The sequence below is a fragment of the Methylobacterium gnaphalii genome (genome assembly GCF_007992215.1).
Classification (GTDB): domain Bacteria; phylum Pseudomonadota; class Alphaproteobacteria; order Rhizobiales; family Beijerinckiaceae; genus Methylobacterium; species Methylobacterium gnaphalii.
Genome location: NZ_BJZV01000032.1, coordinates 1 through 42,007, shown reverse-complemented (window position 1 = coordinate 42,007; position 42,007 = coordinate 1). Strand labels below are relative to the sequence as shown.

Sequence of the window (42,007 nt, the reverse complement as noted above, 5' to 3'; positions counted from 1 at the left end):
GATTTTTCCCTGTTGGCTATCGGGTGCATCGCTGCGCGTGATGTCGGCCATTTCCGCCTGCTTTTCTATGGAAGAAACGGCCGGAGGTGACCTTTACACCTCGATGATCGAGCGAATCTTGTTTGCCAAACCGTCGACAGCAAAGGGCTTGGTGATCATCTGCATGCCCGGTTCGAGGTGACCGGCCCCGAAGGCGGCGTTCTCTGCGTACCCGGTCATGAACAGCACCCTGAGGCCAGGTCTCGTAGCTCGGGCTTGATCGGCAAGCTGGCGCCCATTGAGGCCGGGAAGGCCGACATCTGTGACCAGAAGGTCGATCCGCACGTCGGATTGCAGGAGGCACAGGCCAGCTGGCCCGTCCGGAGCCTCCCACGTCCCGTAACCAAGCTCCCCCAGCACTTCAACGACCAAGGCGCGCACGGTGTCATCGTCCTCGACGACCAGGACCCTCTCGCCGTTCTCGGCGCGTGGCGTCTCGCCCCTGATCGTGCCGGTCTCCTCGACCGTGCCGTGATAGCGGGGAAGATAGAGTTTCACCGAGGTGCCCTTGCCAGTCTCGGAGTGGATCTTGACGTTGCCCTCCGACTGTTTGGCGAACCCGTAGATCATGGACAGGCCGAGTCCGGTGCCCTGGCCGATGGGCTTCGTCGTGAAGAAAGGGTCGAAGGCCCTGGCGATGACGTCGGGCGGCATGCCGGTCCCCGTGTCGGTGACGCATACGCAAACGTACTGGCCGGCGCGCACCCCAATCTCGCGTGCGACGTAGGCATCATCCAGGTACGAGTTTGCCGTCTCGATAGTGAGCCTACCCCCGTCCGGCATCGCGTCGCGCGCGTTGATGGCCAGGTTCAGGATGGCGTTCTCGAGTTGGTTCGGGTCGCAGAGTGTCAGCCAGAGTCCGCCTGCCACGGCCACCTCCAAGCGAACGCGCTCGCCCAGTGTGCGGCGCAGCAGATCATCCATGGAGCCCACCAGCCGATTCACATCGACAGGCTTCGCCTCCAGCGGCTGACGGCGCGAGAAGGCGAGCAGACGGTGCGTGAGGGCGGCCGCGCGCTGGGCCGACGCCATGGCGAGCCCAGCGTAGCGTGTGAGATTCTCCGTCCGTCCCTCGTTGATGCGTGTCTGCATCAGGTCGAGCGAGCCGACGATGCCGGTGAGCAGATTGTTGAAGTCGTGAGCGATGCCGCCGGTCAGTTGGCCCACCGCCTCCATCTTCTGCGACTGGCGCAGTTGCTCCTCGGCTTGCTCCCGCTCGGCGATAGCATCGCAAACCCGAGCCTCAAGCGTGTCGTTCAATTCACGTAGGGCGACCTCGGACGCCTTAGTGGCCGTGACGTCGTAGACCACGCCGACATGTCGCTGCTCGGCCGACGCATCTTCACGCATCACCTCCCCGCGGCGGGCGAGCCAGCGCATCTCGCCGGTGTCCGCCATCCGGACACGCATCTCCTTATAGGGCAGCTCCCCGGCCTCGCACACGCTTGGGTCGAGCAACGGGCCACCCTCAGAGACGAGAGCGTTCACTGCGCTGACCGACAGTGTCTCGGCAGGCACAACGCCGAGCAGATTGCAGAATTGCGGTGAGACCTGGACGGTGCCGAAACCGGGAACATAATCGAACGTCCCAATGCGTCCGGCAGTCTGGGCTATGCGCAGCCGCTCCTCGACTCGCTTCTGTTCTGTGATGTCGACCAAGGCACCCGTGAAGCGCACCGGGTTGCCGTCTGCTCCATACACACAGCGTCCACGGGCATGGACCCAATGGATCGCGCCGTCTGGCCCCTGAAGGCGGTACTCCCTGTCGAAGACCTCAGCGCCGTTGAGGATGCCGCTTACCGCAAGGCGCACCCGCAGGCGATCCTGAGGGTGGACGTGGTTGAAGAAGGTCGCAGTGGCCACACCCTCGGCGCCCAAGGCCCGCTCGATACCGTTGAGGAGAGCGAAGCGGTCGTCGACGTGGAGGCGCTTCCCTGAGATGTCCCAATCCCAGGTGCCTGCGATGCCGCCGGAGTTGATGGTAATCTTCAGCTGCCGCTGCGCGTCGGCCAGGCGACGCTCAATATGGGCCAAGCGTTCTCGCGCGACGGCTCCCTGACGCGATGGCGTCACATCCACTTGAGAGCCGAAGAAGTTCACGAGTTCGCCGGCTTCGTCGAAGACAGGGCTGAGATAGAGCTCGTTCCAGAACGTGCCGCCGTCTTTGCGGTAGTTCAGGAGTTGGACTTTTACATCCCTCTGTCCGGCGACGGCGTCTCGTATGGAGGCCACGGTGGCGGGATCCGTGTTGGGCCCCTGGAGAAAGCGACAATTGCGCCCGAGCACCTCGTCAGCCCCGTACCCCGTCAATGCGAGGAAGGCATGGTTGGCGAACACGATGGGGTTGTCGTGGATTTGCGGGTCCGTGACGATCATCGGTTGCCGGGTGCGTTCCAAGGCGGCGAAGAAGGGCCCGGCACGAAGGCGCATCGCCGCGCTCGACTGAGCCAGAATGGTTGGCCTCCCGCCGGATAGCGGGTCCATTCCGGCATCGTTGATCGGGCTCGTCACGACTCCGTCTCACCGATAGCGCGGTCGATAAAACCGTCGATGAGGACCTTCAGACTCGCCAGGGACGGCAGGTCCATCAGCATGGCGATGTAGCCGCGAATGTCGCGCTCGCGCACAGAGAAGTTGATGTAGAGAAACAGGACAAGGGCGTCTGTTCCCCCGTCGCCGACCACCCGGAAGATCCGGTAGCCGTCTCCCCTGATGACCTCCGGCAGAGACATGCGAAGCGTGCGCTGAAGGAGGTTCGCCATCGTGGCGAGGCAGCCGTTCAGGATGACGTTGCCTATCTCCGTGAATGCCTCGTCCTCAAGCTCCGTGATCTCCTCCGCGGGCAGACTCCCGCCCGCTACCGCACGGACGAGTTCTCGCCCGTTCTCCTCAGGAAAAATCAGAAGGGCGCGCCCGGTGAATGCGCCGGTAAAGTCCTGCTGGACGACTACGAGCTCGGACGCCTCACGCTCGCCAATCATCCGAGCGGCCTGGGCCTGGGATACGATTTCCACGGCTGGTACTGAAAGGAGTACTTGGACTCCGATCATCTTGCGCAGGCTCGCGGCAGCCTTGCTGACGCCGATGTTGACGAGCTCGGTGAACGCGTCGCGCTGAAGTTCAGTGAGGTCGACGGCGCCCGTCGTCACGACGCTGCCCTGCGCAGCCTGAGCGCGGCACCTGACAGGAACCCCAGGAGCCCCTCTTCGGTCAGTGGCTTCGGCAGGAAGGTGGCGTCGACGCTGCGGGCACGCGCGATGATTTCATCCTGGATGTTGGCCGAGACAACGGCGATAGGCATGCTGGGCTTGGCGGTCCTAAGGTCGCCGGCCAGTTCGAGACCATCCTTGCCCGGCATGTTGAAGTCGAGGAGTGCCACATCGACCTGACGCTCGTCGATCAAAGCCAAAGCCGCATCAGCGCTGGCCGCCTCGGCAACTTCCCAGTCCGGCTTGAGCTGGCGCAGGAGCTTGGCGGCGACGAGGCGAGCGAGCTTGCTGTCGTCGACGATGAGGACGGTGGTCATCATGAAGGGCGATTCTGTTTGGATTGCTGCACGCGACGGGCCGGATGCGAGACGATGAGCGCCTTTATGCGACGGTGCCGCTCCAGGGCATAGCCTCTGGCATCTAAGAGATTGAGTTATTCTGGCCCGAGCGGAGTCAGCCAAGCGTCAACGAACGGGTCGCCACAGGGACCCAAGACCGTAGGCCGCATCCGAAGCAGGACTTGGTACACTGCGGTGTGCATGCGTGTGCAGGCGGTCCAGTTCACCGGCGCGTTCGGATCGTCGAGGATCAGTGCGGCGAGGGTCTCTGCATCCTCTACCGGACAGACCCCTTCCAGGCGGATCGGCGCCCCTGGCTCCGCATCGGTTTGGCGAACGACGGCCATCACCTTCCCTCCCAGGTCTGTCGTCCGACTGACGGCGCGCTCGCGAGAATGGAGGCAGGATCGAGAACGAGCAGCACGCGACCGTCCCCGAGCAGGGTCGTACCCGCGACACCAAGCACAGACCTCACGAGGCCGGAGGGTGGACGGATAATGGCGTCGATGCGTTCCTCGAAGCGGTCAACCTCCAGGGCGATGGTTCCCTCAGCGGCCCGGACGATCAGCAGCAACGCCTCCTGGGTCGCAAGGGAAACGCCCTCGTGACCGAGCAGGTCAACAAGCCTGACGACCGGAACCGTCTGGTCACGCAGCACCGTCGCGTTCCCGCCAGCGACGGCATGGATGCCCGCCCGGGGCTTGCGTACGACTTCGACGATGGCATCCATCGCGACGCCGTAAGATTCCCCACTCGCCCTGACCACCATGACCCGAGTGAGCGCGATGGTTCGGGGCAGGTGCAGGCGCACCACGGTGCCGCGACCTATCCGGCTCTCGACCGAGACGCGGCCGCCCATGCGTTCCGCCGCCGCACGAACTGCATCCATACCGACGCCACGGCCTGACAGGGCGCCGATGACCTCCGCCGTCGAGAAGCCCGGTGCGAAGATCAGGTCGGTGACCGCGTCGTCGTCCATCGCCGCGACGGCCTCGGTCGAGCGGAGGCCGCGCTCGACCGCTCGGCGGCGAAGGAAGGCCGGGTCGATGCCGCGTCCGTCGTCTGAGACCGTCACGACGACGCTGTCACCGTCCTGCGAGGCCTCGATGCGAATGTGCCCGGCTTCGGGCTTGCCGCCGCGTCGCCGCGTCGCCGCGTCCTCCAGTCCGTGGTCGAGGGCGTTTCGCACGACGTGCAGGAGCGGTTCGAACAGGCTTTCGACGATGCCCCTATCGGCCTCTGTATCCTCACCCTCGATGTGGAGGACGACGTTCTTGCCGAGAGCGCGCGCGGCCTCGCGAACGAGGCGCGCGAAGCGGCGGAACACCTGCGACAGTGGCGTGAGCCGGAGCGACATCACACTTCGGTGCAAGGTGATCGAGAGTCGGCCGATATTTGTGTCGGCCTCGCGAATCGCGCGGATCAGCGTGCCCGCGCTTTCGCCCGCCTCGGCCCTGGTGGTGAGATGGCCAAAAGCATTGCGCGCGATGACGAGCTCCCCGATGAGGGCAAGCAGGGCGTCCAGTCGGGCAGCGTCGACCCGCAGCGTGCGGACCGCGTCCCCACCGAGTGGCTGCGATTGTTCCGTCGGCTCGCTCGCCTCCGTCGGCGAAGGCCCCATCGGGCCACCGGCAAGGACACTTTCAATGACTTCTCGAAGGGCATCGGAACCCCGCCCGAGCATCCGCTCACAGCGCCTGGCGTCGCCGTCTTGTCCGACCGAGAGAAGCGCGTTCGCTGCCGCCCTCGCGGAGGCTTCCAGGCGGCCTGCATCCGTGTCGGAGCCATTCATGGCGGCCAGGACCCGAACCTGTTCCGCGAGGATCGCGGCGGCGACGGCACCCGAGGCGGGCGTCACAGCCGGCTCTGCCATGGCGGCCCGCGTGCCACCTGGCATGTCCACGACTGTGACTTGGTCGCCGACGAGCCGAAAGACCGCCTCCGCCTCTTCGCGTGGAGCGGCCGTCAGCAGCGTGATGTCGAGGTTGCACGCGAAGGCGTCGAACTCCTCGCCCGACCGCCAAGGAGCGGCCGGTGCGACCGAGACGGCCAGGAGTCCTGGCACCTTACGAACCAGCCCGAGCGGGTCGTCCCCGGTGAAGAAACAGTCATCCCGGGGGCGATAGCGTACCGCAGTCGATGGCTTCCCGCCGAAGTCGGCGGAGGCATCGACGAGTTGGAGCGCCCATCCGGGTAGGACTGCCGCATCCGCGCCCCGCGCCTTTGGTCCGGGTGTCAGGAGATGACGGTATCGTTCCGCCAGGGCGCCGGCCTCGGCGGTGGCGCCCCCCGGCAACTGGCCCGTCTTCTCGATCGAATCGGCCCACCGCGCGGTGGCGTCGAGGGTCTCAAGGGATACGTCGATCAGGTTCGCGTCGGCCGGGACCGTTCCGGTCCGTGCCGCGGAGAGGCCGTCCTCCGCGGCATGCAGGAGCGCGAACCAGGGCGGGTAATCGAACAGCCCGACTGAGCCCTTGAGCGTGTGGAAGGCGCGGAACACGCGGTTCACTGCCTCCACGTCGCCCGGTGACGCCTCCAGGGCGAGCAGGTCCTCTGCTGCGGACTGGACGAGCTCGCGCGTCTCGATGAGGAACTGTTCGAGAAGCTCTTTCACGGACGCCGTCCCGCCAGCGCCCTGGCATACGCGACCAGCACGCCCTCGGGGAGAGGCTTTACCAAGTAGAAGTTCGCGCCTACGGCTCGAGCGGCCTCCCGGTCACCGTCACCGGCCTCGGTGCTGGTCATCAGGACGGGTATCGAGCGGACCATTGGCTCGCGGCCACGCAGGGTGTGCAGGAAGCTGAAGCCGTCCATCTTCGGCATGTTCACGTCCACGACGAGCAGGTCGTAGGTCGTCGTCAGTACCCGCTCCAGCCCCTCAATCCCGTTAAGCGCCTCATCCACGACGAAACCCGCCCGCTCCAAGGCGCTGCGATAGTACATCCGAACCAGGCTCGCATCGTCGATGACGAGGACCCGCGGCGCGTCGACGGGCTCGGATGCGGTCTCAGACATGCTCGCCCTCGCGCGGCCGCCGGTAGACAATGGCGTCGTCGTAGCGGCAGACCCTGAACAGCGGGGAAATCCGGCTCATGCTCTCCGTGTGGCCGAGGCACACGAAGCCGCCCGGAACGAGGACATCGTAGATGTTGTCCGCTGCGAGCCGCCGGGACGCGTCGTCGAAGTAGATCAGCACGTTACGGCAGAACACGACATCGAAGAGGCCATGCACCGCCATCTCTGCGGTGTCGGTCAGGTTGCAGGGCGTGAAACGAACCGAGTCGCGCAGCTCCGCGAGGATGCGCCAGGAAGGGCCGAGGCGCGTTTCCTCGCGCACGAAGTAGCGCGCGACGAGCTCGGGGCTGAGGCGCATCAGTGCCCGTTCCCCGTAGTGACCCTCCTCGGCGGCGGCGAGTGCCCTGGTGTCGATGTCCGAGCCGACGATCTCGACATCGTAGCGGTCGACCTCCGGCCAGGTCTCCAGGAGCCATATCGCCACCGAATACGGCTCCTCGCCCGTTGAGCATGGCATTGACCATATCCGCACCGTCGACCCTGGGGGCTTGCGACCGACGAGCTCGGGCAACAGCGAGGATGTCAGGCAGCGGAGCTGGTGGTCCTCGCGATAGAAGTAGGTCTCGTTGATGGTGAAAGCGTTGATGAGCTTCTCGACCTCACCGTCCGCATCGGAGCGCAGGAGGGCGAGGTAGACCCCGAACGAGCGGGACAACGTGGCCTTCATGCGCTCGGCGAGGCGCCGGTCGACGAAATAGCGCTTAGCCGGTGTGAACAGCATGCCGGTGCGGCGGTACAGGAATTCGCAGAAGCGCGCGAAGTCGGCGTCGGTCACGGGTGACGGAGGTTCGGACACGCAGTCAGCGCCCCAAAGCAAGACGCGTGAGGACGGTATCGATGGCTAGGGGCAGGAACGCCTCCGAGGCGAACCGGGCCCGGACCGCTCGCAGCGCCGGTATCGCATCTGCCGTTCCGACCTCTGCCAGCACTTCCACTGCCGCGGCGCAGACGTTCGGATGGGTCTCGCCGCCGAGCAGGGCTGCCAGCAGCCGATTTGCTATCTCGGTCGGTTGCGCCCGCACGATCTCGGTCGCGAGCAGCCGCACGTCCGAGTCCGAGTCGGACAGCAGGTTCGGCAGCACGAAGGCTGCCGCAGCAGGCATCGCCTGAAGCGTCTCGATGCATGCGGTGCGCAGCCCCGCGTCCTCGGAGCGTAGATGCTGGGCCAACTCGCTGGCGGCGGAAACGTCGGAGAGGGACAAGAGCTTCGCGAGAAGGGCCTCACGGCGCCGGAGGTCCTTCTCCGCTCCGAGGGCCAAGCCGAGGTCGTGCGCCGCCTCGACTTTGTCAGGCTCTGAACCTGTCGTGGTTTCGGCGGGGCGATGCGGATCGCGGCGGACAAGCGGCATCAGTTCACCATTTGGAGGAGTGCGTCGGCGATGCCTTCGAGCGGAGCGACAACGGTAGCGCCGCCGGTCCTGACGAGCTCGCCCGGCATGCCCCAAACCACCGCCGTCTCCTCGCTCTCGGCGATGGTGCGGCCACCTCGCGCCCGCATCCCGGCCATCGCCGTCGCGCCGTCGCGGCCCATGCCCGTCATGAGAACCCCGACGAGTCGCACGGGCTCGAACAGGTCCAGGGCACTAGCGACGAGGCGGTCGACGCTCGGATGCCAGGGATAGTCAATGTGGGCCGGCACTGGCTGCACCACCAGCCCGGACGGGCGGCGCGCGACCGTCACGTCCGCGTCCCCCCTTCCGATGTAGACGTTGCCAGGTGACAGCGGCATCGGTCGCGAGGCTTCCTGCACCTTCAGGGCGCACAGGCCGTCGAGCCGGCGCGCGAGAGGACCGGTGAAGCTACTGGGCATGTGCTGTGCGACCACGACAGGCCAGGGGAATTCGGGAGGCAATCGTGACAGCAAGGCGTCGAGCGCTGGCGGACCTCCCGTCGACGTCCCAACCAGCACGATGCCTTCGGCCGGCCCCAACTTGGGCGGATTGCGGGATAGCGGTTCGGGCGACGCCGTACGTACCGGCATCCGCGGCCGTTGAGGCAGGTTGCCACCCGCGCTCACCGTTCTGGCACGGATTCGCTCGGCGAGCCGCAGGGTCGGACGCAAGCGGGCACGAGCAGCCGCACGCACCTTCTGCACGATCAGTGGGCCGAGGCGGTCCATCTCAAGCGAGACCGCACCACCGGGCTTGGTAACGAAGTCCACTGCTCCGCGCTCAATCGCATCGAGAGTGACCTCCGCACCATTCGCAGTCAGGGACGACACCATGACCACCGGCGTGGGCCGGTCCAGCATAATGCGGTCCAAGCAGTCGAGGCCGCTGAGGCCCGGCATGTTGACGTCGAGGGTGATCACGTCCGGGCGGAAGCGGAGGTGCTCGACCAGCGCCTCGTCGCCGTCGCGGGCGAAAGCGACCTCGACGTCCCGTTCCTGCGCAAACACGCCCCCGAGGAGCTTGCGCATCAGCGCGGAGTCATCGACGACCAAGAGGCGGATCATCCTGTGGGATTCGTCTCAGTTGTCCGCCCTGCCGCTCGTTTAGTGGCCGCGCGCAAGCTCCGCTCCGTGCCGAAGAGCAAGGCCGGCGCGTCCACGATGGGTAGGAGGCTGCCGTCGATCAGGGTCGCGACGCTGCCAACGCCATTTAGGGCATCGCCGGAAAAGTCGGGCACCGGTCGGATGGCATCTGCATCAATGCCGAACATGCGCGAGACGCCGTCGACGAGCAGGCCAGCGGTGACGCCTCCAGCTTCAAGCACGACGATACGACGCCGCGCGTTGGCTTCGCCCGGCGGCAAGCCGAACCGGCGCCGCTGGTCGACGACGGCCAGCACAGTGCCTCGGACGTCGATGGCACCAACGATAAGGTCCGATGAACGCGGCAACCGCGTCATGGTCTCCGGTACGCGCAGCACTTCCCGAACCATGCCAACCGGCACGCCGTAGCTCTCGCCCGCGATGTCGAAGACCACGACCTGCTCCGTTGCGCATTCCGTCTGGCCGTTCGCGGGCTTGGAGTCGGTGGAACGTGCGGACGAAGCAGTCACGGTGGTTCCTTCGAGCAAGCGGTCAGCGGACAACACGGAGACCAGCGCACCGGCTGCGTCGACCCGGCAGATCGCGTCGACGGCCGTCGCGCCGCCTCGGCTCAATGCCGACGGAACCGGATCGATGGCATCCGGTGCGAGGCGCAGGATTGGACCTAGAGCGTCGACAACAAGGCCGATCTCCGCTCCTCTGAGGCGCGCGACAACGACGCGTCCGTCCGGGCTCGTGGGGGGCGCGGCGTGGCCGAGCAGGGCCGGCAGGCTCAAGAGCGGCAGTACCCCGCCGCGCAACGCGGCGACGCCTAAGGCCGCGTTCCCTGCACGCGGCACTGGCACCACGTCAGGCGGGAGTGCCAGCACCTCTGCGACCCGCTCCAGCGGTAGCGCGTAGGACCTTCCGGCAGCGATGAACGAGACCAGTGCAATACGTTCTGCCCCTGTCTCGCCGGCGGCCTCAACCCGCGCGGATCTGACGCTTGCATCAGCCACTTTGCTGCGGCGCGGAAACGCCGCAGCGACGAGCGTTGGCAGATCAAGCACGCGAGCGCTTCCGGAGCCATTTGCAACGGAGTGCTGCCCAAATCCTCTGGCTCCGCCCGGCTCAGCGGAGGCTGTGCCGGAGGAGAACGACACGACGCGGTCGACCATGAGGCCGACCGGCTCGCCGGCTTCTGCGACAACGACCCTTGTCGGCTCCGTCGCCGGCTCTCGATCGGGGCGCACGATGCGGCGTAGGTCGAGCACTGGCAGGGCCGTACCGCGGAGGTTTGCCAGACCAGCCAATGTGGGTGGTGCGCCGGGCACGCGCGTCAGCCTGGGCGGACGAACGAGTTCGCGGACGAGGCCCGCGTCGAGGGCAAAGTCGTCCGGGCCCAGTGTTACGACGAGGTAGTGGTTGTTGCCCTTGCCGTCGGCCTCAGGCATCCGCGACCTGCAATTCGTCGGCGAGTGCAGCGATCTCTTCGATGCTCGCGGCGAGATCCTCGGCGCCGCGCGACTGCTGGCGCGCGGCGGTTGCGGCTTCGCTGGCCGCACGGTTGGCTTGCTCCGCGGCGGCAGCGATTTGCTGCGAGCCCTTCAAAGCGTCGCGGGCCGCGCTAACAATGGCTTTCGCACCTGACAGCACGTCGGCGTTACCGGCTTCCAGACGAGCGACGTCGTTCTCCACCGCCGTAAGGGTGGCGAGCAACCCTTGACTGCGCTGTGCCTCGGCTTCTGACGCAGCGGAGACCTGCTCCAGCGCCCGGCGGACCGCGGCGACGCCGCCTTGGATGTCGCGCACAGTGTCGAGAATGCGGTCGGCATTGGCCGCCGCGTCGCGGGCCAACGCGCGAATCTCGTTCGATACGACGGAGAAACCGCGCCCACCCTCGCCCGTGCGCGCCGCTTCGATGGCACCGCTGACCGCGAGCATGTTCACCTGCACAGCCACGATGGCGATGGAGCTGACGATCTTCTCGATCCGGCGATTGCTGCCTTCGAGTTCGCCGATGCGGTCGAGGCAGGCACGGGTTTCTTGGAGTGAAAGTCCCACACCGTCGGCGAGGGAACCGACAGCCAAGCGCACCTCCCTGAGGGTCGCACCAATTCGGGCGACGCCCTCTCGGGCAATCGTGGCGTTCGAAGTAAAAACCGTGGCGCTACGCTCGACCTGAGCCATCGCGGCGCTGGATTGCTGCGCTGCGGCGCTCTGGATGCCGGTTCCGCGGTTTATCTGGTCGACGGCGGCGAGGATCTCGGCGGCCGCCCCGGACAACTCCTGGACTGTGGCGGACAGCTCCTCCGCGGCTGAGGAGACTTCCTCGGCCCGTTCTTGAACCGATCCGCTGCCCGTCAGATCATCGGCGAGGCCGGCCAGCGTCTGCGCTGTGCTTTGAGACTGCTCAAGGGACTGCACCTGCTGCGCCACGGCCTGTTGCGCCTGTCCTGCCGCGGCGGCCTGCTCCTCTGCCGCGGCGGCGATCTGCTCCGCGCCGCGTTGCGCCTCCTGGATGACCATCTCGGCCTCGACCGCGGCGGAAAGAATGGCCTGCGAGCCTTCCGCCAGCCTGCCAAGTTCTGACCTTGCTTGCTCCAGTCGTTCTGTCACGCGCCCGCCAACCTCGGCATCGGCCGCCGCCGTCCGAGCCGCAGCACGGATGATCTCACCGATGCCCCGAACCTCCGATCGGATCGCCTCGGCCAGTGTCCTGACCTCGGCCGCACTTGCCTCGGAGGTTTCAGCGAGTGCCCGGACCTCGTCGGCGACGACCGCGAAGCCGCGCCCATGCTCGCCGGCGCGAGCTGCCTCAATGGCGGCGTTCAACGCCAGCAGATTGGTTTGATCGGAGACGTGCTCGACGGTGCCGGTAATCTCTCCGATGCTCGCGGCGGCGCGGTCGAGCTCTTCGATCAAGGTGACCGATGCAGACTGCCGTTGAGAGTTGGCCTGCACGGCGGCGACCGACGAGGTGACCTGAACGCCGGTCTCGGCCAACAGCGTCTGGAAGGCAGTAGTTGACTGGCGCGAGGCGTTCGCCCGCATTCGGGCTTCAGACAGTCGGCCGACAATGTCGGCAACGGCGGCAACGGACTCCTGTGCGGCACCTGCTGCCTCCTCGGCGCCTGAGGCAATCTGTTCCATCGACCGCCGCAATTCCTCAGCGGCTGACGATGCCTGGGTCACGCCTGCGGCGAGTTCCTCGGTCGCCGCGGCGAGCCGTTCCGCTGCCTTCTGCCGTCGGGCGCGGGAACGCTCGCGTGAGCGGCCAGGCGGAGTGGAGGCGGCCTGCATGGAGTTCGATCTGGCCACGGCCGCATCCCCAGGTTCATCCTGCGATGCTAGCCGCGTCCTCTTCACCAGTGCCATGGACGGATCACCCGCGTTGGACCGTCCTTCCTGCCGGACACAGGGGTGAGGATGGTTTGAAATTCGGCTCCGTGGTTCTAAGCAGGCGTGCGGCTCGGTCAAGGACGCGCGCCATCCCTTAAACGGGTTGGGGCGCAAACACGAGCGGTGCGACGCTGGCCAACATCAACTGAAGGCCAAGCCGAACCATTGGCTGGACGAGCCGGGTCAACGCTGACAGGGCCATCGGCAACGGCATCGATCGAGGGGCGGCTTAAGGTTGTCCTAGGGCCTTGTGAGGGCCGTTTCGAAGATACCGACGGCGGCCGCTGAATCCCGGCATGGGCGCATTTTTGACGGTCGACTTTCGAGCGCCGATCAAGCGGACGTTTAAGTCCGGGAGGAGCCGGCCGAAAGCGGTAGACGAGGACTCCGGCACCCGTGGGGAACGGAAACGCTGCAACGGCGCCACCGCTACGCGAATGAAGAGTTCCACCGCTATTAGCACGCGGAGCGATTTTTATGCTGGCGACACCGATATAGCCGTGCATAAATATCGCTGGTCACGCGTTTGAGCGCTCGCTCGATGGGTTTCGGGACATCGATGTTCGAAGGGCTTTGGCGCAGCGCGACCGGTGCCGAGATCCGCCTGCTTCAGGCGGGAGAAGCCGTGTCGGGGACCTACGCGGCGATCCCGGAGGATGCCGGTTTGCCCCTTCGTTGCCGCATGCTTGTCGGTACAGCCGAAGGTGACATCATCGGTTTCGTCACCACCTCGGCCGCCCCGCTTACGATCAAGAGCTGGACGGGCCGCTACTTCCGCCCTGGTCCGGAGGGGGCCCCCGAGATCCATGCCGTCTGCCACGGGGTCAATAAGTCCGCTCCCCCTCTCGCGATGCAACTCTCCGTCACCTTGGAGACGACCATCTTCACGAAGGTCGCGGACCCATTCACGGCTGCGGTGTCCGACCTTGCCGCTCTGTCCGCCTAGACGGTCGATACCGTCAGCGTCTCCAGTACCTCATCGAGCGGCCGGGCCGTGTCGCGCATTACCTTTGCGACCGCTTCGATGTCGTCCAGGCCGACAACTGGTACCCTGGCATCCTCGAACGGAACGTCGCTGGCGATCGCCACGATGAGCGGGTCGGTCGGATATAACGGTGATCGCCCATTCGCGGTCCTGTGAACCTCGATCTTCGGGATCGGCTCGCGCTTGAAACCCTCGACGATGACAAGGTCGCAGGGGCTGACCTTCCTCAGCAGTTGCGGAAGTGTCAGCTCTTGCTGGTCCCCCAACTCATGGATCTGCGCCCAGCGTCGCCCCGATGAAACGATGACCTCGCTCGCTCCCGCCTGGCGATGCGCGTAAGAGTCCTTCCCAGGGCGATCCGTTTCGAAGTCGTGGTGCGCGTGCTTGAGCGTTGCGACTTTCAGTCCATGCGACACTAGAACCGGGATCGCTCGTACGAGCAAGGTTGTCTTTCCGGCGCCGCTCCATCCGGCAAGACCGATTACCCGCATGCCGGACATCGCTACGCATCCCTCCGTTCCGTCGGCGTGACTGCGCCTTCCGTAGACATCCGGCAAGACCGAGCCATGCCGGCAAGTCGCCCCCCCCTAAGCGCACATACGATTTGAAATGAATACAAAAGCGATTTACCAACTGCGCTATAACGGCTGCCATTGAGCAGGCCAGAGCGAACGCCACGCTATCGACCCGAACGGGCAAGTCATGCATCGCATACCGCAAAGTGACCAGGCATGAGCAGCGACGCCAGCAAGGCGGCGTCTGACCGCGCGGAAGCGATCGTGCAGGCTTATGCCGTCGAGGCAAAACCTCCGCTCACCCAGGACCTGAAAGCGCGTCTGCACGCAATTCTTGCCGCTGCGCTTGATCCTGCCCTGCCTGAGGAGTCAGTCTCCGCGCCGCTGGATCGGCTGAACGCCGCCATTGATGGTTTCGAGGCTGAGCTCCGTTCGGTTGTCGGTCCGAGGGTCAAGTCCCTGGATGAGGCGATCGGCTCGGTGACGATGGAGCATCGTTCCGAGGCAGGCCAACCGCTGCGGGCGTTTGGCGGCCAGTAAGGCGCCGCTCCCGAGCATCCTTCGATCGTCCGTCCACAATAGCTGGAAACCAGAACGCCCATGAGCGAGGCACCAGGTAACGTCAGGCGCTTCTCCCACCCGGGCCGCGGGCGCAACAAGGCTCGCGCGGTGCCGAAAGGCCGTCAGGTCGAGCCGCGCGCAAAGGTGGAGATCGAGGAACTGCTCGGTGACCGCTCGCGCCAGAGAGACCTGCTCATCGAGCACCTGCACCTCATCCAGGACACTTTCGGCCAGATCAGCGCGGAGCATCTCGCGGCGCTTGCCGACGAGATGAAGCTCGCCTTCGCCGAAGTCTTCGAGACCGCAACCTTCTATGCTCACTTCGACGTGGTGAAGGAAGGTGATGCCTCCATTCCGCGGCTAACGGTGCGTGTGTGCGACAGCATCACCTGTGCGATGTTCGGCGCCGAAGAGCTGCTGGAGACGCTTCAGAGGGAGCTGTCGTCCGATGCGGTCCGCGTCGTGCGCGCGCCGTGCGTCGGCCTGTGTGACCACGCCCCGGCCGTCGAAGTGGGCCATAACTTCCTGCACGAGGCCGACCTCGCCTCGGTGAGGGCCGCGGTGGAAGCCGACGATACCCACGCTCACGTCCCGGAATACGTCGACTACGACGCCTACCGGGCTGCGGGCGGCTACGCGACACTGCAGCGATTGCGGAGCGGTGAGCTGCCGGTCGAGGACGTGCTCAAGTTGTTGGACGACGGCGGACTTCGCGGGCTCGGGGGCGCCGGCTTCCCCACCGGTCGGAAGTGGCGCTCCGTGCGCGGCGAGCCCGGGCCGCGGCTCATGGCGGTCAACGGTGACGAGGGCGAGCCAGGCACCTTCAAGGACCAGCTCTACCTCAATACCGATCCGCACCGGTTCCTAGAGGGCATGCTGATCGGTGCCCATGTCGTCGAGGCGGCGGAGGTCTATATCTACCTGCGCGACGAGTATCCGATCTCGCGTGAGATCCTCACACGCGAGATCGCCAAGCTGCCGCAGGGCGGACCGCGCATCCACCTGCGCCGCGGGGCTGGCGCCTACATCTGCGGCGAGGAATCCTCGCTGATCGAATCGCTTGAGGGCAAGCGCGGGCTGCCGCGCCACAAGCCGCCCTTCCCCTTCCAGGTAGGCTTGTTCAACCGACCCACGCTCATCAACAACATCGAGACGCTGTTCTGGGTGCGCGACCTGATCGAGCGCGGTGCCGGCTGGTGGAAGAGCCACGGCCGCAACGACCGCGTCGGCCTGCGCTCATATTCCGTGTCCGGGCGGGTGAAGGAGCCAGGAGTCAAGCTGGCCCCTGCAGGCCTGACAATCCAGGAGCTCATCGACGAGCATTGCGGCGGCATGGCCGACGGACACGCCTTCGCGGCCTACCTGCCGGGTGGGGCGTCCGGCGGCATCTTGCCGGCATCCATGAACGATATCCCGCTCGATTTTGGCACGCTCGAAAAATACGGCTGCTTCATCGGCTCGGCGGCCGTCGTCGTGCTCTCGGATCGGGACGATGTCCGCGGTGCAGCGTTGAATTTGATGAGGTTCTTCGAGGACGAGAGCTGCGGACAGTGCACGCCGTGCCGCTCAGGCACGCAGAAGGCTCGCATGCTGATGGAAAACGGCGTGTGGGACACCGACCTTCTGGGCGAACTCGCCCAGTGCATGCGCGACGCGTCGATTTGCGGTCTCGGCCAGGCGGCGTCGAACCCCGTCGCCAGCGTGATCAAATACTTTCCCGACCTCTTCCCGGGACCGCGTGCGGTCGCCGCGGAGTGATGGTCGGTAAAACGGATGCCTGAGACTGGAGCGGTAGCATGAGCAACGCCCCCGATACGCATGGTGACAAGACCGAGAAGCCGGAGGTCCGGGCCGATGGTCCCCAGGATGCCGGCGGTCCCGTGCAGGGAGGAAGCCCGGCGTCCGGCGGATCCTATTCGCAAGGCGCGAAGTCCGGTGGCCAAGCCGCCCCGGAGCCGTCGGGTCTCCACGGCATAAGGGATCGGCCCACTGCGCCTCCGACGATCGCCTTCGAGCTCGACGGGCAGCAGGTCGAGGCCCAGCCGGGCGAGACGATCTGGTCCGTCGCTAAGCGGCTCGGCACCCATATCCCGCATCTCTGCCACAAGCCCGAGCCGGGCTACCGCCCCGACGGCAACTGCCGCGCCTGCATGGTCGAGATCGAGGGCGAGCGCGTGCTCGCCGCTTCGTGCAAGCGCACTCCTGCCGTCGGCATGAAGGTGAAGACGGAGACCGAGCGCGCGACCAAGGCCCGGGCGATGGTCCTTGAGCTCCTCGTGGCGGATCAGCCCGAGCGCGAGACCTCCCACGATCCGACCTCGCACTTCTGGGTGCAGGCCGATTACCTTGATGTCACCGAGAGCCGTTTCCCGGCGGCGGAGCGCTGGACGGGCGACTTCAGCCATCCCGCCATGAGCGTCAATCTGGACGCCTGCATCCAGTGCAATCTCTGCGTCCGCGCCTGCCGCGAGGTTCAGGTCAATGACGTGATCGGGATGGCCTACCGATCCGCTGACGCCAAGGTCGTCTTCGACTTCGACGACCCCATGGGCGCATCGACCTGCGTCGCCTGCGGCGAGTGCGTACAGGCGTGTCCAACGGGCGCCCTGATGCCCTCTGCCTACCTTGATGCCGAACACAATACCCGAACGGTCTACCCGGACCGCGAGGTGACGTCCCTCTGCCCGTATTGCGGCGTCGGCTGCCAGGTGTCCTACAAGGTCAAGGACGAGAAGATTATCTACGCCGAAGGCGTGAACGGCCCGGCCAACCATAACCGCCTCTGCGTCAAGGGACGCTTCGGCTTCGACTACATCCACCATCCCCACCGTCTGACGGTGCCGCTGATCCGCCTGGAGAACGTTCCGAAGGACGCCAACGACCAGGTCGACCCAGCCAATCCGTGGACGCACTTCCGAGAGGCGACCTGGGAAGAAGCCCTCGACTGCGCCGCTGGTGGCTTGAAGTTGGTTCGCGACACCCACGGCCGCAAGGCGTTGGCCGGGTTCGGTTCGGCCAAGGGCTCGAACGAGGAAGCCTATCTCTTCCAGAAGCTGGTGCGCCTGGGCTTTGGCACGAACAATGTCGACCATTGCACACGCCTCTGCCATGCCTCTTCGGTCGCGGCACTGATGGAGGGGCTTAACTCGGGCGCGGTCACGGCCCCGTTCGCAGCCGCCATGGACGCCGAGGTCATCATTGTGATCGGGGCCAACCCGACGGTGAACCACCCTGTCGCGGCGACCTTCCTCAAGAACGCTGTGAAGCAGCGCGGCGCCAAGCTGATCGTGATGGATCCGCGGCGGCAAACCCTCTCACGCCACGCCTACAAGCACCTCGCCTTCCGACCCGGGTCGGACGTTGCGATGCTGAACGCGATGCTGAACGTAATCGTTGAGGAAAAGCTCTACGACGAACAGTACATCGCCGGATACACTGAGAACTTCGAGGCCCTGAAGGAGAAGATCGTCGACTTCACACCCGAGAAAATGGCCGCGGTCTGCGGCATCGACGCCGAGACGCTGCGTGAGGTCGCCCGGCTCTACGCGCGGGCCAAGTCTTCGATCATCTTCTGGGGCATGGGAATCAGCCAGCACGTTCACGGCACCGACAACTCGCGCTGCCTGATCGCCCTCGCGCTCGTAACGGGGCAGATCGGGCGTCCCGGTACTGGCCTCCATCCGCTTCGTGGCCAAAACAACGTCCAGGGAGCCTCAGACGCTGGCCTGATTCCGATGGTCTATCCAGACTACCAGTCGGTCGAGAAGGATGCCGTCCGCCACCTCTTCGAGGAGTTCTGGGGCCAGCGCCTGGATCCCCAAAAGGGCCTGACCGTCGTGGAGATCATGCAGGCCGTCCACGCCGGCGAGATCAAGGGCATGTTCGTCGAGGGGGAGAACCCCGCGATGTCGGATCCCGACCTCAACCACGCCCGGCACGCCTTGGCGATGCTTGATCATCTCGTCGTGCAGGACCTGTTCCTGACCGAGACGGCGTTCCATGCGGACGTGGTGCTGCCGGCTTCGGCCTTCGCCGAGAAGGCGGGAACGTTCACGAACACAGACCGCCGCGTGCAGATCGCCCGACCAGTGGTCTCGCCTCCGGGCGACGCTCGCCAGGACTGGTGGATCATTCAGGAGCTAGCGAAGCGGCTAGGGCTCTCCTGGAACTATGGCGGCCCCGCCGACATCTTCCGCGAGATGGCCCAGGTGATGCCCTCTCTCAACAATATCACGTGGGAACGCCTGGAGCGCGAGGGCGCGGTGACTTACCCCGTCGACGCCCCCGACAAGCCCGGCAACGAGATCATCTTCTACGCCGGCTTCCCAACGGAGAGCGGACGGGCCAAGATCGTGCCCGCATCGATCGTTCCGCCAGACGAGGTGCCTGACCATGAGTTCCCGATGGTGCTCTCGACGGGCCGCGTGCTGGAGCATTGGCACACTGGATCGATGACACGGCGCGCGGGTGTGCTCGACGCTCTCGAACCCGAGGCCGTGGCGTTCATGGCACCGAAGGAGCTCTATCGCTTGGGTCTTGAACCGGGCGACACGATGAAGCTGGAAACACGACGCGGCGCCGTGGAGTTGAAGGTGCGTTCCGACCGCGACGTGCCGGCAGGCATGATTTTCATGCCGTTCTGCTACGCCGAAGCCGCTGCGAACCTCCTGACGAACCCGGCCCTCGACCCAATGGGTAAGATCCCAGAGTTCAAGTTCTGTGCTGCCCGGGTCGCCCCCATCCATGCGGCGCCGATGGCGGCCGAATGATCAAGAACCCTGGCGGCAGGGTCCTGCCGCCAGGGGCCTCGAAGCCCCTTCGCCGGACTGTCTTTGTCCAACCTGAAGTGGTAGGAGTCCGCTCCTAAGCCCGTTCGATTATGCAACGGTAGGCTTCATGAGGGTGCCCAAGAGCTCCAGCTCTACGGCAACAGCGGTCAATGTCAGCCTTTCCATCCTCTGGTAGCAGTCGAGGATTTCGTCGCCCATCGGCGTCAACTGCGTGACACCTCCCGTCTTTCCGCCACGGCTCGCCGTAACCAGCGGCTCCCGGAAGGCCTTGTTCAGGGTGTCGATCAGGTACCAGGCACGCTTGTAGCTCATTCCCATGCGGCGCCCCGCAGCCGCGATGGAACCTGTCTCGCGGATCCCGCCCAAGAGAGCAGCCTTTCCCGGACCGAGCAATGTGTCGGTACCGAGCTCTATCCTCAAGCTTATGCTCGCTTCTTCGCCCACCGCATCACCATCGACCACATCTCGGAACACGTAACGACTAGACTGCTGGCCGGGTGCGCGTATCGCCGATCGTGTTGATGAACCACAAGGCTTTCCGCCCGGTTGAGAAGAAGAGGGTCCAGACTGAAAACGGGAGACGGGAATGCGCGGGGTTCTCCTTCAGGCAGCGATGCTCGGGATCCTGATCAACACGAACGCCGGGCTGCGCGCCTCTGAAGCGCCCCCCGGTCAATCAGACCAACCCGCCACGCGATTTCTCGCAGGGCCTGAGCCCGGTACGCTGCGTGTGTCCGAAATCATCGGCGTGCCCGTGATTGGCATGGATCACGTGCGCGTCGGCAAGATCGAGGACGTTCTTCTAGACGGAAGCGCACGCGTCCGAACTGTGGTGATCGGCGTCGGCGGCTTCCTGGGTGTGGGCGAGAAGTCCGTTGCCGTTCCCTTCGATCAAGTATCCTGGAATTTCAGCGACGTCCCTCTGACAGGCGGCTCGAGCTCCGTCACGACGCCGGAGGAAGCATCTGCTCCGGAGCGGACTGCCCAGCTCGCTCCGGAATCCATGCCGGGTGCGAACACGACTCGGGACGTACTCGGCGCCGTCCAGAACCAGCACAGCGGACGCGTCACCGACAGTACTGGCTCGGCCGACGCGACTCGCCCCGACGGTACGCCCGCGACCACATTTGCGGGCAGTAAGCCCTGGCACGCTGAAGTCCGCCTCACCCGGGCGCAATTGGACGCCGCTCCGGCCTTCGGCACTAACGGGACCAGCCGGTAGGCTCATCATGCAAAAGGGGATCCTGATGAGAAACCTCACGCTTGCCGGACTTGGTTGGATCGCAAGCTTTCACCAAGCCTTCGCGCAGCAAACCAAGGACGCACCCCCGATTTCAGAGTCGGGACCATCTCACGCGACGTCAGGACCGGCGGTGGCAGCCGCGATCGACCTGAACTGGGTCTGGGTCAGCTTGGTCGTGGCCCTTGTCATCCTGGGGCTCTGGTACGTCGCACGTCAGCGGCAATCAGGTCCTCCGCGGCGCTGATGAACTCAGCTCAGGGACCCGCCGTCTTCCCGGTGGCTGGGAAGAATAGTTGTTCGCCTCCAACCTTGAAGCTCGATATGGCCTGCCGGCCCTCTTCCGAAACCAGCCAATCGATGAAAGCCTGTCCTTCCTCTGCCTTCACGCCAGGATGCTTCTCAGGATTCACCAGCATCGCGCCGTAGGGATTGAACAGGCTCGGATCCCCCTGCACCAGTATGACGAGGTCGCCACGGTTCTTGAAGGAGAGCCATGTCCCTCGGTCGGCCAGAAGGTAGGCGCTCTGCGCGGAAGCTGTATTGAGGGCAGGACCCATTCCTTGGCCGACATCACGATACCAGTCGCCGCGCGCAGCAGGCAGATCGACGCCGGCATCCTTCCAGGCGCGCAGCTCAGCGCCATGGGTACCCGATCGGTCTCCACGTGAGACGAAAGGCGCCTTTGCGGCTGCCAGCTTGGCGAAGGCTTCGCGGACCCCAAGGCCGCGTACGCTGGCCGGATCCGATGAAGGACCCACCAGGACGAAGTCATTATACATCACGTCGTAGCGCCTGCTCGCGAAACCGTCCGCGAGGAATTTGTCCTCTGCCGGACGATCGTGAACCAAGACCACGTCGGCGTCCCCTCTGCGTGCTGCGTCGAGTGCCTGGCCGGTGCCCAAAGCGACCACTTTCACGTCGATCCCGGTCTTTTCCCGAAACAGCGGAAGGATATGCTTGAACAATCCTGACTGCTCGGTCGACGTCGTTGACGCAACGACGATCGAGGTTGCACCCGCGAAAGCGGTGTTCCTGAGGTCGACAACACCTGAGACAGCAGCCAGCAAAAGGCTCAAGAGACAGCGGCGAAGGATGTCCACGGTAGTTCCCCAGCTAGATAGGCTTTCGTCTCGGGTGTTCGCGGCGAGAATAGGATTTGCCGGGTCGGACCTTGCTCCACGGCACGGCCCGACGTCAGGACGATAGCCTTGGCGGCAAGCCGCGCGACCTGTCCGAGATTGTGCGAGACAACGAGTACGGTGGTGCCCGCACGTGCCATTTCGGCGATCAATCCTTCGACGATTTCGGTCGACGTGGGATCAAGGTTCGCGGTGGGCTCGTCAAGGAGGAGGAGGTCGGGTCTCGTCGCCCAGGCTCGCGCGAGCGCCAATCGTTGCTGTTCCCCTCCGGAAAGACGCGTTGCCGCATCCCGAGCACGGCCGGCAAGGCCGACACGAGCCAAAGCGGCGTCGGTCCGCATGGAACGCTCGCGACGAGACATGTTCACGAGGGCAAGCGCCACATTGGCCGCCGTGCTGGCGCGCACGAGTGCTGGGCGCTGGAAGACGAAGGCGCGACGCCCTGCGCCGACGGTGATCGTTCCCGAGTCGGGTTTCAGCAGACCGTCGATCAACCTCAGCGTCACGCTTTTCCCCGCGCCGTTGGGACCGATCAGGGCGGTTACGATCCCGCGATCGACTTCCATAGCCAAGCGATCCAGGACCAGCCGACCGTCGAGCGTCAGCCTCGCATTGCTGAGATGTATGAAGGGGGAATTGTTCATCCGTAGGCGCGAGCCGCGTGCCGACGGAGAAGAGATGCGAACATGTTCACGAGGACAACGAGGCTCATCAGGACCACGCCGAGCGCCAAGGCAAGGCTCAGGTCGCCTTTCTGCGTTTCGAGCGAGATCGCCGTCGTCATGGTGCGGGTGAACCCGTCGATATTGCCGCCGACAACGAGAACGGCACCGATCTCCGAGATGGCCCGCCCGAAAGCGGCAAGCGCTGCCGTCACCAGGGAAAACCGAACGTCGTAGATCATCGCGGCGGCTTGCAGAGGAGCGGATAGGCCGAGGGAGCGCAACTGCTCTCCCAGATGGACCGCGGTATCGGCAACGACCTGGCGAGTGAGCGCAGCCACGAGAGGCGTCGCCAGTGTTGCTTGTGCCGCGATCATGGCGCCGGGGGTGAACAGCAGGCCGAGCGATCCGAGCGGGCCTGAGCGGGAGAGAATGAGATAGAGCGCCAGTCCGACGATCACCGGAGGCAGGCCCATGAAGGCATTGAGCAGGGCGATGGCGATACCCCGGCCGGGGAAGCTGCAGACCGCAATGAATGAGCCCAGCGGAATGCCGAGGATGAGGCCTATGCACACTGCGGTGACGCTGACCCGCAGCGAGAGCCATGCAATCGACACCACATCACGGTCCAAGGACCAGAGGCGGGAAAGGATCTCACTGAACATTTGCATCGTGCGCTGGCCGGGTGACGGATGCTGCCAACGCGGCAGGGGAAAGAGATCGATACATCCGCCGCGCGGCGCGACCCCATGATCTACCAGAGGAGCGCATGGGGATAGTAGGCGAGAAGGTCACCCGGAGCGACCGACGTCGTATCGTCCGGAAGCTCGACCAGACCATCGCTCTCGGTCAGTGAGGTCAGCACGCCTGCCCCATCGCGATGAAACTTGCGTGCTTCCTCAACCCCGTCAGCTCCGCGAACCAGCGACACCCGCACGAACTCGCGCCGGCCTGTCTTCTTTCGGTACTCGAACGCGGCGCGCACCTGTCTTGCGGCAGGAACCTCCACCGAAGCGCCGCCGAGCTGGGCCAGAAGAGGCCGTACGATGAAGAGCAGCGTCACGTAGACCGCGACTGGGTTGCCCGGCAGGCCGACGAATGGCGTGCCGCCCACCAAGCCGATCGCGACCGGTCGGCCCGGTTTGATGGCAAGCCTCCACACGATCAATCGTCCGAGGGCCTCGACCGCGCCTTTCACGTGGTCTTCCTCGCCCGTCGAAACACCGCCGGAGGTGAGGATCAGGTCATGGCCACTGGCGGCTTCGGACAACCGGGCTGACATTGTGACGGGATCATCGCGGAGGATGCCGAGGTCGTTCACATCGACGCCGAGGCGCCGGAGGAGCGCCCCGAGCAGGACCCGGTTTGAGTCGTAAACCGCCCCTGGCTGCAGTGGCGTACCCGGTTCCGCCAGTTCATCGCCTGTCGAGAACAATGCGACACGCAATCTCCGGCGAACGGCGATCGTTCGATGTCCCGTCGCGGCCGCGAGCGCGAGGTCCTGTGGGCGAAGACGTCGGCCCGCAGGTATCGCAAGCTGGCCACGTGACAGATCCTCGCCGGCCGGCCGCGCATTCGCGCCTTGCTTCAGGTGCGGCGGTAAGTGGACGTGGTCTCCATCGACGCGGACGTCCTCCTGCATGAAGACCGTATCCGCCCCCCGCGGCAGTGGCGCGCCGGTGAAGATCCGTATTGCGCCTCCGACTTCGCCCGGACCCGCCGGCGTGCCGGCTGGTAGTCGTCCGGTCACCGGTAGGACAGTCTGCTCCCCTTCGATCAGGTCGGCATGGCGGACCGCGTAGCCGTCGACCGCCGAATTGGCGAAGGGAGGCAAGTCGTATTCGGCTTGAACGTCGGCGGCGCAGATGCGCCCGTCGGCCAGATGGACCGGAACGGTCTCAATGTCTGCGACGACCGGCATGCGTTCGACGATCAGCCCCAGCGCATCCTCGATCCGCATGAGCTTACCGCCGAAGGCGAAGCAATCATCGGTCAGCTGTGCCAAAGCCTTGAAACCTTTTCGATCGGGCTGCTCCGGAGGCAGAAACCACGGTGCAAACTGCCAGACTGCTGCGACATCTTCCCTGGCAGACACGTACGATTTCGTCGAGCCGACATGATGGGAGCACCTCTGAGGATGAGGGCGAGGGCTCCTGGTTCTTCAGTCGCGCGGCCCCAAGGATGCAGGCTTAGCCTTTCGCCGCAGGCACGAAACCGAGTTCTCGTAGCGCTTCTGCTGTCGAGGTCTCGTCGAGCAACGCAATGAGAGCCGCAAGCGCGGAGCCCTCTCGGGCGTCCCCGCGATACGCCAAGTCGTAGTACTCTTCCGTCAGCGGGATGAAGCCTAGCCCATAGGCATCCGCAACGCTCGCGATGGCCACGCCCCAATCCGCCCTGCCCTGCGAGACCGCGGCGGCCACGGCGTTGTGCGAACGCGGCTGGTTCCAGAACCCCGCTGGTCGAGCGCCCTCCAGCAGCCCGTCTACGAGCAGCCGCGTGCCCGAGCCGGCGTTGCGGTTGACCATGACGGCGTCGGGATCAGACAGCACCGCGGCAACCGCCGTCGCTGCCTCGCGACCGACAAACCTGGGGTCGTCGGGGCGAAACACGATGCCCTGAAGCCGACGCCAGCCAGATACGAGCGACATTCCCTCGTCGAGGAACGGTGAATTGTAGAGGCCCGTCTGGGGATCGAAGAGGTGCATGGCGGCCACGTCACATTCGCTGCGTCGCAGAGCGGCGAGCCCACCGGCGGATCCGACCCATATGGTGCGTGCGCGGTAGCCTCGCTCCGCGAGCAGGCCGACCACCCGGTCCAGGCCGACGCAATGGCTGCCGACGATCGTGAGATCGGGCGCCTGGATGCCGGCGCCGAGGCGAACGACTGAGACGCCCTCGCCGGCCTCCACACCCGCCCGCGCGGCCGGCACCGCGAAGAATCCGTCAGCCTGCGAGAAGGCGGTGACCGAGCCCGAACCCTTCGGCAGCGGCAGGGCGATGGTTCCGTCGGGGCCGAGGGTGAGCGACGTCATCACGAATTCGGTCCGACCGAGCTCGGAGGGCACCCGTTGGGACACCCGCGCCGTAACAGTCTCGTCTTCCCGCGGGGGCAACCCGGCCCGCGCACGCAGGAAGGGAACGACGAAGTCGTGGAAGGTGAACATCGCGGAGGTGGGAAACCCCGGCAACACGACGATCGGCTTCCCCTGAGCTGCCGCCACGCAGAGCGGTTTGCCGGGCTTGAGCGCCACGCCGTGAAACAGGATGCCCGGCTCGCCGAGGTGGGACAGGACCCGGTGCGAGACGTCGCCAGCGCCCTTCGACGTGCCTCCCGAGAGCACGACGAGGTCGCTTTCTGTCAGGGCCGAACGCAGGGCTTCTTCAAGGGCGGCCGCATCGTCGCGCACGATCCCGAGCCGGACCGGGTCGCCGCCATTCTCGGTCACCGCGGCAGCGACGACGGCCCCGTTCGAGTCGTATATCGCGCCCCTGGGCAGCTGCTCGCCGGGCTCGACAAGCTCATCGCCCGTCGACAGCACTGCGACACGTGGTCGCTTGACGACGTCGACCCTAGCGAGGCCGCAGGCTGCCAGCATGCCAATCTCGCGCGCCGTGATGCGCGTCCCCTTGCGCAGCACCGTCTCACCGGATGCCATGTCCGCACCAGCATAGCCGACGAACTGCGCCGGGCGGACGGCAGTCAGGACATCGACCGCAAGCGTCTGTGCGTCGAACTCCGTATGCTCGACCATCACCACGGCATCGGCGCCGCGCGGGATCATGCCGCCGGTCGAGATGGGCGTCGCCGTGCCCGGCTGCACGACGAGCGTCGGAGCGATGCCACAGGCAAGGATCTCCTGATTCAGCGTGAGGCGCCGCGGGCTCGCGGGCCCTGCTCCTTCCGTGTCCGCCGCGCGCAACGCGAAGCCGTCGACGAGGGCGCGATCGAAGGGCGGGACATCCATCGGTGAGGCGACGTCGTGGGCGAGGACCCGCCCGAGTGCGTCGTCCAGGGAAACCGTCTCGGGCGGCAGGAGCGTGTGCGGAACCGCCGCCCGAAAGCCGGCGAGCGCATCGTCCCGGCTCATCACCTTCAGGAATTGCTCCTGGCTGGAGGCCGAGGCGAGGCGCTCGGCGAAGGCCGCGGCAGCGTCATCTGCGTCCGGACTCACAGGGACCAAACCTCTGCCTCCTCGCCAGCCGAGAAGCCCTCGCTTTCCGGCTCGACGACGATGATGCCGTCCGCCTGCGCCAGTCGGCGAAGCGGTAGGCCGGCTCCCCCGAGCGGCTCGACGCCGTCGGATCTGATTCGCACGAACACGATCTCGGTCAAACCAATCAGTGAGACGACCTTCCGTACCAGAACCTGCCGACGCGGCCTCTCGTCCTGCATGCCGGCGAGCCTCGCGACGAGAGGCCGCCCCAGAGCCATGAACGCGGCGAGCGCCGCCTCGGGGCGGCCAGGCAAGAGAAGAACCGGACGGCCGGCTGCCGTCCCGACCGCAGCGGTTTCCCCGGGCCGGATGGCGATGCCGTGCGCCCGCAGCTCTCCCGCCGCGGCGAGGGCCGCCGCGCTGTGATCGGAGCGCCCGACACCGCTGCCTCCGATCAGGATGACCGCGTCGGCCGAGCCGTCACGGATCGCCTGCGCGATGTCGGAAACCTCGCTGCGAGCCCGAACGACCTCGGCCTCTCCGCCTCGATGCACGACGAGGCGCGCGATCATGGGCGACGCCGTATCCGGGATCGGTGCGCCTGCCGCGATGATGCGCAAGCGGGGCCGGCGGACATCGACCGACGCCAATTCCGCTGCCTCAAGAGCGAGCATGTGGAGCGGTCCGATCCGGCTGCCCGCCTCGATCAATGTCTCGTCCCGAGCGATGTCGTCGCCCGCGCCGCTCACGCCTTCCCGCGCGGCGACGTCCATAACGACCGTTCCATTCTCCCATCCCTCCGGTGGCAAGACGGCGTTGGAACCGCGAGGCAGCGGCTCTCCGGCCTCGACCCATGGCGGCGGAGGCACGAGAAAGATCGGCGCGTAGGTCGACGCGCCGCCGACCGCAGCGGCCTCGACCGCGAACCCGTCACGCATCGCCGTCGGGGAAGCGGGCTTGGCGTTGGGTGCTGCGATCGCCCCGGCCGCGACGCACCCGAACGCCGCTGCGAGGGGAACGGTCGTGGGGGAGACGGGTGCGACCTCGCCGCAGAGCAAGACCATCGCCTCCCGAAGAGGAAAGAGCGGCGAGGATGCGGTTCGGATCATCACGGTGGCGATGCGCCATCCGGGTGCGATGATCAAGGTCTTGGCCCGCAGGCGCTCGCCGTCCGCAACGGCGCGATGCGCAGGATCCAAGCGACGGTGACGGGCCCGTATACGGTGCGTATGGTCCTCCCCATCGTCCGGACAGACCGAAGATGTGGACAGCGACGCGTATTCTCGGCCTGATCATCGCGTTGTACGCATCACCTGCGCTTGCGCAGATGCAGGGGCACGGAGGGGCTGTGCGGGCGCTGGCCGTCTCCGCCGATGGGCGCCTCGCGATCTCGGGCGGCTTCGACCAGGCTGCCATCATCTGGGGTCTCGATACCGGCGCCGCGCTCGCGGTGCTGCGCTTCCACGACGGAGCCGTGAACGCCGTCGCCTCGCTTCCCGACGGCCGTTTCGCAACCGCGTCCGATGACGGAAGGGTTGCCCTTTGGCGGTTGGGACGGCTGGAGCCTGAACAGGTGTTGGCGGGCCATTCCGGCCCGGTCGTGGGTCTTGCGGTCTCACCGGACGGTGCCCTCCTCGCCTCCGCCTCATGGGACGGCACGGCACGGCTCTGGTCCCTAACGGGAGGCACGCCGAGGGTGCTCGACGCCGGCTCGGGCCCCGTCAACGCGATCGCTTTCACGCAGGACGGCAAGGCATTGACGGCCGGTTCGGACGCAGTCCTGCGCATCTGGACCCGGCCGAACATATCCGCGACGCTCGTGACGTTACCCAGCGTGGCGCATGCCATCCTGATCGCGCATGACGGCGAGGTCGTCGCGGCGGGCGCGGACGCGACCCTGCGCTTTCTGCGTTCCGACGGGACGATGCGGGCAGAGGCCGAAGTCGGGCCCAACCCTGTGATCGCGCTGGCGCTCTCCCCGGACGGAGCGCGTGTCGCCGCGGCGACCGCCGGCGGCACTGTCGTCGTGGTCGAGTGGGCGACAGCCAATGTCCTCCTCCGCCTCGTCGGGCCCGGGCTTCCGGTGTGGTCACTGGCATGGAGGCCCGACGGCAGCGAGATCGTCACGGGAGGCGGCGACCGCCTCGTCAGGCGCTGGGACGCGAGGACGGGAGAGCCCGTCGGGACGCTCGCCCTTCGACGCCCGGCAGACACGCTGGCGGCTTGGCGGGGCGACCGCGGTGCCGAGGTGTTCGGCGCCTGCGTCGCCTGCCACACCCTGCAGAAGGGTGAGGCTGAGCGGGCGGGACCAACGCTCGCCGGCCTTTTCGGGCGGCGTGTCGCCGCCGTGCCGGGCTATCGCTACTCGGAACCGCTGAGGCATCTCGACATCGTGTGGACGCCTGAGACCGTCTCCCGTCTCTTCGAGATCGGTCCCGCCCGGTACACGCCCGGGACGCGGATGCCCGAGCAAACGATCGGCAACGCCGCGGACCGCGACGCCTTGGTGCGCTTCCTTGCGAAGGCGACCGCCCCTCACTGAGCTTGCTGGTCAGCCCGTCGAACGCTCCTTCAGGTAGTCCTCGGTTGTGCGCGGCTTGGCGCGTTCCGGCATTGCATGCGGATCGAAGCCCTGATTGACCGCAACCTCGACCCGGCAATCCTCGCACATGGTCAGCGCTTGTAGCCGCTCGTCGCTGCCAGGTCCGCTGAACATCCAATGTCGTTCGCGCAGGCGTTCGATCACGCGCTCGACCGTCGAGCGCGTCCCGAATGGTTTCGAGCACGTCGTGCAGCAGAAAGGTTCTTCCTCCTTCACGACCCGTCGCGGCGCGGCCCAGGCCTCGAAGTCGATCTGCGGGAGTAGGTCGATCACATCCTCGGGGCAGGTCGCTGCGCAGAGCCCGCACTGCACGCAAAGGCTTTCCTCGAAGGCGAGGAGCGGTCTCTCTGCACTGTCCGAAAGCGCATGGGTCGGACAGGCTCCGACGCAGGACAGGCACAGCGTGCAGTCCTCGATGCGGAAGTTCAGGCCACCGAAGGGCGCGCCTGCCTCGAGCGCGATCCGACCGGCGGGCGTCGGCGCGGCGACGTGCATCTCGCGGAAGGCGTGACGCAGCACCTCGCGCTTGTCGCCCTGTAGCGTCAGCGCGGCTGGCCGCGTGGTGGGCCGCCCGAGGGGGGCGTTTCTCAATGCATCGCCGAGAAGGTCCGGGTCGTCCGTCTCGATCGTTGCGGCTGCGTCCGTGCCCGTTGCTGGGCCATAGCCCAGCGCCCGGGCGATGGTGTCGCCCAGGGCCAGGGTTCTGTAGAGGGGAGCGAGGTCGTGCTTGGCGCGTGCCCGAACCAGAACCCGCACCCCCGCAGCTCCGTAGGCGAAGGCAGCGGCGACCGCCTCCGGGCCAATCTGCGTCACCTCGTTGACCTGCACCGGGAGCGCGTGCGCCGGCAGGCCGTCCCCATAACGGGCCAGCGCGTCGATGAGGGGCTCGCCGTGATCGCCGTCATGGAAGACGACGAGACCATTCTCGCCCCCGGCCGTTCGATAGGCACGAAGCAGGGCTTGAAGCCGTCGCGTCAGCGCGTCCGCCGGCGGCAGGGCGTAGGCTGCGGCACCCGTCGGACACACCGCGGCGCAGCTGCCGCAACCCGCGCAGATGAAAGGGTCGATCGCCACGCGGTCGCCGGCAGGCAGGATCGCACCTGTGGGGCAGACATCCAGGCACCGCGTGCACCCGGTGATGCGGGAACGCGCATGTGCGCAAAGCTCGCCATGGAAGTCGATGAAGCGTGGCTTGTCGAATTCGCCGATCAGGTGGGAGGCCTCGGCCAAACGACGCTCGACTGCCGCTGGATCGCCTGGATCGGCTCGCAGGTAGCCGTTGCGCAGGTCGTGCGCGACGAATAACGGGGCGCCCCCGGACAGGTCGATGATGAGGTCGCAGGTCGAGACGGCGCCGTTCCTCGCCGCGCCGAAGAGCAGGTGGGTCCGCGAGGATGGGGCCGGCAGGGCATAATCGTCGATGCCGAGTTCGAAGGCGCCGAGATGCCCCTTGGCGGTGCGGACCGTCCCTTGCAGGACCGGGAAAGCGTTGCGTTGCGGCGGCGCGACCGCGTCTGGCCGCGTCAGTAGGACGGTGACGTCGAGATGTTCGGCGAGCCTTCGCCCAGCCTCGATTGCAACTTCGTCGCGACCGTAGATCAACGCGACACCCCGGCTTTGCAACGACACCGTGGCCGCGTCCGGTAAGGGCTCCGCCGCGGCGGCGAGAAGCGCAGCCAATTTCGGGGCCGCCGCGCTGCCCTCGGACGACCAGCCGGCGGTTTCGCGGATCTTCGCGTAGGAAACCCGACCCTCCGCGTCCGACTCCTCGGCAACTTCGTCGAAAAGTGGTGCCTGGAGGGTGCAGGACACGGTCACCGGCCGGCCTGTCGCCAGGGCTTGGCGGAATCGGTCGAGCTCTCGCCCGCAGAGCTGGTCGGCTGTGAGAAGTTCTCCACCACAGCCTTTCGCGATGGTGGCAGCGTCGAGGGACATCGTCCTCTCGCAGGAGCAGGCGAATACGAGACGGTCTGACACAGTCACTTGACGATACTCTCGAACGCAGCCCCTTCGCGCGCTCGGGGCAAACCCTTATACTCGAACCGTTCGAAACAACGATCCGGCATGCTGGCGCACGCCGCGGCATTCCTGGAAACCGCCCGGTCGATGGCCGCTTCCCGTCCATGACGCCCCTCCACGATGCCGGCCTGGCGTGCCTGCTCCTTCCTCCCGGCTTCAGCGCGCGCCTCGCCGAGCGATCGCCCGGCGCCCATCTTGAGGCGTGCCGCCTTGCGGCCGCGGGACAGGCGGAGCCCGCCACGCTCGTCATCGGCCGCCGCGACGACCTGATCGAATTCTCGGTGGTGCTGGCTCCGGACGAGCCTCTCGCCTCGGCACGACGTGCCTTCTTTGCAGGTATGGTCGCACTCGGCGATGCCGTCGGCGCCTACGGGCCTCCTGAGATGCCCGTGACGTTCGACTGGGACGGTAGCCTCAATTTCAACGGCGCCCGGCTCGGTGGCGGACGGCTTGGTTGGCCGGAGGGATGTGCCGAGGAGGATGACCCGGATTGGCTGGTGTTCTCCGCGGCGTTGATCGGGTCGAAGGCGGCGTTCGGCGATCCGGGGCATACGCCGGAATCGACGGCGCTGGACGAAGAAGGCTTCGGCGGCGGGTTGCGGATGGCCCTGATCGAAAGCTTCGCGCGCCATCTCACCAAGGCCTTCGAGGTCTGGCGGGAAGACGGGTTCGAGAGGATCGCAGCGATCTATCTCTCGCGCTGGCCGCTCGACGCCGGTGTTCGGGCGAGCATCGATGCTTTCGGCGACGGGCGGCTGACTTACCCGGACGGAAGGAAGGAACATCTGTTCCTGCGTGCCGCGTTGCAGATGCACGCCTGGTTCGACCCGGCGACCGGCGGGGTGAGGCTTTGAGCGTGAGGCTTCCCCGAACCCTTCGGCTCGACCCGTCGGACACTTTTGTATTCCCGCGCGCAGCCGAGCCGGGGGAGTGGGCCGTGACTGGCAGCTTCCTCTTCCTTGACGTCGAGACTACGGGATTGTCGCCGAAGGATCGCGCGGCCTTCCGCTCCGGCTTCGTTGGAGTGCGATCGCTCGGCTTCTCGACGCTTGTTGTCGTGAGCGAGGCGACCGCCTCCGAGCATGCAGAGGCGGTCGAGGACCTTGCCGGTCACATTCATGAGCGCTTCGGCGCACCTGATCGGGAGTCTGCCCGCGCCGCAGCGAGGGAGGAACTCGATGTTTCCGCGTCCCTCTGCAACCTTCCGGTTGGCACCGTCGTGGCGATGCACCGCGCCGAAAGGGACGGGAGCATACGCGAGGAATTTCGGTCGCTGCATCGGCGGCCGGGCTCGGACGTGCTGCACGGACGCGCCTTCCACTTCGCCGAGGTCGATGAGGACGCGCCCGAGGAGCGGGTTCATCTCGTCGGCCTGATCCACGACACCCGCTCGGGAGGCTGAACGGATGACCGAATTCTGGGTGTCCAGCGGCCATCACCTGACGCGCCGGACGGAGGGTGGCGGCCTCGCCGTCACGGACGAGTTGATCCTCGCCTACCTGGCTAGGCCGGAGCTTGTGCCTCCGCCGGAAGCTTGTGCGGCAGAGCTCGCGCTCCATGCCGCACTGCTCTCGCGCCCGCGCCGAGAGGTCCTGCCGACGGAAATCTCATCCATCGCGGACCCCGATGCACGTGAGAACTGGGAGGTGATCCTCGCCTTTCGCGACCGCTTGCTTGGGGCCCGCTCCGTCGAGGCCGCCTACCTCTCGCTCGTGCGCGGTGATCTCCAGGGGGTGCCCTCCCTGTTCCTGGACCAACTCGTGCACCTAATCCTGCGCAACGCCCTCGACGGCTGCGACGATCCCTTCGTCCTGCGCGCGGCCGAGCTGTTCTTCCGGTCCCAGCGGGTCAGCTTCCACGAAGGGACTGCGCTCCTGGCCGATGCCGAGGTTATCGCTGCCCGCGAAGGGGGTATGCCCCCCTCGCCGCTCGTCGCGATGTTCGGCCTCGAAGCCGCGAGCGAGTTGGACGTGATGACCGCGGAGAACACCTGGACGTACTGGAGCCGGTCGGATGCGTACACGATGGTGCTCAACATCAGCTCCGATCCGCGTGCTCGCGCCGGACTGGCGCGCGTCATCCAGACCTTCGTGCGACACCTCCTGAACGTGCACGTGACGGTGACGCCGCTCGAACGACTGGAGGATCCGGACTGGCGCTGGTTCGTCGGGCTCAGTCAGGAGGGGACACGTATCGGCAACGCGCTGTGGCGCGGCGAGGCGGTCGACGCGGCGATGCGCGAGCGCCTGCTCGGCGTATTCGGCCTCGTCTTCGACAATCCGGCCCAGGCGATGTCGCGCGTGGGCGGCCACACCGTGTACCTTCTGCTCGCGTCTGCCGCGGACAGGAGCCTGCATCTCAAGCCGCACAATCTCGTTGTCGGTTTACCGCTCGCTGATGGCCGGCGGGCCGCCTGAGGTGAACGCAATGACCGAAAGCCGCTTCGAGGTGGGCATCATCGTCGCGCGACGTCGGCTCAAGGGGCCCTGGGCGAGCCATGCTTGGCTGCCCGTGGCCGCCCTGCCTGCGGCGGCTGGCGCGCCTGCCGGCACCGTACTCTCGGACAGCGAGGACGAGACGAGGGTCTATGCCGGGGCGTTCGAGGTCACGCTGCACCCTGGCGAGACCGCTCATTATCGCGACAACTTGGTTTCCGGGCGCCCCTGCCTGTGGGTCGCGCTCCGGGCCAACGGACCAGACGCTTACGAGGTCGCGTCCGTGACGGCCGACCCGTACGAAGGGGAGTCGATGGCCGAGGGCATCGGCGAGATCGTCGAGGCGGTACCGATGCCGTCGGAGGTGCAGGCCAAGCTCCTGGCGTTCTTCGAGGCTTTCCACGTCGAACGCAGGTTCGAAAAGCGCAAGCGCGACCGCGCCGACCCCGAGGCTCTCGCCCGTCGCGCCCGTGTGCCCGGGGAGACGCGCGAATGAGCGAAAGCTTTCTCTCGCGATGGACCCGGCGAAAGCTTTCGGTCCGCGCCGCCGAACTGGCAAACAAGAAGGCCGTTCCCGCCTCTGTCGTGGCCCCCGTTCACGTCGGGCTTGGCGAGGAACCGGCGGCCGCCAGCGGCTCGCGCCCCGAAACCGATCCGACGCTGCCCCAGGCGACGGGCTCCGGCGATCCTTGGGCACATCTGCCGGCTCCCGACGAGGTAACCCCGGAAACAGACCTTGCGCCTTTCCTGCGCGCCGGTGTTCCAGCCTTGCTGCGAAACGCGGCGCTACGCCGGATGTGGTCGATGGATCCCACCATTCGCGACTTCGTCAGCGAGGCTCGTGAATACGCCTATGACTGGAACAGCCCCGGTGGGGTGCCCGGGCTGGGCCCCCTCCTCCCAAGCGATGACGTCGAGGCGATGCTGGCCCGTCTCCTTCGCGCGGCACCGGAGACGGACCGTGTCGCCACGCATGAGCCTTTGATCGATGCCGAGGCCCCCTTCGAGCAGGATGCGGACACGGCGCTGGCCTCGACGCCGACTCTTGGCATGGACGGCCCGATGACGCCGTCGCGCGAGCCGATTCCCGCACTGTCGGCCCCGGCAGTCAAGGTCTCGGAATGTCAGACGATACCAGGCGTTCCAGCCCATAGGCCGGAAACCCATGACGCCATAGCGCCGACTTGCGACCAGAAGCCCCGCCTGCGACGGCATGGCGGGGCGATCCCTGTTCCTCGCGATGAAAATGCGATTGCGGCGGATAAGAACCCTTCTTAGTATCGCTCCAAGGTATGGGCTTCTACGAGCCCGAGGGTGACGATGGGTTCGGCAGCGTCGGCGTCTGAGTATCCGGCACGGAATGCGGTTGGCGGCATAGCTCAAGCCGACGATGTCGACAGCGTTCGCGCGCGCCATTACGACCTCCTGGCCGTGCTGCTCGGCCGCGCGCCAGACCAGGATCTCCTTGATCTGCTCGCGCTCTCCCCCGCCGGCGTCGGTGTACTTGGGCGACACGTGGCCAACCTTGGTGTTGCGGCTGCCGAGGCGCCGGAAGCGACGGTCGAGCGGGAATTCTTCGCGCTTTTCGTCGGCGTTGGGAGGGGCGAGTTCCTGCCTTACGCTTCCTACTACCTCACTGGCTTTCTGAACGAGCGGCCCCTAGCGCGTGTCCGGAAGGACCTCGTGGCCCTCGGGCTTGCCCGCGACGACGATGCGACCGAGCCCGAAGATCACCTGCCTTTCCTGCTTGAGGTCATGGGCGGGTTGGCTTCCGGCCGGTTCGAGGCGCCGGCTGGCATGCAGGCCCAGTTCTTCATCCGGCACATCGCCCCCTGGGCAGGCCGCTTTTTCGCGGACCTGGAACAGGCCCGATCCGCAAGATTTTATCGTGCCGTGGGTGGGTTGGGCCGCGCCTTCATCGATGTCGAGGCCGAGGCCTTCGCAATGGATCACGGACGAACACGGGCGGGCGCCTCCGTTGCGTTGTGACGGAAGCGCCCGGGCGGACTTTGTTCTTCGGCGCGGGCCGAACTTGGAGATAGATCGATGCGGCAGCATTCAAAGGACCTCGGTCGCCGCCAGTTCTTCCGGACCCTGGGCGGCGGCACCGTTGCCGCCGCGGCTGCGGTTGCATCGCCGATGGGTGCGACCGAGGCCCAGGCCTATGATCCCGGCACCGAGGAGACCAGGAGCCGCTACCGGCTGAGCGACCACGTGAAGGCGTTCTACCGAACCAACGGCTACGAGACGTTGCTGAAGAATTCCGATCCCGCTCCAGGCACGAAGTGAGGCTGTCATGCTGACCAAGCGCAAGGGCGGCGAGGCGAGCCGCAGCAAGCACCAAGCGGTCGCCGCCGGCCTCGCAGCGGGGGTGCTGGATCGGCGCGACTTCCTGCGCAAATCCGGCCTCACCGCCGGTGCGCTGGCTGCGGCGGGTTCCTTGCAACTCGGTTCGGTCCGAAAGGCCGAGGCGGCCGGCTCGTCGGCCGTCGGGCCGGATACGGTGATCAAGAAGAACATCTGCACCCACTGCTCGGTGGGATGTACGGTGACCGCCGAGGTCGTGAACGGGGTCTGGGTCGGACAGGAACCGTCCTGGGCAAGCCCGATCAACCGGGGAACGCACTGCGCCAAGGGCGCGGCGATCCGCGAACTCGTTTCGTCCGATCGCCGCCTGAAGTACCCGATGAAGCTCGAAGGCGGTCAGTGGAAGCGCATCTCCTGGGAACAGGCGATCGGTGAGATCGGCGACAAGCTCACGGCCTTACGCGAGAAGCACGGCGCCGATTCCGTCTACTGGCTCGGTTCGGCGAAATTCACCAACGAGGCCGCCTATCTGATGCGCAAGTTCGGCGCCTTCTGGGGCACGAACTCCGTCGATCACCAGGCACGCATCTGCCACTCGACGACCGTGGCAGGCGTCGCCAATACCTGGGGCTACGGTGCCCAGACGAATTCTTACAACGACATCCGCAACGCCAAGACGATGATCATCATCGGCGGCAATCCCGCCGAGGCCCATCCGATCTCCATGCAGCATGTGCTGTCGGGCAAGGAGATCAACCGGGCCAACATGATCGTCATCGATCCCCGCTTCACCCGCACGGCGGCCCATGCCACCGAATACGTACGCATCCGGTCCGGCACGGATATCCCGGTGGCCTGGGGGATGCTCTGGCACATCTTCGAGAATGGCTGGGAGGATAAGGAATTCATTCGCCAGCGCGTCTACGCCATGGACGACGTCCGCAAGGAGGTCGCCCGATGGACGCCCGACGAAGTCGAACGGGTGACCGGCGTGCCGGGCGCGCAACTCCGCCGTGTGGCCGAGATGTTCGCCAAGGAAAAGCCCGCCACCATGATCTGGTGCATGGGAAATACCCAGCACACGGTGGGGACGGCGAACGTTCGGGCCCTTTGCATCCTGTGCCTCGCCACGGGCAACGTGGGTAAGCCAGGGACCGGCGCCAACATCTTCCGCGGCCATACCAACGTCCAGGGCGCCACGGATCTCGGGCTCGATGTCACCTCGCTGCCCCTCTACTACGGGCTGGTCGAAGGCGGCTGGCGGCACTGGGCCCGCGTCTGGGAGGTCGAGTACGACTGGCTGCAGTCCCGTTTCGACGAGATCCCGGCCGCACCGGGCCGGAAGGGTCGCTCGCGCAAGGAAAACATGGAGGCGCCGGGCATCACCTCCACTCGCTGGTTCGACGCGGTCAACCTGCCCGCGGAGCAGATCGACCAGAGAAGCCCGCTCAAGGCATTCATGGTCTTTGGGCACGGCGGCAACACCGTGACGCGCCTGCCCGAGGCCATCGAGGGCATGAACAAGCTTGAGCTCCTGGTCGTCGCGGACCCGCACCCCACCACCTTCGCGGCGCTCGATGCCCGGCAAGAGAACACCTACCTCCTGCCCATCTGCACCTCACTGGAGATGGATGGCTGCCGCACGGCATCGAACCGGTCCCTGCAATGGGGTGAGCAGATCGTGAAGCCGGCCTTCGAGTCGAAGAACGACTACGAGGTCATGTACCTGCTGGCGAAGAAGCTCGGCTTCGCCGACCGGATGTTCAAGAACATCAAGGTCGAGAGCAACGTCCCTCTGGCCGAGGACATTCTGCGCGAGATCAACCGCGGCGGATGGTCGACGGGCTATTGCGGTCAGTCGCCCGAGCGCCTGAAGGCGCACATGCGCAACCAGCACAAGTTCGACCTTGTCACCCTGCGCGCCCCGAAAGACGATCCGGAGGTCGGCGGCGACTACTACGGCCTGCCGTGGCCTTGCTGGGGCAAGCCCGAGATTCGCCATCCGGGATCGGCCATCCTCTACAACACCGCGCTGCACGTTAAGGATGGCGGCGGCACCTTCAGGGCACGCTTCGGAACCGAGCGGAACGGCGCAACTCTGCTCGCCGAGGATTCCTACTCCAAGGGCTCGGACCTCACCGACGGCTATCCCGAGTTCACGCTGGGCGTGTTCAAGAAGCTCGGCTGGGACAAGGATCTCACGGCCGAGGAGATGGCGACGATCCTGAAGATCGGAGGCGACAAGCCCGATACCGTGAGTTGGGCGACGGACCTGTCCGGGGGCATCCAGCGCGTCTGCCTCGATCACGGGGTCTCCCCCTTCGGGAACGGCAAGGCCAGGGGTAATGCCTGGAACCTCCCGGATCCCGTTCCCGTACATCGTGAGCCGATCTACTCGCCGCGGCCGGATCTCGTCGCCAAGTACCCGACGCGACCCGACGAGCGCCAGTTCCGCGTGCCGAATATCGGCTTCTCGGTTCAGAAGTCCGCCGTCGAGCGGGGGGTCGCCAAGTCGTTTCCGATCATCCTCACCTCGGGGCGCCTCGTCGAGTACGAGGGCGGCGGCGAGGAGACTCGTTCGAACCCGTGGCTCGCCGAGCTTCAGCAGGACATGTTCGTGGAGATCAACACGGGCGACGCCGCCGAACGGGGGATCAAGGACGGCCAGTGGGTCTGGGTGACGGGTGCGGAAAACAATTCGAAGACGAAGGTGAAGGCCCTCGTCACGGACCGCGTCGGCAAGGGCGTGGCGTTCATGCCCTTCCACTTCTCCGGCTGGTACCAGGGCAAGGACATGCGCGACTTCTATCCGAAGGGTGCCGACCCGGTCGTGCTCGGCGAGAGCGTGAACACCGTGACCACCTACGGCTTCGATCCGGTGACGGGCATGCAGGAAACGAAGTGCACCCTGTGCCAGATCGCAGCGGCCTGAGAGGAGCGACCCGACCATGGCCCGCATGAAGTTCCTCTGCGACGCGGATCGCTGCATCGAGTGCAACGCCTGCGTCACGGCCTGCAAGAACGAGCACGAGGTGCCCTGGGGCATCAACCGGCGTCGCGTCGTCACCTTGAACGACGGAAAGCCCGGCGAGCGCTCGGTGTCGATGGCCTGCATGCACTGCACCGACGCGCCCTGCGCAGCGGTATGCCCGGTGAACTGCTTCTACACCACCGCCGACGGCGTGGTGCTGCACTCGAAGGACATCTGCATCGGCTGTGGCTACTGCTTCTATGCCTGCCCCTTCGGCGCGCCGCAGTACCCGCGGGTCGGTAACTTCGGGTCCCGCGGCAAGATGGACAAGTGCACCTATTGCTCCGGCGGCCCCGAGCCCGACCTGTCGACGGCGGAGTACGAGAAGTACGGCTCCAACCGGTTGGCCGAAGGCAAGCTGCCGCTCTGTGCGGAGATGTGCTCGACCAAGGCTTTGCTCGCCGGCGACGGCGAGATGATCGCCGAGATCTACAAGCAGCGCGTGCTCAAGCGCGGTTACGGCTCGGGCGCGTGGGGCTGGAAGACCGCCTATCGCGAGACCGTCGCGATCTGATGGAGGGCCCTCCCCGACGGATGACGGGTTGTCTCCGGTGGGTGGTGTCCAAGGCTTTGGCTGGAAGGCGACGGCGCTGCCGCCGCGTTCCATCGATGGATCGGAAAGGAACGCCGATGCAGCGGGTGGCGACGCTTCTGGGTGCGCTTCTGGTGATGGCGGCCCTGTGGCCGGCGTCGGGCCTCGACATGTCGGCCCGGGCGCAGAGCCCGATCCAGGCCGACGGACAGAACCCCATGGGCGCGCGGCCCACGGCCGATTCGGTCAACGAGGAGTTCCTGTTCAAGCAGAGCCCCAAGATCACCGGCCGGATCAGCATTCCGGACGGCAAGGCGGCGAACCTGATCCAACCTCAGGGCCGCCAGTATCAGATGTTCCGCGAGGGCTGGCTGCCTTGGATCGGCGCGCTCGTTATCCTCGGAATGCTCGCAGCGCTCGCTGCGTTTTTCCTCTATCGCGGTCGGATCCTGACCGATCACAGCCAGGAATCGGGCAAGAAGATCCTTCGCTTCAACGCCTTCGAGCGCTTCACGCACTGGATGACGGCGGTGTGCTTCATCATCCTTTCCCTGTCGGGCCTGAACTACATCTTCGGCAAGCGTCTGCTGATGCCGCTCATCGGTCCCGACGCCTTCGGCGCGCTCGCACAATGGGCGAAGTACAGCCACGTCTACCTCGCATGGCCCTTCATGCTGGGGGTCATTTTCATGGTCGTCGTCTGGGTCCGGGACAACATCCCGAACAGGATCGACTGGGAGTGGATCAAGGCGGGTGGCGGCTTCATCGGGAGCAAGCACCCGCATGCGGGTCGTTTCAACGCGGGCCAGAAGGGCGTGTTCTGGATGGTCGCTGGCTTCGGTGCCGCGATGGGCGCGACCGGACTGATGATGCTGTTTCCGTTCGCCGTCTTTGACGTGAATGGGATGCAGGTCATGCAGGTGATCCACTCCCTGATCGGGGTCGTGTTCATCGCCGGCATCCTTGCCCACATCTACATCGGCACCTTGGGCATGAAAGGGGCTTACGACGCCATGGGCAGCGGCAAGGTCGATCTCGCCTGGGCGCGCACGCACCACGATCTCTGGGTCGAGCAGGAGCAAGCGCGCACCGCGAGCGGGCCGCAGGTCGCGTCTCATCCCGCGCCGGCCGAATGACGGACACCCCCGGCGGCTCGAGGCCAAAGGCAAGCCAGGACGTGAGGTCGAAACGATGAAAGCCTTCGTTGCCGCAGTGATTGCCGCGATCATCCTTGGGATCGGGGCGATGCTGGCGCTCACGAGCAGTCAGCGGTTCGCCTACCAAGCCTTCGCGACGTCGGGCGCCCGGGTCTCCGAGCCCGGAACCAACCTCGTGGGGCCGCGATGGGACGGTGATCCGGCTCCGGACGAATATGACGCCGAACCTCACGGCAAGGTCCGGGGCGCAGCCTCCGAGCCCAAGCGGTCCTGAACGTGGGTCCGTGGCCGCCCCGCGGCAGTGGCATGTACGAAGGAGTGCACGTGATGAGGAATGCGGCGGTCGGCCTGACGACAGCGGCAAGTGTGGTTTTCGGTCTCCTGATGTGCGGCGGCGCCCTCGGCCAGGATGGGGCTCCCCCACCCTCCCCGGCCGGCCAGCCCGCTAACCTCTGCCAGGAACTCCTCGCTTTCGTGAAACAGCCGGAACCAGCGAAACAGGCCGCGACGCCGCCGCCGCAGCAGGCTACGGCCGTCTCCAACGCCTCCAATCAAAGTCAGGGAGTGCCGTCCTCCAAAGGCGACGAAGTTCAGAAAAAAGCTGGCCTCAGCGGTCCAGTGGACGGCAAGGTGACGGAAGACAAGGGCGCGAACGACCCACGCACGCGCGCCAACGCGGACGCGAAAGATCCGGCTGCGGCAGCGAAGCCAGCGCCATCGCCCAGACCAGACGCCGACATGGTGGCAAAAGTGGAGGCCTCCGCGGCTGCAAACGACCAGTCCGCTTGCCGTGGCGCCGCCCGCGCCATGCGGATCGCCGGGGTGGTGCTTCCGGCGCCCCTTCTCGCGTTGGCGGCGCTCGATCCCAGATACCATCCACAATGAACGCAGCCTCGAAGTTCAGACCGACCGCTCCGTGCAATCCCACCGGCCAATGACAACGACCATCGTCCCGATGCCGTCGTTATGAAACAGACGGCCGGGTCGAGTGCTGCGCGGGCGGTAGGGATAGGGCCGAGAGCCATCTCAGCGCATTCAATCTGTCAAAACGAAAATCGGATATTCGTTCTGCCCAAAGCGCTTCCAGCCGCAAAGAAGTAACGGTGAAACCGGTTCTGATCGTTCCCACACACAGTGGTAGACGAGGGTTCGAGACCAGTTTCCATCTGATCGTTCGAGTCCATGGGCGCCATTGACAAGGTCCTCCCGGCATCCTAGATGCACCTTCCCAACGCGGTGCCTGACAGAGGCGGGCCGCGCTGGTTGCCTGAAGGCGGCGAAACAAAAGGCTCCTGCGTAGCTGGGGCTCTCTTGCGCGCTTCCATCATCGGCGTTATGT

38 protein-coding genes and 1 pseudogene are annotated in these 42,007 nt (G+C 66.1%); 18 read left to right on the top strand and 21 right to left on the bottom strand.

Going from position 1 to position 42,007, the window contains the following annotated elements; all coding sequences use genetic code 11:
- Positions 1 to 93 precede the first annotated feature (93 nt).
- The 12 genes and pseudogenes from MGN01_RS20025 to MGN01_RS24210 form a co-directional block, all read right to left on the bottom strand.
- Positions 94 to 2,523: a hybrid sensor histidine kinase/response regulator gene (locus tag MGN01_RS20025; protein WP_147048602.1), complete on the bottom strand. Its 2,430-nt coding sequence runs from the start codon at positions 2,521 to 2,523 to the stop codon at positions 94 to 96.
- Between the two features lie 23 nt (positions 2,524 to 2,546).
- A complete protein-coding gene (locus tag MGN01_RS20020; protein WP_147048596.1) occupies positions 2,547 to 3,188 on the bottom strand; it encodes a chemotaxis protein CheX in 642 nt (213 codons plus the stop codon).
- Entirely contained in the window at positions 3,185 to 3,568 is a 384-nt protein-coding gene (locus MGN01_RS20015) for a response regulator (RefSeq protein WP_147048595.1), read from the bottom strand. The genes MGN01_RS20020 and MGN01_RS20015 overlap by 4 nt, the downstream gene beginning before the upstream one ends.
- 113 nt (positions 3,569 to 3,681) lie before the next feature.
- Complete coding sequence (locus MGN01_RS20010) at positions 3,682 to 3,933, bottom strand: hypothetical protein (RefSeq protein WP_147048594.1); 252 nt, start codon at positions 3,931 to 3,933, stop codon at positions 3,682 to 3,684.
- Positions 3,933 to 6,200 (bottom strand): chemotaxis protein CheA, encoded by a 2,268-nt coding sequence (locus MGN01_RS20005; RefSeq protein WP_147048593.1) that lies wholly within the window; start codon positions 6,198 to 6,200, stop codon positions 3,933 to 3,935. The genes MGN01_RS20010 and MGN01_RS20005 overlap by 1 nt, the downstream gene beginning before the upstream one ends.
- A complete protein-coding gene (locus tag MGN01_RS20000) occupies positions 6,197 to 6,601 on the bottom strand; it encodes a response regulator transcription factor (RefSeq protein WP_147048592.1) in 405 nt (134 codons plus the stop codon). Before MGN01_RS20000 ends, MGN01_RS20005 begins: the two co-directional genes overlap by 4 nt.
- Positions 6,594 to 7,436, bottom strand: coding sequence for a CheR family methyltransferase (locus MGN01_RS19995; protein WP_147048591.1), 843 nt, complete (start codon positions 7,434 to 7,436; stop codon positions 6,594 to 6,596). The genes MGN01_RS20000 and MGN01_RS19995 overlap by 8 nt, the downstream gene beginning before the upstream one ends.
- A 25-nt stretch (positions 7,437 to 7,461) precedes the next feature.
- The gene (locus tag MGN01_RS19990; protein ID WP_147048590.1) at positions 7,462 to 8,010 is read right to left on the bottom strand and encodes a HEAT repeat domain-containing protein; all 549 of its coding nucleotides are present in this window, start codon (positions 8,008 to 8,010) and stop codon (positions 7,462 to 7,464) included.
- Positions 8,010 to 9,116 (bottom strand): chemotaxis-specific protein-glutamate methyltransferase CheB, encoded by a 1,107-nt coding sequence (gene cheB, locus MGN01_RS19985; RefSeq protein WP_147048589.1) that lies wholly within the window; start codon positions 9,114 to 9,116, stop codon positions 8,010 to 8,012. The genes MGN01_RS19990 and cheB overlap by 1 nt, the downstream gene beginning before the upstream one ends.
- Positions 9,113 to 10,588: a chemotaxis protein CheW gene (locus MGN01_RS19980; protein ID WP_147048588.1), complete on the bottom strand. Its 1,476-nt coding sequence runs from the start codon at positions 10,586 to 10,588 to the stop codon at positions 9,113 to 9,115. The genes cheB and MGN01_RS19980 overlap by 4 nt, the downstream gene beginning before the upstream one ends.
- Positions 10,581 to 11,663, bottom strand: a complete 1,083-nt coding sequence (locus MGN01_RS24215; protein WP_244612312.1) for a methyl-accepting chemotaxis protein — start codon at positions 11,661 to 11,663, stop codon at positions 10,581 to 10,583. Before MGN01_RS24215 ends, MGN01_RS19980 begins: the two co-directional genes overlap by 8 nt.
- A gap of 9 nt (positions 11,664 to 11,672) precedes the next feature.
- Positions 11,673 to 12,188 (bottom strand): annotated as a pseudogene (locus MGN01_RS24210) (methyl-accepting chemotaxis protein); the annotation flags it as partial.
- Between the two features lie 889 nt (positions 12,189 to 13,077).
- Between MGN01_RS24210 and MGN01_RS19970 the strand changes: the two are divergent.
- Positions 13,078 to 13,482 carry a hypothetical protein gene (locus MGN01_RS19970; protein WP_244612311.1) on the top strand — a complete coding sequence of 135 codons (405 nt, stop codon included), beginning with the start codon at positions 13,078 to 13,080 and terminating at the stop codon, positions 13,480 to 13,482.
- On the opposite strand, the gene mobB is transcribed toward MGN01_RS19970, so the two are convergent.
- A complete protein-coding gene (mobB, locus tag MGN01_RS19965; RefSeq protein WP_174804612.1) occupies positions 13,479 to 14,021 on the bottom strand; it encodes a molybdopterin-guanine dinucleotide biosynthesis protein B in 543 nt (180 codons plus the stop codon). The two genes, MGN01_RS19970 and mobB, sit on opposite strands and share 4 nt — an antisense overlap.
- A gap of 231 nt (positions 14,022 to 14,252) precedes the next feature.
- Here mobB and MGN01_RS19960 point away from each other — a divergent pair, with 231 nt between their 5' ends.
- From MGN01_RS19960 to fdhF, 3 genes are read left to right on the top strand one after another with little or no spacing between them, the layout of a single operon-like run.
- The gene (locus MGN01_RS19960; RefSeq protein WP_147048586.1) at positions 14,253 to 14,576 is read left to right on the top strand and encodes a hypothetical protein; all 324 of its coding nucleotides are present in this window, start codon (positions 14,253 to 14,255) and stop codon (positions 14,574 to 14,576) included.
- A 60-nt stretch (positions 14,577 to 14,636) separates the two neighbouring features.
- On the top strand, positions 14,637 to 16,355 hold the full coding sequence (locus MGN01_RS19955) for an NAD(P)H-dependent oxidoreductase subunit E (protein ID WP_147048585.1): 1,719 nt from the start codon (positions 14,637 to 14,639) through the stop codon (positions 16,353 to 16,355).
- A gap of 38 nt (positions 16,356 to 16,393) precedes the next feature.
- Positions 16,394 to 19,366 carry a formate dehydrogenase subunit alpha gene (fdhF, locus tag MGN01_RS19950; RefSeq protein WP_147048584.1) on the top strand — a complete coding sequence of 991 codons (2,973 nt, stop codon included), beginning with the start codon at positions 16,394 to 16,396 and terminating at the stop codon, positions 19,364 to 19,366.
- Between the two features lie 108 nt (positions 19,367 to 19,474).
- On the opposite strand, the gene MGN01_RS19945 is transcribed toward fdhF, so the two are convergent.
- Positions 19,475 to 19,831 (bottom strand): winged helix-turn-helix domain-containing protein, encoded by a 357-nt coding sequence (locus MGN01_RS19945; RefSeq protein ID WP_238257593.1) that lies wholly within the window; start codon positions 19,829 to 19,831, stop codon positions 19,475 to 19,477.
- Between the two features lie 142 nt (positions 19,832 to 19,973).
- On the opposite strand from MGN01_RS19945, the gene MGN01_RS19940 reads away from it, so the two are divergent.
- Complete coding sequence (locus MGN01_RS19940; protein WP_147048583.1) at positions 19,974 to 20,609, top strand: PRC-barrel domain-containing protein; 636 nt, start codon at positions 19,974 to 19,976, stop codon at positions 20,607 to 20,609.
- Positions 20,610 to 20,884: 275 nt separating this feature from the next.
- Here MGN01_RS19940 and MGN01_RS19930 read toward each other — a convergent pair whose 3' ends face one another.
- The 6 genes from MGN01_RS19930 to MGN01_RS19905 form a co-directional block, all read right to left on the bottom strand.
- Entirely contained in the window at positions 20,885 to 21,730 is an 846-nt protein-coding gene (locus tag MGN01_RS19930) for an ABC transporter substrate-binding protein (protein WP_147048581.1), read from the bottom strand.
- Complete coding sequence (locus tag MGN01_RS19925; protein WP_147048580.1) at positions 21,703 to 22,413, bottom strand: ATP-binding cassette domain-containing protein; 711 nt, start codon at positions 22,411 to 22,413, stop codon at positions 21,703 to 21,705. The genes MGN01_RS19930 and MGN01_RS19925 overlap by 28 nt, the downstream gene beginning before the upstream one ends.
- A complete protein-coding gene (locus MGN01_RS19920) occupies positions 22,410 to 23,102 on the bottom strand; it encodes an ABC transporter permease (protein WP_147048579.1) in 693 nt (230 codons plus the stop codon). Before MGN01_RS19920 ends, MGN01_RS19925 begins: the two co-directional genes overlap by 4 nt.
- An 83-nt stretch (positions 23,103 to 23,185) precedes the next feature.
- On the bottom strand, positions 23,186 to 24,436 hold the full coding sequence (locus MGN01_RS19915) for a molybdopterin molybdotransferase MoeA (RefSeq protein WP_147048598.1): 1,251 nt from the start codon (positions 24,434 to 24,436) through the stop codon (positions 23,186 to 23,188).
- Between the two features lie 184 nt (positions 24,437 to 24,620).
- Positions 24,621 to 26,603: a molybdopterin biosynthesis protein gene (locus tag MGN01_RS19910; protein WP_147048578.1), complete on the bottom strand. Its 1,983-nt coding sequence runs from the start codon at positions 26,601 to 26,603 to the stop codon at positions 24,621 to 24,623.
- Entirely contained in the window at positions 26,600 to 27,784 is a 1,185-nt protein-coding gene (locus tag MGN01_RS19905; protein WP_306437165.1) for a molybdopterin-binding protein, read from the bottom strand. Before MGN01_RS19905 ends, MGN01_RS19910 begins: the two co-directional genes overlap by 4 nt.
- Before the next feature lie 62 nt (positions 27,785 to 27,846).
- On the opposite strand from MGN01_RS19905, the gene MGN01_RS19900 reads away from it, so the two are divergent.
- A complete protein-coding gene (locus MGN01_RS19900) occupies positions 27,847 to 29,127 on the top strand; it encodes a c-type cytochrome (RefSeq protein WP_147048577.1) in 1,281 nt (426 codons plus the stop codon).
- Between the two features lie 9 nt (positions 29,128 to 29,136).
- On the opposite strand, the gene MGN01_RS19895 is transcribed toward MGN01_RS19900, so the two are convergent.
- Positions 29,137 to 31,122, bottom strand: coding sequence for a 4Fe-4S binding protein (locus MGN01_RS19895; protein WP_147048576.1), 1,986 nt, complete (start codon positions 31,120 to 31,122; stop codon positions 29,137 to 29,139).
- Positions 31,123 to 31,310: 188 nt separating this feature from the next.
- On the opposite strand from MGN01_RS19895, the gene MGN01_RS19890 reads away from it, so the two are divergent.
- The 12 genes from MGN01_RS19890 to MGN01_RS19835 all read left to right on the top strand — a co-directional run bounded on the left by MGN01_RS19890 (position 31,311) and on the right by MGN01_RS19835 (position 41,553).
- Positions 31,311 to 32,060, top strand: coding sequence for a biotin/lipoate--protein ligase family protein (locus MGN01_RS19890; RefSeq protein WP_147048575.1), 750 nt, complete (start codon positions 31,311 to 31,313; stop codon positions 32,058 to 32,060).
- Positions 32,057 to 32,608: a DUF6505 family protein gene (locus MGN01_RS19885; RefSeq protein WP_147048574.1), complete on the top strand. Its 552-nt coding sequence runs from the start codon at positions 32,057 to 32,059 to the stop codon at positions 32,606 to 32,608. Before MGN01_RS19890 ends, MGN01_RS19885 begins: the two co-directional genes overlap by 4 nt.
- Positions 32,609 to 32,612: 4 nt before the next feature.
- Positions 32,613 to 33,623 carry a DUF6352 family protein gene (locus tag MGN01_RS19880; protein ID WP_147048573.1) on the top strand — a complete coding sequence of 337 codons (1,011 nt, stop codon included), beginning with the start codon at positions 32,613 to 32,615 and terminating at the stop codon, positions 33,621 to 33,623.
- A 10-nt stretch (positions 33,624 to 33,633) separates the two neighbouring features.
- On the top strand, positions 33,634 to 34,137 hold the full coding sequence (locus MGN01_RS19875) for a DUF3305 domain-containing protein (protein ID WP_147048572.1): 504 nt from the start codon (positions 33,634 to 33,636) through the stop codon (positions 34,135 to 34,137).
- Positions 34,134 to 34,919, top strand: a complete 786-nt coding sequence (locus tag MGN01_RS19870) for a DUF3306 domain-containing protein (protein WP_147048571.1) — start codon at positions 34,134 to 34,136, stop codon at positions 34,917 to 34,919. The genes MGN01_RS19875 and MGN01_RS19870 overlap by 4 nt, the downstream gene beginning before the upstream one ends.
- 42 nt (positions 34,920 to 34,961) lie before the next feature.
- Positions 34,962 to 35,630 (top strand): TorD/DmsD family molecular chaperone, encoded by a 669-nt coding sequence (locus MGN01_RS19865; RefSeq protein ID WP_147048570.1) that lies wholly within the window; start codon positions 34,962 to 34,964, stop codon positions 35,628 to 35,630.
- Positions 35,631 to 35,687: 57 nt separating this feature from the next.
- Positions 35,688 to 35,930, top strand: a complete 243-nt coding sequence (locus tag MGN01_RS19860; RefSeq protein ID WP_147048569.1) for a formate dehydrogenase — start codon at positions 35,688 to 35,690, stop codon at positions 35,928 to 35,930.
- A 7-nt stretch (positions 35,931 to 35,937) separates the two neighbouring features.
- Positions 35,938 to 38,880: a formate dehydrogenase subunit alpha gene (locus MGN01_RS19855; RefSeq protein ID WP_147048568.1), complete on the top strand. Its 2,943-nt coding sequence runs from the start codon at positions 35,938 to 35,940 to the stop codon at positions 38,878 to 38,880.
- A 16-nt stretch (positions 38,881 to 38,896) separates the two neighbouring features.
- Entirely contained in the window at positions 38,897 to 39,493 is a 597-nt protein-coding gene (gene fdh3B, locus MGN01_RS19850) for a formate dehydrogenase FDH3 subunit beta (protein WP_147048567.1), read from the top strand.
- Between the two features lie 116 nt (positions 39,494 to 39,609).
- On the top strand, positions 39,610 to 40,647 hold the full coding sequence (locus MGN01_RS19845) for a formate dehydrogenase subunit gamma (protein WP_147048566.1): 1,038 nt from the start codon (positions 39,610 to 39,612) through the stop codon (positions 40,645 to 40,647).
- 55 nt (positions 40,648 to 40,702) lie between these two features.
- A complete protein-coding gene (locus MGN01_RS19840) occupies positions 40,703 to 40,942 on the top strand; it encodes a hypothetical protein (protein ID WP_147048565.1) in 240 nt (79 codons plus the stop codon).
- Between the two features lie 53 nt (positions 40,943 to 40,995).
- Entirely contained in the window at positions 40,996 to 41,553 is a 558-nt protein-coding gene (locus tag MGN01_RS19835; protein ID WP_147048564.1) for a hypothetical protein, read from the top strand.
- Positions 41,554 to 42,007: the final 454 nt, after the last annotated feature.

What these genes read in the sequence shown, in the direction of transcription:
- MGN01_RS19870 (WP_147048571.1), top strand. Translation starts at nt 34,134, where the DNA reads ATGAGCGAAAGCTTTCTCTCGCGATGGACCCGGCGAAAGCTTTCGGTC.
- MGN01_RS19970 (WP_244612311.1), top strand. Translation starts at nt 13,078, where the DNA reads ATGGGTTTCGGGACATCGATGTTCGAAGGGCTTTGGCGCAGCGCGACC.
- MGN01_RS19865 (WP_147048570.1), top strand. Translation starts at nt 34,962, where the DNA reads ATGGGTTCGGCAGCGTCGGCGTCTGAGTATCCGGCACGGAATGCGGTT.
- MGN01_RS19955 (WP_147048585.1), top strand. Translation starts at nt 14,637, where the DNA reads ATGAGCGAGGCACCAGGTAACGTCAGGCGCTTCTCCCACCCGGGCCGC.
- fdh3B (WP_147048567.1), top strand. Translation starts at nt 38,897, where the DNA reads ATGGCCCGCATGAAGTTCCTCTGCGACGCGGATCGCTGCATCGAGTGC.
- MGN01_RS19845 (WP_147048566.1), top strand. Translation starts at nt 39,610, where the DNA reads ATGCAGCGGGTGGCGACGCTTCTGGGTGCGCTTCTGGTGATGGCGGCC.
- MGN01_RS19925 (WP_147048580.1), bottom strand. Translation starts at nt 22,413, where the DNA reads ATGAACAATTCCCCCTTCATACATCTCAGCAATGCGAGGCTGACGCTC.
- MGN01_RS19920 (WP_147048579.1), bottom strand. Translation starts at nt 23,102, where the DNA reads ATGCAAATGTTCAGTGAGATCCTTTCCCGCCTCTGGTCCTTGGACCGT.
- MGN01_RS19835 (WP_147048564.1), top strand. Translation starts at nt 40,996, where the DNA reads ATGAGGAATGCGGCGGTCGGCCTGACGACAGCGGCAAGTGTGGTTTTC.
- MGN01_RS19895 (WP_147048576.1), bottom strand. Translation starts at nt 31,122, where the DNA reads ATGTCCCTCGACGCTGCCACCATCGCGAAAGGCTGTGGTGGAGAACTT.
- MGN01_RS20015 (WP_147048595.1), bottom strand. Translation starts at nt 3,568, where the DNA reads ATGATGACCACCGTCCTCATCGTCGACGACAGCAAGCTCGCTCGCCTC.
- mobB (WP_174804612.1), bottom strand. Translation starts at nt 14,021, where the DNA reads ATGTCCGGCATGCGGGTAATCGGTCTTGCCGGATGGAGCGGCGCCGGA.
- MGN01_RS20025 (WP_147048602.1), bottom strand. Translation starts at nt 2,523, where the DNA reads ATGGACCCGCTATCCGGCGGGAGGCCAACCATTCTGGCTCAGTCGAGC.
- MGN01_RS19900 (WP_147048577.1), top strand. Translation starts at nt 27,847, where the DNA reads ATGTGGACAGCGACGCGTATTCTCGGCCTGATCATCGCGTTGTACGCA.
- cheB (WP_147048589.1), bottom strand. Translation starts at nt 9,116, where the DNA reads ATGATCCGCCTCTTGGTCGTCGATGACTCCGCGCTGATGCGCAAGCTC.
- MGN01_RS19890 (WP_147048575.1), top strand. Translation starts at nt 31,311, where the DNA reads ATGACGCCCCTCCACGATGCCGGCCTGGCGTGCCTGCTCCTTCCTCCC.
- MGN01_RS19880 (WP_147048573.1), top strand. Translation starts at nt 32,613, where the DNA reads ATGACCGAATTCTGGGTGTCCAGCGGCCATCACCTGACGCGCCGGACG.
- MGN01_RS19860 (WP_147048569.1), top strand. Translation starts at nt 35,688, where the DNA reads ATGCGGCAGCATTCAAAGGACCTCGGTCGCCGCCAGTTCTTCCGGACC.
- MGN01_RS19990 (WP_147048590.1), bottom strand. Translation starts at nt 8,010, where the DNA reads ATGCCGCTTGTCCGCCGCGATCCGCATCGCCCCGCCGAAACCACGACA.
- fdhF (WP_147048584.1), top strand. Translation starts at nt 16,394, where the DNA reads ATGAGCAACGCCCCCGATACGCATGGTGACAAGACCGAGAAGCCGGAG.
- MGN01_RS19840 (WP_147048565.1), top strand. Translation starts at nt 40,703, where the DNA reads ATGAAAGCCTTCGTTGCCGCAGTGATTGCCGCGATCATCCTTGGGATC.
- MGN01_RS19855 (WP_147048568.1), top strand. Translation starts at nt 35,938, where the DNA reads ATGCTGACCAAGCGCAAGGGCGGCGAGGCGAGCCGCAGCAAGCACCAA.
- MGN01_RS24215 (WP_244612312.1), bottom strand. Translation starts at nt 11,663, where the DNA reads ATGGTCATCCAGGAGGCGCAACGCGGCGCGGAGCAGATCGCCGCCGCG.
- MGN01_RS19875 (WP_147048572.1), top strand. Translation starts at nt 33,634, where the DNA reads ATGACCGAAAGCCGCTTCGAGGTGGGCATCATCGTCGCGCGACGTCGG.
- MGN01_RS19960 (WP_147048586.1), top strand. Translation starts at nt 14,253, where the DNA reads ATGAGCAGCGACGCCAGCAAGGCGGCGTCTGACCGCGCGGAAGCGATC.
- MGN01_RS19940 (WP_147048583.1), top strand. Translation starts at nt 19,974, where the DNA reads ATGCGCGGGGTTCTCCTTCAGGCAGCGATGCTCGGGATCCTGATCAAC.
- MGN01_RS20010 (WP_147048594.1), bottom strand. Translation starts at nt 3,933, where the DNA reads ATGGCCGTCGTTCGCCAAACCGATGCGGAGCCAGGGGCGCCGATCCGC.
- MGN01_RS19980 (WP_147048588.1), bottom strand. Translation starts at nt 10,588, where the DNA reads ATGCCTGAGGCCGACGGCAAGGGCAACAACCACTACCTCGTCGTAACA.
- MGN01_RS20000 (WP_147048592.1), bottom strand. Translation starts at nt 6,601, where the DNA reads ATGTCTGAGACCGCATCCGAGCCCGTCGACGCGCCGCGGGTCCTCGTC.